Genomic DNA, 55373 nt, shown 5'->3' on the forward strand with positions numbered 1-55373 from the left:
GATGGCCCAGGCGTTGCTGCCTTCGAACTGCGGCAGGCCATTGTCCGCCAGGGCCTGCTCGCTCAGGGAGGCGAGGGTCTTCCAGTCGCTGTCGGCCAGGTTGAGCGCACCCTTGGGTTGCCAGTCCAGGTCGAAGACCTTGAGGTAGTCGCTGCCCAACTGGTCGCGTACGTAAGTCAGCAAGGGCTCGGTACGAAAGGCCGCGGCAAAGCTGTAGGCCATGTACCCGGCGACGCTGATGGTGTCTTCCGCGGTGAACGGCCGCTTGGGGATGCCCAGCACGTCGAATTCCATCGGACTGGCGTGGCTGTCCTGATACTGGTTGATGCCGTCCAGATAGGCTTGCAGTGCCTTCCAGTGCGCCGACTCATGGTCCAGCTGCGCCACGTAGGTGGCAGCACGGTCGCGAATGCGCAGGCTGCGAAACAGCTTGTCGGTCTCCAGCACCTTGGGGCCGAGCACCTCGGCCAATTCGCCGCGCGCCAGGCGCCGCATGATTTCCATCTGGAACAGACGGTCCTGGGCATGCACGTAGCCGAGGGCGCGGTACAGGTCGGTCTCGTTCTCGGCGCGAATGTGTGGCACGCCACGGTCGTCGTAGCGCACGGTGACCGTGCCTTGCAGGTTCGCCAGTGTTTCGGTGCCCTGGCGGGTCGGCTGCTTGCTGTAGACATACCAGCCGGCGCCGGCCAGGAGGGCGGCAATCAGGATAGCGAGCACGGTCAGGCTGCGTTTCATGGACGGTCCTTGAGTCATTCACCTTGAAGGTCAAGGGAGTCTAATCGGTTTGGTGGACACTGCGGGAAATGCTGGTATTGCATCTTGATGCGTCTCGCCGACAGCCGAGGTTCAAGTGGGGAACACCCCGAAGCGGCTATTATTGCACCTGTCATCTTTGAGCTTTTTGCCATGACTTGCGCCATGCAACCGATGCCCGACTCCAGCCGTCCCCAGGTTGCCTACGCGTGCAGCCTGGAAGCGCAGTCACTGATCGGGCGCTTTTTGCAGCACCCGCCGGTGGGCTTTGATGCACGGCTATCGGACCAGGGCCTGCCCTATTTCTTTACCCCGTTCGACCTGTTGACCACCGCCGACGATGCGTTCGTCAAGCGTGTGCGCGGTTGGCCCGGCTATCGCTTCTGGAACCGCTGGCTGCGAATCGACAGCTGCTTCGTGGGCACCACCGTCAGTGAATACTCACCGCTGCCCCAGGGGGTGGCGCCCGAGGACCTCGCGCAGTGGCTGCAAGATGAGTGTGCGCCGCAGCGCAAACTCACCATCGTCAAAGACGTGCCGTGCAACTCCCCACTGCTCAGCGAGGCGGACAACCGCTACGCGCAAGCGCTGATCGATGACTGCACCCGACGCGGCTTTATCAGCCTCGAGGGCCAGGCGCTGGCGTATGTGCCGATCAACTTCACCACGATTGATGAGTACCTGGCGCGTTTGTCCCACAGCCGGCGTCGCAATATCCGACGCAAGCTGCGCAGTCGTGAGGCGTTGCGTGTGGAGATCCTCGACACCGGCGATGCGCGCTTCAACGATGAAGCCTGGCTGGCGCATTTGTATGGGCTGTACCGGGCGGTGTACGACCAGAGCGAGATCCATTTCGACCTGCTCACCCCTGAGTTCTTCAGCAGCCTGCTGAGGGACGCCGACAGCAATGGGCGCGTGTTCTGCTATTGGCACTGCGATGAACTGATCGGCTACAACCTGTGCTACGTGGAGGGCGACAAGCTGCTCGACAAGTACATTGGCCTCAACTACCCGCAGGCGCTGGAGTTCAACCTGTACTTCGTCAGCTGGTTCGTGAATCTGGAGTACGCCGTGGCCAATGGCCTGAAGTTTTATGTGGCGGGCTGGACCGACCCGCAGGTCAAGGCCAGCCTCGGCGCGGACTTCACCTTGACCCGCCACCTGGTGTGGATACGCAACCCACTGTTGCGCACGCTCGGCAAGCGATTGCGCCATCACTTTGAAGGCGAGGGGCAGTGGCACCAGGAGAAAACCGAATGAACCTGGACCGGGCCCCGCTGATTCTGGACTTCGATGGCGCCGTCAGTGATATTCCCGGCGCGATCACCCTGGCGCTGCAGGACTGGCAGGAAAAGATCCGTTTTGGCTGTCGCTGGGCGCAATTCAATGCGCTGGAAACGGCTTTGGGCGCGCAGATGCCCAGCGATTACGGCTGTGTGTTCACCGGCAGCGGCGACTATCACCACCTCAGCCAACTGTTGCTGAACCGCCTGCCGTCGCAGCAGAAATTCCAGCTGATCATTTGTGACAATCACCCGGACAACATGCGCTACCCGTTCGGTATCCACTGCGGCTCATGGGTCTACTGGGCCAGCCGTTTGCCCCAGGTCGAGCATGTGCATGTACTCGGCATTGGCTCGCAGGACATCGGCCTGGGCCACGCCTGGGAAAATCACTGGTCGCCGCTGCTCAAGCGCAAGTTGACCTACTGGAACGTCAACGTCGATACCCGTTGGATGAACTGGATCGGCGCCGGTCGCAGCAATCGCGCCTTCGGCAACCCGGATGAGTTGATGCGTGCGTTCCTGGCGCAGTTTGACCGCTCGCTGCCGGTGTACCTGTCCATCGATAAAGACGTGCTGAGCCCGCAGGTGGTGAACACCAACTGGGACCAGGGTGAGTTTTTGGAGCACCATTTGACCGACCTGATCAGCGCTTGCCAGGGCCAGGTCATTGGCGCAGACATCACCGGCGATGTGTCGGCCTACCATTATGAAAGCCGGTTCAAGCGCTGGCTGAGTGCGTCCGACGGCCAGGAAGCCTTGCCTAAGGCGCAGGTGCAGATCTGGCAACAGCAGCAGAACGCGCTGAACAGTCGCCTGGTGGCACACATCAATCAGGCCTGGCGACGATAACCTTGAGTTGGTCGACTATCTGCTCGAACGCCGCATCGCTCAGCCAATGGCTGTTGCTGATCGACAGCGTGCGGGCAGCGAAGGCTTGGGCTCGGGTGATATCGCCACCCGGCTGCAACAGCGGCAGTACCTCGGCGTAGCCCGGCAAGGTGTGGATAAACAGGCGGGTCACGCCCAAGCCTGAGGTCCACAGCCAGGCCATGGCCGCATCGCGGGCGTCTGGAGAGGGCATCACCACCATCAGGAACGGCCAGGTGCCTTGCTGCCCTGGCCTGTCCATGATCACCGTGACGCCGGGCAGGGCGTTCAAGCGCGCTGCACGGCGCAAAGCGCGGGCGCGGCCTTGTTGCAGGTGGTCCGGCAAGCGAGCCAGTGCCGCCGCGCCGACCTTCTGGCGATAGCCGCCCAGGCGGTGCAGCGGGATGTCGTAGACCGAAAAGTCATCGCCCACTGCGGCCACTTCATCCCCATTGGCCAGCGCCTTGCGCAACGCGTTGCCATACACGTAATGCAGGCCGCGTGGTTGATAGAGCAGGGCGTAGCCCCACAGTTCGGCGCTGCGTTGCAGCTCCCAGCGCAGGCTGAAGGGCAGGTCCTGCCGGCAGTGGCGGTGCAGCGCCTGATGCAGCACCGGGTCGCGACTGAACAGCACGCCGCCTTCGGCCGTGGTCAGCCCCTTGCCCAGCGCCATGCTGAAAAACCCCACATCGCCCTTGAGCCCGACGCTGCGGCCATCGTCGAGTGCGCCCATGGCTTGCGCGGCGTCTTCAATGATCGCCGCGCCGACCGCGCCGGCAATGCGTTTGGCCGCGTCGACATCCGCCACGCGCCCGGCCAGGTGGGTGACCACCACGGCCAAGGTGCTTTCATCGCACAGCTGTGCCAGTTGCTGCTCGTCCAGGTCGATGCTGTCGGGCTGCAAATCACAGGGTACGACGCGCAGCGGCGGGCAGTAGTGGGCGGCCAGCGCCACCAGCGGGCAGGTGTAGGCCGGCACGATGAGCCGGGTGCGGCCGGGCATGCGTTGCTGCAAGACGCGCAGGGCGATAATCAGTGCTGCGGTGCCGGAGCAGGTCAGGGTGGGGAGTGGCAGCGAAAATTGACGGGCCAGCGCCGGGGCCAGGTCGCCCGAGAGGTTGAGCAAATCCCGCCAGCGCAAGGGCAGGCCTGCGGTGGGTGGGATTTCCCACCGGCGGGTCATGAGGCGGGGGCCTGCGACGGCTCGACCTCGACCTGTTGACTGTCTTTGTCTTCGCTACGCGCCAGGCACAGGATCCCGGCAATAATCAGCGCGCCGCCGACGATTTTCGGCAGGGTCAGGGTGTCGTCGAACAGCCACACGGAGATCAGCGTGACACTGATCAGCTCCAGGTGAGACGCCGCGAACGCCGGGCCCACCGGGGCGTACTTGAGCAAGGTCATCCAGGTGAAGAACGCGCCGATGTAGCCGACGAACGCGCCGTAGATCCACGGTGCGCCAAACACGCGCACCAGCCACGCGGCGTCCAACGTCAGCGGCTCGGCGTGCACCGAGGCGAATTTGAAGCTCACCTGCGCCAATGTGTCGAAAACGATCAGCGCGAGGAAACCGAGGATATAGAAGCGCTTCATCATTCAAACCCCACGACGGTCACGCCACAGGCGATCAGCATGATGCCGATCAACCGCCATTTGCTCAGGCTCTCCTTGAACAGGAAACGGCCGGCAATCATGATCACGACGATGTTGATCGAGCCCAGCATCACCCCGACCGACAACGGCACCAGCGTCAGGAACGCCAGCCACAATACGAATTCGAAGACGTAGCAGATCACGCCCAGCCAGATCCACGGGCGCTTGAGCATGTGTTTCCAGTGGGCGATACCGTCATGCTCGGCACTGGCCGACGCGGCGGCCTTGAAGGCCAGCTGGCCGGAGGTGTCGACGATAACGTTCAGCATCCAGAGGATGATGGTTAACTGGCTCATGTATTCCTACGCTTACACTCTCTGCGAAAACGTACGATACAGCAGCCGGTTGACCGGGTGATTGGAGTTTGCCCGTTGAACAGCCTGCGTTCAGTTTGGCGCCTTGCTCCATGCGCAATAGCAGCCCACCGCCAGGGTGTGCGTGGCATTCACTTCACGTCCGCTGTCCAGGGCCTTCAGGATCGGCTCGATGAAGCTGTTGCTCGAATTGCACGTGAGTCCCTCGCTGTAGGGGCCGAAATACGCAAGCTTGCCGGTGCGATCCCAAATGCCCACCGCAGGGCTGGCCGGTATTTGGTCGGCACCGGGCAGGGCGGTCAGGGTTTTCATCTTGCGCAGGTTGTCGGGCAACCGGCCGTGGCTGCCAGGTTTTTGCAGGGCATAGAATTCGACGCCCTGGGGCGCGTACTGCTCGATCAATTCGCCCAGGTGCTGCTGGTTGCCGACGTTGCAGGGGCAGGCCGGGTCCCAGAAGTGCACCAGGCGGATCGGGCCCGTGCCGGCGAGTTCGGCGGGCAGGCGCAGGGCGTCGCCGGAGAACACCGCCGTGTGTTCGCTGAACGCGCGCAGGTAGCGGCTCTGGAACCAGTCATAGGCCGCCCACAGCACACCGGCGCAGATGATCAGGATCAGGCTGGCGAACAGGGCGGTACGGTAAGGCTGTCGCATTCAGATCTATCCTCGCAGGTCGCGTAGCTTGCCATGCTTGTCCTGACAGATGAATATCGCAGCTCGATATTCATCTTCGCCGTCAGTCTGGAACCCTTTATGCCCGTTACCTTTGACCCTGATCATCTGCGCGAAAGCTTGCGGCCCCTGGTGGATGCGCAACCGCTCAGCGCCGAGGCGCGGGTCTACCAGCGCTTCTACGGCCTGGACCTGGCGGCGCGCAAAGTGCCGGCGGTAAGCCGGCTGGGGCGTTTCGAGGTCGATGGGTTTGCGGTGGTCGCGCAGGTGTGGTGGCCGCCGCAGCCGGTGGCGACGATGTTCATGTTCCACGGGTTCTACGACCATATGGGCCTGTATCGCCATGTGGTGGAGTGGGCGTTGGACCAGGGCTTTGTGGTCATCGCCTGCGACTTGCCGGGCCATGGGTTATCCAGTGGCGCGCGCGCCAGCATCGATGATTTCGCCGTGTACCAGCACGTGGTGCAGGCGCTGTTCGAGCAGGCTCGGGCCCTGCAGTTGCCGCAACCCTGGCATTTGTTCGGGCAAAGCACCGGCGGCGCGGTGGTGGTCGATCACCTGCTCAACCACGGCGCCGACAGCCCGGCACAGGGCCAGACCTTCCTGCTGTCACCGCTGGTGCGGCCGCGTGCGTGGGGTTGGTCGCAGGTCAGCTATTACCTGCTGCGCCCGTTCGTCAAAGGCATTGCGCGGCGCTTCAGCGACAACACTCATGACCCGGCCTTCAAGCCGTTCCTGGAAGCCGATCCGCTGCAGCCCCGCCAATTGCCCACCGCGTGGGTGGGCGCCCTGGCGCGCTGGATCAAGCGCATCGAAGCCGCGCCGCGCAGCCCACGGCGACCGGTGATTGTGCAGGGTGAGGAAGACATGACGGTGGACTGGCAGCACAACTTGCAGGTGCTGCGCGGTAAGTTCGATCAGCCCGAGGTATTGATGATGGCGCGGGGCAGGCATCACCTGGCGAACGAGATTCCCGAGATTCGCCAGGAGTACTTCAGCTTTCTGACCCGCCACCTGAGCTGAAGCCAGGTCCTACAGAGGGTCAGGGGGCCAGGCTGGAAGTGCTTTGGCCCACCGCCAGGCCTGCGCGAATGGCTGCCAGGGCGGCCTGGTAATACGCCTTGCCCTGGGGCGATTCGGCAAAGGTGGCGAATTCTTCCAGCTCAGGGTCGGACAAGTCCCGGTAGACGTACAGCAACGTATTGTTCAAGTCATTGCCGATCTGTTGCATCAGCCGCTCGCGCTGGCCGTTCAACATGCCCTGGGCCTGACCACCGCCCAGCAGGCCGGGGATCATCTGGCTCAGGCTGTCGGCGGCGACGCCGGCGATGGCCAGGCTGACTTCCGCACCGGCCTCGCGTGCCGGCAGGGCTTGCGCCAGGTGGCCGATGATCAGGCTGCGAGTGGCGTCGGCTTCGATGTGCGGCAGGCCCTGGGCGTTTTTGGCCAACTGGTCGCGGCGGGTCGCGAGCAACTCGGCGGCGACGATCTTGCGACCCAGCGGCGATTGGAAAAACGCCAGGGCAGGCGCAGGGTCGGCGAGGTTCTTGCGCAATTGCGCCTCGGCACGCTGGTCCATGGCCTGGGCGGCAAAGCGTTTATTGCTGTTGTCGACCAGCGCCTGGTACACCGCCGGCGGCAGGCTATTGCGGTAGCGTTGCTGGGCGGCACTGAGGGCGTCATTGAAATGCGCACGTTGTTCGGCCCAGCCGGCGACCTTGTACAACTGGTCATGGCCGTCTGCCCAAGCGGGCAAAACGCAGAACATCAGCAAGGAAAAAAACAAACGACGCATATGGACTCCTGTCAGTCGGCCACTATTGTCCGTGTCGGGCGTAGGATTTGTCGAGAAATCCTATCGGTCACCTGACTAAAGTGTGTTCAGACGCTCGGCGGCTCTGTCGGATTCCCAGGCGTATGGATACTATGCGCGCCATGCAAATACCCCTCGATCACCCCCTGCTGCAACGCATCGTTGATGACCTGGCCGAAAAAGGCTGGTCGCAGCAGAACGGCTTCCTGCCCCAGGCTCTGACCCTGGAACTGGCGGCTGAGTGCCGTAAACGTGCGGCCGAGGGTGAATTGGCCCCGGCGGCAGTCGGTCGCGGGCCGGCCCAGGAGATTCGCGAGGGCATTCGCGGTGATCATATCCAGTGGTTGGAGGAGGGGGATGCGGCGGTCTGCGACCGTTATATGGGGTTGATGGACAGCCTGCGCCTGGCGATGAACCGCAGCCTGTTCCTGGGCCTGGAAGATTTCGAAAGCCACTTCGCGATGTACCCGCCGGGGGCGTTTTACCTCAAGCACCTCGACCGTTTCCGTGACGATGACCGACGCATGGTCTCGGCGGTGATCTACCTGAACGACGCCTGGCTGCCCGAGCACGGTGGCCAGTTACGCATGTACCTCAAGGACGGCGTCGAATACGATGTGGTGCCCACCGGCGGTTGCCTGGTGGTGTTCCTGTCGGGCGAGGTGCCCCACGAAGTCATGCCCGCCACGCGCGAACGCCTGTCCCTCACCGGCTGGTTTCGCCGGCGGGGCAACGAGCCGTTTTAATCATGCACAAGATTCTGATCAGTCGCTGCCTGCTTGGCCACAAGGTGCGCTATGACGGTGGGGCCAGCGGGCCGTTCGACCAACTGGCGGCATGGCAGGCCGAAGGCCGTGTGGTTGCGATCTGCCCCGAGGTCTCGGGTGGCCTGCCCACGCCGCGCCCGGCGGCCGAGATTGCGGGTGGGCAGGGCGTCGATGTGTGGGAAGGGCGCGCCCAAGTGCTGACGGCCGAGGGCGAGGACTTCAGCGCTGCCTTCCTCGACGGCGCCCGCCAGGCGCTGGCGCTGGTGCAGCGCCACAACATCCGCATCGCCATCCTCAAGGCCAATAGCCCATCCTGCGGCAACCTGCTGACCTACGACGGCAGCTTTACCGGCGTGAAAGTCAGCGGCGAAGGCGTGACCGCGGCGCTGCTCAGGCAGCATGGGGTGCAGGTGTTCAGTGAGCTGGAACTACCCGAAGCGGCCCAGGCGCTGAATCACCTGTAGGACCCGGCTGCCGGCGACCGCGGTGAATCAGCTGCAGAATGAGGTGACTGCTATCGCCAGCAAGCCGGCTCCTACAATTGGGGTTCCAGCCACTTCTGGGTCAGCGCATTCAATCGGCCATCGGCTTTCACGCGCTGCAACGCCTTGTCCAGGCTCGCCTTGAACGCCGGGTTGCCCTTCTGGAAGGGAATCGCCAGCTGCGGCTTTTCGAGGTAAGCCTCGCTGAAATCGAAACGATCCTGCAGCTCGGTAGTCATAGCGATATGGTTGATGGCCACGTCGTACTTGCCGGTTGCCACGCCTGGCAGCAGGTCGGTGTCATCGGTGGTGATGAACGAGGGGCGTACATCCATTTCCTTGGCCAATTGCTCGCCAAGTTCCACTTCGAAGCCGGTGAGTTTGTCGCCTTCCTTGAAGTTGAACGGCGGGGTGTTGGCTTCGAGCGCGATGCGCAGTTCGCCGCGATCAAACACATCATCAACCAGTTCGGCGTGAGCCAAAGGGCTCATGAGGGGAAGCAAAAGTAACAGGCCAGGCGAAAAGCGCATGGTCACTCCTAGAGATTTCGAATGTGCGAGGCGCCGTTCAGCATCGCTTTGCTATGGTGTTGAGTGCCTTGGACAGCAATTTGTCGCTAAGTTGTCATAACCGAACAGATTTCCTGGAAAAACTGGAGAAGCGAATGAAAGCCTTATTGTCCCGTGCCACCCTGGCCAGCCTGCTGCTGGGTGCTTCGATGTTGGCCACTGCCGCCGACGGTATCCCGCGCAGCGCGCCACCTGAAGGCGCCAAGGTATTTATCGTGTCGCCAAAAGACGGCGCCACCGTGGATAAAACCTTTACCGTAAAATTCGGCATGGAAGGTCTGAAACTGGCTCCGGCTACCAGCCAGGATCCAGGTACCGGCCACCACCATCTGCTGGTCGACCAGAAAGAACTGCCTGACGCCAGCGTGCCGATCCCCGCCACCGACACTGTGATTCACTACGGCAAGGCCCAGACCGAAACCGAACTGACCCTCACCCCAGGCAAGCACACGCTGCAACTCGTAGCTGGCGACAAACTGCACATGCAGTTCAACCCGACTGTAGCGTCGAAAGTCATCACGGTTAACGTCAAGTAAGATTTGTTCAGACAAAAAAATGGGAGACCCCTGCGGGTCTCCCATTTTTTTGTGCAGCGTTTGCAGCGTTAGAACAACACGCGGCTACGAATCGTGCCGTTGATGTGCTGCAGCTTCTCTTGTGCCAGGTCCGAGTACTCGGCGTCGACGTCGATCACCACGTAGCCAACCTTCTCGTTGGTCTGCAGGAACTGACCGGAGATGTTGATGCCGTTTTCCGCGAAGACCTTGTTGATCTCCATCATCACGCCAGGGATGTTCTGGTGGATGTGCAGCAGGCGGTGCTTGCCAGGGTGAGCCGGCAGCGCCACTTCCGGGAAGTTGACGGAGGACACCGACGTACCGTTGTCGCTGTACTTGACCAGCTTCTCCGACACTTCCAGGCCGATGTTGGCTTGGGCTTCAGCGGTGGAACCGCCGATGTGCGGGGTCAGGATCACGTTGTCCAGGCCACGCAGCGGGCTTTCGAAGATGTCGTCGTTGGAGCGTGGCTCCACCGGGAACACGTCGATGGCGGCGCCGATCAGGTGCTTGTCCTTGATCGCGTCGGCCAGGGCGTCCAGCTCGACCACGGTGCCGCGTGCAGCGTTGATCAGGATGCCGCCTTTCTTGATGGCGCGGATTTCCTTCTCGCCGATCATCCACTGGGTCTCAGCGGTTTCCGGCACGTGCAGGGTGACGATATCGGACATGCCCAGCAGCTCGGTCAGGCTCGCCACTTGGGTGGCGTTGCCCAACGGCAGCTTGGTCAGGGTGTCGTAGAAGAACACCTGCATGCCCAGGCCTTCAGCCAGGACCGACAGTTGGGTGCCGATCGAGCCGTAACCGACGATACCCAGCTTCTTGCCCCGGATTTCGAAGGAGTTGGCTGCGCTCTTGATCCAGCCGCCACGGTGGCAGGAAGCGTTCTTCTCAGGGATACCGCGCAACAGCAGGATCGCCTCGGCCAGCACCAGTTCAGCGACGGAACGGGTGTTGGAGTACGGGGCGTTGAACACCGCGATGCCGCGCTCGCGCGCTGCATTGAGGTCGACCTGGTTGGTGCCGATGCAGAAACAGCCGACCGCCACGAGTTTCTTGGCGTGGTCGAAGATCTCTTCGGTCAGCTGAGTGCGGGAGCGAATGCCGATAAAGTGCGCGTCGGCGATCTTTTCCTTGAGCTGGGCTTCCGGCAGAGAACTGGTGATGTACTCAATGCTGGAGTACCCGGCGGCCTTCAGAACGTCGACGGCCGATGGGTGGACGCCTTCCAGAAGAAGGAACTTGATCTTGCTCTTATCGAGAGAAGTCTTGCTCATCTGCGTAAACCTGTATCCCGGAGAAAAATGGCAGGGAATCGGATCGCTTAAGCTGACCCGGACGGCAGGAAAGCCGTCACCGCAGAAACGCCCTTGGGCTCTGTCCTGCGGGGGCGGTATGCTAGCATACGCGCCCCGCTAAACACTCATTCCTGCGACGTGAAGCGTTCTCAGGATGACCATGAATTGTTCGAGAGTTCTGTCGATGACCCATCCTGCCCTGATTGATGAGCTAAAGACCCTGGTTGAGCCCGGCAAAGTGCTGACCGATGCCGACTCCCTGGAGGCTTACGGCAAGGATTGGACCAAGCACTTCGCCCCTGCGCCGACCGCCATCGTGTTCCCCAAGACCATCGAGCAGGTGCAGGCTATCGTTCGTTGGGCCAATGCACACAAGGTCGCGCTGGTGCCGTCCGGTGGTCGTACCGGGCTGTCGGCCGCTGCCGTGGCGGCGAATGGCGAGGTGGTGGTGTCGTTCGACTACATGAACCAGATCCTCGACCTCAACCTCACCGACCGCACCGCCGTGTGCCAGCCGGGCGTGGTCACCAAGCAATTGCAGAACGCCGCCGAAGAGAAAGGCCTGTACTACCCGGTGGACTTCGCGTCGTCCGGCTCCAGCCAGATTGGCGGCAATATCGGCACCAATGCCGGCGGGATCAAGGTCATTCGCTACGGCATGACCCGTAACTGGGTGGCCGGCATGAAAGTCGTCACCGGCAAGGGCGACGTACTGGAGCTGAACCGCGACCTGATCAAGAACGCCACCGGCTACGACATGCGCCAGCTGTTCATCGGCGCCGAAGGCACCCTGGGCTTTGTGGTCGAAGCCACCATGCGCCTGGACCGGGCGCCGAAAAACCTCACCGCCATGGTGCTCGGTACTACCGATTTCGACTCGATCATGCCGGTACTGCATGCGTTCCAGAGCAAGCTGGACCTGACGGCCTTCGAATTCTTTTCCGACAAGGCCCTGGCCAAGGTCATGGGCCGTGGCGACGTGCCGGCGCCGTTCGACACCGAGTGCCCGTTCTACGCGTTGCTGGAATTTGAAGCCACCACCGAAGAAGTCGCCAACCATGCGCTGGAAACCTTCGAGCATTGCGTCGAGCAGGGCTGGGTGCTGGACGGCGTGATGAGCCAGAGCGAAACCCAGCTGCACAACCTGTGGAAGCTGCGCGAGTACATCTCCGAGACGATTTCGCATTGGACCCCATACAAGAACGATATCTCGGTGACTGTCTCCAAAGTGCCGGCGTTCTTGAAGGAAATTGATGCGATCGTCGGTGAACACTACCCGGACTTCGAAATCGTCTGGTTCGGTCACATCGGCGACGGCAACCTGCACTTGAACATCCTCAAGCCGGAAAACCTCAGCAAGGATGAGTTCTTCGCCAAGTGCGCCACCGTCAACAAGTGGGTGTTCGAGACCGTCGAGAAGTACAACGGCTCGATCTCCGCCGAGCATGGCGTGGGCATGACCAAGCGCGACTACCTGACCTACAGCCGTTCGCCGGTTGAAATCGAATACATGAAGGCCGTCAAGGCGGTGTTCGACCCGAACGGGATCATGAACCCCGGCAAGATCTTCGCTGTTTAATCGCCCTGAAGGAGTCGTTCCATGAGCTACCAGCACAAGTATGTCGACGGCACCAACATCCACTTTCCTGTGGGTAAAGTGGTGTGTATCGGGCGCAACTACGCCGAACATGCCAAGGAACTGGATAACCCGGTGCCGACCGAGCCGCTGCTGTTCATCAAGCCGGGCAGCTGCGTGGTACCGCTTGAAGGCGGTTTCAGCATTCCGACCGAGCGCGGTTCGGTGCATTACGAAGCCGAAATCGCGGTGCTGATCGGCAAGCCCCTGTCGACCAAGCCCAGCCGCGAAGAGGTGCTGGACGCCATTTCCGGCTTCGCCCCGGCCCTGGACCTGACCCTGCGCGACAAGCAGGCCGAGCTGAAAGCCAAGGGCCTGCCGTGGGAAATCGCCAAGTCCTTCGATGGCGCGGCGGTGATCGCGCCGTTTGTGGTCGGCAGCACGTTCCCGGACGTCACCGATATCGGCATCCGCCTGAGCATCAATGGCGAAGTGCGCCAGGATGGCAACAGCTCGCAGATGCTCAACCCGATCATCCCGATGATCCAGCACATGGCCGGCTGCTTCTCGCTGCAGGCCGGCGACGTGATCCTCACCGGCACCCCTGCCGGCGTCGGCCCGTTGAATGTCGGTGATGAGCTGGTGCTGGAACTGACCGGCGTGAACCGCTTCGAAAGCAGCGTTCGCTAACCAGGCGCGGTCAACAATGTGGGAGCCGGGCTTGCCCGCGATGACGGTGTGTCAGTCAGCTTGAGTGTTGATTGACCCACCGTCATGGCGGGCAAGCCCGGCTCCCACAAGTGTTTGTGGGAGCCTGAAATTCAAGTTTTTGCATTTTTTTCACACGCCATCCGGATAATCCTCAGCCTCCAGCGCGCGGGCCCGTTGATCCTGTGCTAATCCCTAAAGCTGAATTTCCGGAAAAGCGTTCAATGGCCGTGCCTCTGCCCTCTGCTACTTCCAAGCCGCGTTCTCGCTTTGCCTTGCGCTGGTATTCCTGGCTTTTCCTGGCGGGGGCGATCGTGTACGGCGTTTCCTGGGCCATGCACTGGGACGATCGCGGCCTGCTGTGGGTGCTGGAACGCTTTGAGACCCCGGCCGAGCGCCAGGAGAGTGTGTGGCTGCCGGATTACCATGCGGTGATCGATGGCAAGTTGTTGCCTGGCATGGAGAAGGACGAAGCTTCGGACGTCTCCTACAACCCACAGACCAAAACCCTGTTTTCCGTGATGGGCAAGAACCCCTTCCTCGCCGAACTGAGCCTGCAGGGCGATGTGCTGCGCAAGATGCCGCTCAATGGCTGGGACAATCCGGAAGGCGTGACAGTGATGGAAAATGGCCTGCTGGCGGTCGTCGATGAGCGCCAGCACACGCTCACCATCGTCAAGGTCGACGCGACCACCCAGCAATTGAACAAGGCCGATTTCCCGACGTACGACCTCGGCCCGTCCAAAGACCAGAACAAGGCCTTCGAAGGCATCACCTGGGACAAGCGCAACCAGCAGCTGATCCTGGGCGAAGAGCGTCCGCCGGCGTTGTTCACCTGGAAAAGCGATGGCAGCCAGACCCTGACGGGCGATAAGCAAAAGCTGGCGAGTAAAGAGTTGGACATGCGCAACCTCTCGGCCCTGGCTATCGACCCGCGTACCGGGCACTTGCTGGTGCTCTCGGCCGACTCCCACCTGTTGCTGGAGCTGGATGAAAAGGGCGAGCAAGTCAGCTTCATGACCCTGCTCGGCGGTTTCAACGGGCTGAAGAAAACCATTCCACGGGCGGAGGGGGTGACCATGGACGAGGACGGCACGTTGTACATGGTCAGTGAGCCAAATCTGTTTTATCGTTTCGAAAAACAGAAATAGCAGACAAATTACGTCGGATATTTCTCTATCAGCGGCATTCGCCAGACACCGGGGTGCGTTTAAGTTTAAATTCAGACAGGCGTGATATTCATTCGCCACTTTTGACTTTGAGCTCGCCCGATGCGCCGACTTGCCCGTCCCAAACCTCTATTCTTCGTGCTCGCGCTGATCGCCCTGATCAGTGCCGGGGCCGTTGCGCAGCATTTTCGTCTGTTCGAGCGCGCCTGGTTCAACTGGCAGGCCTGGCGCCAGCCGACCGATGAGCGCTCGATCGGCCTGGCCGATTACCGGGTGGTCCTGGAAGCCCAGGTTATCGACGGGCTCGACGACGACGTCTCGGCCCTCACCTACGATCCGCTGCGCAAAAGCCTGTTTACCGTCACCAATAAAAATGCCGAGCTGATCGAGCTGTCCCTTCAAGGCAAGATTTTGCGGCGTATCCCGTTGGTGGGATTTGGCGATGCCGAGGCGGTGGAGTTCATCAGTGACAACATCTATGTCATCAGCGACGAGCGCCAGCAGCGCCTGATCAAGGTGCATGTGGATGACGACACCAAATTCCTCGACGCCGCCGATGCGGAACAGATGACCCTGGGCTTGCATGTGGGTGGCAACAAGGGCTTCGAGGGGCTGGCCTACGATTCTGTCGGCAAGCGCCTGTTCGTGGCCAAGGAGCGCGACCCGATGCTGATCTATGAGGTCCACGGCTTCCCGCATTTCAAACCGGAAAAAACCTACTCGGTGCATGTGATCAACAACCCCAAGCGTGACGCCGGGCTGTTTGTGCGCGACCTGTCGAGCCTGCAATACGACGAGCGCAGCGGTCACTTGCTGGCGCTCTCGGATGAGTCGTTCCTGGTGTTGGAGCTGGATATCGACGGTCGCCCGCTGAGCAGCCTGTCGCTGCTCAACGGGCGCCATGGCCTGAAGAAGCGGGTGCCGCAGGCCGAGGGGATCGCCATGGATGACGAGGGCACGTTGTACCTGGTCAGCGAGCCGAACCTGTTCTACGTGTTCAAGAAACCCCTTCCCTGAAGTACCGCAGGACCAATGTGGGAGCGGGCTTGCTCGCGAAAGCGGTGGTGCAGTTGAAGAATCTTTCACTGACACACTGCTTTCGCGAGCAAGCCCGCTCCCACATTGAGTAACGCGTCAGGCCTTGAGGGTTTTCACGCCCTCGGGGGTGCCCAGCAGCAGTACATCGGCTGGGCGCGCGGCGAACAGGCCATTGGTGACCACGCCGACGATTGCATTGATCTGCGTCTCCAGCTCCACCGGGTTGGTGATCTGCATGTTGAACACGTCGAGGATGATGTTGCCGTTGTCGGTCAACACGCCTTCGCGGTACACCGGGTCGCCGCCCAGCTTCACCAGCTCGCGGGCCACGTGGCTGCGGGCCATCGGGATCACTTCCACCGGCAGCGGGAACGCGCCGAGTACCGGCACCAGCTTGCTGGCGTCGGCGATGCAGATGAAGGTCTTGGCCACGGCCGCGACGATCTTCTCGCGGGTCAGGGCCGCACCGCCGCCCTTGATCAGGTTCAGGTGCGCGTCGCTTTCATCGGCGCCGTCGACGTAGAACTCCAGGTCGCTCACGGTGTTGAGCTCGTACACCGGAATGCCATGGCCCTTGAGGCGAGCGGCGGTGGCTTCGGAGCTGGCCACGGCGCCATCGAACGCGCCCTTGTGCTGGGCCAGTGCATCGATGAAGCAGTTGGCAGTGGAGCCGGTGCCGACACCGACGATGCTCTTGTCGTCGAGTTTGGGAAGGATTAAATCGACGGCGGCCTGGGCCACTGCCTGTTTGAGTTGATCCTGGGTCATGCGGGCTCCGGAACGGGCGGGGAGTAAAAGAGGGGCGCGAGTATACCCCAACAAACCTTGGGATTCGTGTGGTCTCCCGGCCAAACGCTGGGTTAGACTCCTTGGCCCTGCCCAACCCGCCCAGTGATGCCTGCCGATGCTTGAACAGTACGTCAAAAAGATCCTCACCTCGCGCGTCTACGACGTTGCCGTAGAAACCCCGCTGCAGACCGCCCGCCAGCTTTCCGAGCGCCTTGGCAACAAGGTCTGGCTCAAGCGCGAAGACCTGCAGCCGGTGTTCTCGTTCAAGATTCGCGGCGCCTACAACAAGCTGACCCAACTGACGGCCGAGGAGCGCGCGCGTGGCGTGGTCACCGCGTCGGCGGGCAACCATGCCCAGGGCCTGGCCCTGGCGGCCAAGGTGCTGGGGGTCAAGGCGACTATCGTGATGCCCAAGACCACTCCGGAAATCAAGGTCGAAGGCGTGCGCTCGCGGGGCGGCAAAGTGGTGCTGCACGGTGATTCCTTTCCGGAAGCCCTGGCCTACTCGCTGAAACTGGTCGACGAAAAAGGCTACGTCTACATCCACCCCTACGATGATCCGCACACCATTGCCGGGCAGGGCACCGTGGCGATGGAAATCCTGCGCCAGCACCCGGGGCCGCTGGACGCGATTTTCGTGCCGGTGGGCGGCGGCGGGCTGATCGCCGGCATCGCGGCGTACGTGAAATACCTGCGCCCGGAAATCAAGATCATCGGCGTCGAGCCGGACGACTCCAACTGCCTGCAGGCCGCCATGGCCGCGGGTGAGCGCGTGGTCTTGCCGACCGTGGGCATCTTTGCCGACGGCGTGGCGGTGGCGCAGATCGGCCAGCACACCTTCGACATCTGCAAAGACTACGTAGATGAAGTGATCACCGTCAGCACGGATGAAATCTGCGCGGCGATCAAGGATATCTACGACGACACCCGTTCCATCACCGAGCCGGCGGGCGCGCTGGGCGTGGCGGGGATCAAGAAGTACGTGGAGACCCGTGGCGTCACCGGGCAGACCCTGGTGGCCATCGACTCCGGCGCCAACGTCAACTTCGACCGCCTGCGCCATGTGGCCGAGCGCGCCGAGCTGGGTGAAGGCCGTGAAGCCATCATCGCCGTGACCATTCCCGAGAAGCCGGGCAGCTTCAAGGCGTTCTGCGAGGCTGTGGGCAAGCGCCAGATCACCGAATTCAACTACCGCTACCACTCCGGCAGCGAGGCGCACATCTTCGTTGGCGTGCAGACGCATCCGGAAAACGACCCGCGCAGCGCGCTGATCGCCAGTCTTACCAGCAAAGGCTTCCCGGTGCTGGACCTGACCGAGAACGAACTGGCCAAGTTGCACATTCGCCACATGGTCGGCGGGCATGCGGCCCAGGTCAGTGATGAAGTGGTGCTGCGCTTTGAATTCCCGGAGCGTCCGGGGGCCTTGTTCAACTTTCTTAACAAATTGGGCGGGCGCTGGAACATCTCGATGTTCCACTATCGCAACCACGGCGCAGCAGACGGCCGTGTGGTCGCCGGCCTGCAGGTTCCGGCGGACGAGCGTCACCTGGTGCCGGCAGCGCTTGAAGCGATCGGCTACCCGTACTGGGATGAAAGTGATAACCCGGCCTACAAACTGTTCCTCGGTTGAGCGACTACGCTGATGGGGGCGGCCTTTAAGGAAGACGAGACATGGAAACCCTGACCACCCTGAAAGTTATCCACATCACCGCCACGGTCCTGCTGCTGCTCAGCGGCCTCGGCCTGGCGTTGCTGGCCTGGCGCAAACGCAGCGCCGGCCCGGCGGTGACCGTGCAGCGCCCGTGGGCGTTCGTATGGTTGTTGATGGGGATTTGCCTGCTGAGCATGCCATTCACCGGCTGGTGGCTGGTGCACCTGATCGGCTGGCCACTGGGGCAGACCTGGATCCTGGGCTCCAGCATTCTCTATACCGTGGCGGCGCTGGCCTGGTTCTGGTTGGTGGCACGGCTCAATCGCCTGCGCAAAGGCGAGGGCGGCAGTTTGAATTTCACCCTGGTGCTGGCGGTGGTCAGCCTGGTGGGGTTCGTGGCGATTGCGGGGTTGATGGGGGCCAAGCCGGTCTAGGGCTCCAGGCGGTTACTCTGACAAGTAGGCCTTTTTGTGGTGAGCGGGCTTGCCCCGCGTTGGGCTGCGAAGCAGCCCCGATGCAGGCACAGCTGTTTTCCTGATCAAACCGGGTAGCCAGTTCAGGGCCGCTTCGCAGCCCAACGCGGGTGCAAGCCCGCTCACCACAGGGGTATCAGTTGCGCAGGGTGATGACTGGCCAGCCGCGCTTCTCGGCTTCAGCGCGCAGATTCGGATCCGGATCCACTGCCACCGGATGCGTCACCTGCTCCAGCAGCGGCAGGTCATTCATCGAGTCGCTATAGAAGTAGCTGTCTTGCAGGGTGTACCCGGTTTCTTCCAGCCAGCGATTCAGGCGCGTCACCTTGCCTTCGCGAAAGCACGGCACATCGGTGCTGCGCCCGGTGTAGCGGCCGTTTTCCATCTCGCATTCGGTGGCGATCAGGGTTTCCACGCCCAGGCGTGCGGCAATCGGCGCAGTGACGAAGCGGTTGGTGGCGGTAATGATCACCAACTTGTCACCGGCGGCGCGGTGCCTGGCCAGCAGCTCTACGGCCAGCGGCAGGATGATCGGCTCGATGCAGTCGCGCATATAGTCGTTGTGCCATTCCTGCAACTGGGCCATCTCGGTACGGCCGAGGATTTCCAGGCAGAAGTTCAGGTAGGCAGCGTTGTCCAGCTTGCCGGCCAGGTAATCCTGGTAGAACTCGTCGTTGCGGGCCTTGTAGGCCACCGGGTCGAGAATCCCGCGCTCGCACAGGTAATCGCCCCAGGCGTGGTCGCTGTCACCGCCGAGAAGGGTGTTGTCCAAGTCGAATAAAGCCAGGCGCATTGCAGTTACTCGCTGAAAAGTCTGTAAAAAGGCGTCCAGAATACGGTCTTTTCACAAGAGTGCACATAAGGTAAGAAGCCTCGTTGCCGCTTCAGCAACCTTTGTGGAACAATGCGGCGACATGCGTTTGCGAGGTTGTTGCCGTGATCGACCCCGATGGTTTCCGTCCTAATGTCGGGATTATTCTTACGAATGATGCCGGACAGGTGCTATGGGCTCGCCGAATCAACCAAGATGCCTGGCAGTTTCCTCAAGGCGGAATCAACCCCGATGAAACCCCTGAAGACGCCTTGTACCGTGAGTTGAATGAAGAAGTCGGCCTTGAGCGCGAAGATGTGCAAATTCTGGCCTGTACCCGTGGCTGGTTGCGCTATCGTTTGCCGCAACGCCTGGTGCGTACCCACAGCCAACCGCTGTGCATCGGCCAGAAGCAGAAATGGTTTCTCCTGCGCCTGATCTCCAACGAGCAGCGGGTGCGGATGGATTTGACCGGTAAACCGGAGTTCGATGGCTGGCGCTGGGTCAGCTATTGGTACCCGTTGGGCCAGGTGGTGACATTCAAGCGCGAGGTTTATCGTCGCGCTCTCAAAGAGCTTGCCCCGCGCCTTTTAGCGCGCGACTGACGACGGAGTTCGACCCCGAGCCATGCTCAATACGCTGCGCAAGATCGTCCAGGAAGTTAACTCCGCCAAGGATCTCAAGGCGGCGTTGGGGATTATTGTGTTGCGCGTCAAGGAAGCCATGGGCAGCCAGGTCTGCTCGGTTTACCTGCTGGACCCCGAGACCAACCGTTTTGTGCTGATGGCCACCGAGGGCTTGAACAAGCGCTCCATCGGCAAGGTCAGCATGGCGCCCAATGAAGGTCTGGTGGGCCTGGTGGGGACGCGTGAAGAACCCCTGAACCTTGAAAACGCCGCCGATCACCCGCGTTATCGCTACTTTGCCGAAACCGGCGAAGAGCGCTACGCCTCGTTCCTCGGCGCACCGATCATTCACCACCGCCGCGTTGTCGGCGTGTTGGTCATCCAGCAAAAAGAACGCCGCCAGTTCGACGAAGGTGAAGAAGCCTTCCTCGTGACCATGAGCGCGCAGCTCGCCGGGGTTATTGCCCACGCCGAGGCCACCGGCTCGATTCGCGGCCTGGGGCGCCAGGGCAAGGGCATCCAGGAAGCCAAGTTCGTCGGCGTGCCGGGTTCGCCGGGTGCGGCGGTCGGTACCGCCGTGGTCATGCTGCCGCCGGCCGACCTGGATGTGGTGCCGGACAAGACCGTCGATGACATCGACGCTGAAATCAAACTGTTCAAGACTGCCCTGGAAGGCGTGCGCGCCGACATGCGCAACCTGTCGACCAAGCTGGCCACGCAGTTGCGCCCTGAAGAACGCGCGCTGTTCGACGTGTACCAGATGATGCTCGACGACGCGTCCCTGGGTAACGAAGTCAAGACAGTGATCAAGACCGGCCAGTGGGCCCAGGGCGCGCTGCGCCAGGTGGTCACCGATCACGTCAACCGTTTCGAATTGATGGACGACGCCTACCTGCGCGAACGGGCCTCGGATGTGCGTGACCTCGGTCGCCGTCTGCTGGCCTACCTGCAGGAAGACCGCACCACCAACCTGGTCTACCCAGACAACACCATCCTGATCAGTGAAGAACTGACCGCGACCATGCTCGGCGAAGTGCCGGAAGGCAAGTTGGTGGGCCTGGTCTCGGTACTGGGTTCGGGTAACTCCCACGTCGCGATCCTGGCCCGGGCCATGGGCATCCCGACGGTGATGGGCCTGGTGGACCTGCCGTATTCCAAGGTCGACGGCATCGACATGATCGTCGATGGCCATCGCGGTGAAGTCTTCACCAACCCCAGCGAAGTGCTGCGCAAGCAATACGCCGAGGTGGTCGAGGAAGAGAAACAACTGGCGCTGGGCCTCGACTCGTTGCGCGAGTTGCCGTGCGTGACCCTCGATGGCCACCGCGTGCCGCTGCTGGTCAACACCGGCCTGCTCGCCGATGTGGCCCGTGCGCAGCAGCGCGGTGCTGAAGGTGTGGGGCTGTACCGCACCGAAGTGCCGTTCATGATCAACCAGCGTTTCCCGAGTGAGAAGGAGCAGCTGGCGATTTATCGCGAGCAACTGTCCGCCTTCCACCCGTTACCGGTGACGATGCGCAGCCTGGACATCGGCGGCGACAAGTCACTGTCGTATTTCCCGATCAAGGAAGACAACCCCTTCCTCGGCTGGCGCGGTATCCGCGTCACCCTCGACCATCCTGAAATCTTCCTGGTGCAGACCCGCGCCATGCTCAAGGCCAGCGAGGGCCTGAACAACCTGCGCATTCTGCTGCCGATGATCTCCGGCACCCATGAGCTGGAAGAGGCCCTGCACCTGATCCACCGTGCCTGGGGCGAAGTGCGCGACGAAGGCGCCGACGTGCCGATGCCGCCGATCGGCGTGATGATCGAGATTCCGGCAGCGGTGTACCAGGCCAAGGAGCTGGCGCGCCAGGTGGACTTCCTGTCGGTGGGCTCCAATGACCTGACCCAGTACCTGCTGGCCGTGGACCGTAACAACCCACGGGTGGCCGACCTCTACGACTACCTGCACCCGGCGGTGCTGCAAGCCCTGCAGCACGTGGTGCGCGACGCCCATGCCGAAGGCAAGCCGGTGAGTATCTGCGGTGAAATGGCCGGCGACCCGGCGGCGGCGGTGCTGTTGATGGCGATGGGCTTTGACAGCCTGTCGATGAACGCCACCAACCTGCCGAAGGTGAAGTGGATGCTGCGCCAAGTCGAACTGAGCATGGCCAAGGACCTGCTGGCGGAGTTGATGACCATCGACAACCCGCAAGTTATCCACAGTTCGCTGCAGTTGGCGCTGAAGAACCTGGGGCTGACGCGGATGATCAACCCGGCTTCTGCCAAGACCCTCTAGACATCGCTGGCAAGCCAGCTCCTACCGTTGGAATGCATTCCCCTGTAGGAGCCGGCTTGCCGGCGATGGCGCCAATCCAGGCGCCGTCAAATACTCAGTTCCACCTCACCCAAACGTCCCCCGTGCGGGCCGAAACTGCGCTCCACCATCCGCCGCGTGCCGTCGGCATTCACAATCAACGCCGTACTCGCCCTTGTCCCGTAGCTGGGACTCGCAATAAACACGCTCGACAACAGGCTCTCGGTCGCCAGTCCCACGCCGGTATCCGGCAAGTCGGCAAACGGCGCGGTCTGCGGGTCGCTCAAGATTGCCAGCAAGGCCTCCGGCTGCGGATCGTCCAGCAACTCGCTCAGTGCTGCCTTGGCCTTGAGCAACTTGGGCCACGGCGTGTCCAGTCCTGCGTTGGATAATCCATAAATCCCAGCCTTCAACTGCGTCGGCTCGGTGTGGTTGGCGTTGTAATGCCACAACGCATCCCGCGTGCCCACCAGCAGGTTGAAGCCGGCATATTCAATCGAACGTCCGTTAACGTCGGCCAGATATTGGTCAATCGGCAGCGATCCGCTGAGAAAACGCGACACCAGTTCGCCGCGCGATTTGCGTGCCGGCGGCTGATGCGGGTCGCGGATATTGGTCAGGGCGGCAAACCGCCCATCGGCATTGACCCCTAGCCAGGTGCCACCCGCTTCCTGGTCGCGGCCGGCGTAGATAGCTGGCGCATCCGGCCACTGGGCCAGCGGCAGGCTGGGGCGGGCGTAGAACTCATCGCGGTTGGCCGCGACGATCAGCGGTTGGGCGTGGCCCGGCCGCCAGGCGAAAACAATCAGGCACATCAGGCGATTCCCTTTTGTGTTTTTAGCCACTCTACCCATACAGGCAGCGGCGTTCCATCGTATCCAGTTGGGTCGCATGCCTTCCATCCGTTAACATGCCGGACTTGGTTTGGGGGCTCCCATGGAATTTCTCCTGTATTTGCTACTCGGCGCCTGTGCGGGCGTGCTCGCCGGGCTGTTTGGCGTGGGCGGCGGGATCATCATCGTGCCGGTGCTGGTGTTCAGCTTTACCTTGCAGGGCTTCGACCCGCAGGTGCTGACGCACCTGGCCGTGGGCACGTCCCTGGCGACGATTATCTTCACCTCGGTGAATGCCGTGCGTGAGCACCACCGGCGTGGCGCGGTGCGTTGGCCGATCTTCCTGTGGATGACCTTGGGCATCCTGATCGGCGCCGGTTTTGGTGCGCTGACCGCCGAGGCGATTTCCGGCCCGCATCTGCAGAAGATCATTGGGGTGTTTGCCCTGCTGGTGGCCGTGCAACTGGCCCTGGAGGTCAAGCCCAAGGCCAGCCGCACGGTGCCGGGCAAGGTCGGCCTGACCGTAGCCGGCTCGGTGATCGGCTGGGCCTCGGCGATTTTCGGGATTGGCGGCGGCTCGCTGACCGTGCCGTTCTTGACCTGGCGCAGCGTGCCGATGCAGCAGGCGGTGGCCACTTCATCGGCCTGTGGCCTGCCGATTGCCGTGGCCAGTGCATTAAGTTTCATGATTCTGGGCTGGCATGACCCGCTCTTGCCCGCTCATAGTCTAGGGTTCGTGTATTTGCCGGCGCTGCTGGGCATCGCCCTGACCAGCATGGTGTTCGCCCGCTTCGGCGCACGCCTGGCACATCGGTTGTCGCCGCGTTTGCTCAAGCGGCTGTTCGCCGGATTGTTGTTTTGCGTCGGTTTAAACTTTTTGTTGTAACGCAGGCTTAATCGCGCACGGGCATGGTCCGGTCGCACTATCGAATGATTAACGAGGAGTCGCAATGCTGCCTTACCCGCAGATCGACCCGGTGGCCCTGGCCATCGGTCCGCTGAAAATCCACTGGTACGGGTTGATGTACCTGATCGGCATCGGCGGGGCCTGGCTGCTGGCCTCCCGCCGCCTGAACCGTTTCGACCCGACCTGGACCAAGGAGAAGCTCTCCGACATGGTGTTCTGGCTGTCGATGGGCGTCATCGTCGGCGGGCGACTGGGGTATGTGCTGTTCTACGATCTGTCGGCGTACATCGCCAACCCGACGCTGATCTTTGAAGTGTGGAAGGGCGGCATGGCGTTCCACGGTGGGTTCATCGGTGTGATGATCGCCGCCTGGTGGTTCGGCCGTCGCAATGGCAAGTCGTTCTTCCAGCTGATGGACTTCGTCGCGCCGATGGTGCCGATCGGCCTGGGCGCCGGGCGGATTGGCAACTTCATCAATGCCGAACTGTGGGGCAAGCCGACCGACGTGCCGTGGGCCATGGTGTTCCCACCGTTCAGCGACCCGGCGCAACTGCCGCGCCATCCGTCGCAGCTGTACCAGTTCGCCCTGGAAGGTGTGGCACTGTTCCTCATTCTGTACATCTTCTCGCGCAAGCCACGCCCAACCATGGCAGTGTCGGGGATGTTCGCGCTGTTCTATGGGATCTTCCGTTTCATCGTCGAGTTCGTGCGCGTGCCGGATGCGCAGCTGGGCTACCTGGCGTGGGGCTGGGTGACCATGGGCCAGATCCTCAGCCTGCCGATGATCCTCGGCGGCCTGGGCCTGTTGTGGTGGGCCTACAACCGTCCACAGCCGATCAAGAACACCGCGCTTTAAATTCGAACGCCGGGGCCAGGAGGTCTCGGCTTCAACGATACGGGTAAACACATGAAGCAATATCTCGAACTACTGAACGACGTCGTGACCAATGGCCTGACCAAGGGCGATCGCACCGGCACCGGCACCAAGGCCGTGTTCGCCCGTCAGTATCGGCATAACTTGGCCGACGGCTTCCCGCTGCTGACCACCAAGAAGCTTCACTTCAAAAGCATCGCCAACGAATTGATCTGGATGTTGAGCGGCAACACCAACATCAAGTGGCTGAACGAAAACGGCGTGCGTATCTGGGACGAATGGGCCACCGAAGACGGCGACCTGGGCCCGGTGTACGGCGAGCAGTGGACCGCCTGGCCGACCAAGGACGGCGGCACGATTAACCAGATCGACTACATGGTCCACACGCTCAAGACCAACCCCAACAGCCGCCGCATCCTGTTCCACGGCTGGAACGTCGAGTACCTGCCCGACGAAACCAAGAGCCCGCAGGAAAACGCGCGCAACGGCAAGCAAGCCCTGCCGCCGTGCCACTTGCTGTACCAGGCGTTCGTGCATGACGGTCATCTGTCGATGCAGCTGTATATTCGCAGCTCCGACGTGTTCCTCGGCCTGCCGTACAACACTGCCGCACTGGCGTTGCTGACCCATATGCTGGCCCAGCAGTGCGACCTGATCCCGCACGAGATCATTGTCACCACCGGCGACACCCATGCCTACAGCAACCACATGGAGCAGATCCGCACCCAGCTCGCGCGCACGCCGAAGAAGCTGCCGGAGCTGGTGATCAAGCGTAAGCCTGCGTCGATCTACGACTATAAGTTCGAGGACTTCGAGATCGTGGGCTACGACGCTGATCCGAGCATCAAGGCTGACGTCGCCATTTAAAAACTGCCTTGGTCTGAACTGTGGGAGCTGGCTTGCCTGCGATAGCGGTATATCAGTCACCTATCGGGTGCTGACACACCGCTATCGCAGGCAAGCCAGCTCCCACATTGGGTTCTGTGTTCGCTTGAGTTAATGCCCGTGGCTTCGGCCCACGTGTGAAGGCTCGGCCTCGCTGGCCAGCACGCTTCCGCTGACCTCCAGCCGCTGCAATATCCCGCATTCTGGCCCGCCGCCACAGCGCTGGCGCAGGTCCAGCAGTTGTTCCTGCAGCGCCAACAGCCCGTCGATCCGCGCTTTCACGTGGTGGATATGCTCGTCGATCAACGCATTCACGCTTTCGCACTGGTCCTGTGGGCTGTCGCGCAGCCCCAGCAGGCTGCGGATTTCCTCGAGGGTCATGTCGAGGCTGCGGCAGTTGCGGATAAAGACCAGCCGCTCGCTGTGCGCCTGGGTGTACACGCGGTAGTTGGCCTCGGTGCGCGCCGGCGGCGGCAGCAGGCCTTCCTTCTCGTAATAACGGATGGTTTCCACCGGGCAGTCGGTCAGTTTGGCCAGTTCGCCGATCTTCATCGCAGCAATCTCCAAATGGGTGCTTGACCCTATAGTGGCTACAGGGTCTTTACTTGGCAACAGGCACCTTACGGACGCGACCTGATGAGCGATTCCCTGCACACCCCGCATAAGCACGACCACAAGCATGACCATGATCATGATCATGGCCCGAAGAAACTCACCCCCGTGCACGACCACGGCCACGGCGGTTCCTGCTGCTCCGGCGCACCCGCACCCGCGCCTGCGCTGGTGCAACTGAGCGAGGCGCCGACTGCCGGTTCGCGCCTGAGTACCTTCCGCATCGAAGCCATGGACTGCCCCACCGAGCAGACGCTGATCCAGAACAAACTGGGCAAGCTCGCCGGCGTGCAGCAGCTGGAATTCAACCTCATCAACCGGATCCTTGGCGTCACCCACGATCTGTCGAGCACCACGCCGATCATCGACGCCATCAAATCCATCGGCATGCAGGCCGACCCCATCGAAGAAGGTGCCCCGGCCGCCGCGCCGCCCGCCAAGAAACATTGGTGGCCGCTGGCGGTGTCCGGCGTCGGCGCGCTGGCCGCCGAAGTGCTGCACTTCACCCATGCCGCGCCGACCTGGGTGATTGCCGTGGTGGCGCTGGTCTCGATCCTCAGCGGCGGCCTGACCACCTATAAAAAGGGCTGGATTGCCCTGAAAAACCTCAACTTGAACATCAACGCCTTGATGAGCATCGCGGTGACCGGTGCGGTGTTGATTGGCCAGTGGCCAGAAGCGGCGATGGTGATGTTCCTGTTCACCGTGGCCGAGTTGATCGAAGCCAAGTCCCTGGACCGTGCGCGCAACGCCATCAGTGGCTTGATGCAAATGACTCCGGAACAGGCCACCGTGCAACAGGCCGATGGCAGCTGGCTGGAACTAGAGGTTAAAAGTATCGATCTTGGCGCGATCGTGCGGGTAAAGCCCGGCGAGCGCATCGGCCTCGACGGTGAAGTCACCGCTGGCCAATCCACCATCGACCAGGCGCCGATCACCGGTGAAAGCCTGCCGATTGAAAAGACCGTGGGCGACAAATTGTTCGCCGGCACCATCAACCAGGCCGGTTCGCTGGAGTACAAGGTCACCGCAGCGGCCAATCAATCCACGCTGGCGCGGATCATCCACGCGGTGGAACAGGCCCAGGGCGCACGCGCGCCGACCCAGCGGTTTGTCGACAGCTTCTCGAAGGTCTACACCCCGGCGGTATTCCTGTTTGCTCTGGGCGTGGCGCTGGTCCCGCCGCTGTTCATGGCCGGCGCCTGGTTCGACTGGATCTACCGCGCACTGGTGCTGCTGGTCGTGGCGTGCCCCTGTGCTTTGGTGATCTCCACCCCGGTGACGATCGTCAGTGGCCTGGCGGCAGCGGCGCGCAAAGGTATCCTGATCAAGGGCGGCGTGTACCTGGAGGGCGGTTACAAACTTGACTACCTGGCCCTCGACAAGACCGGCACGATCACCCACGGCAAGCCGGTGCAAACCGATTACCTGGCGCTGTTCCCTAACGTCGAGGTCAGTGCCCCGGCGCTGGCCGCCAGTTTGGCCGGGCGTTCCGACCACCCGGTGTCGCGGGCGATTGCCAACGCGGCGGTGGATAAAAACCTGCCGAGCCACCCTGTGGATAACTTCGAGGCCCTGGCCGGCCGTGGGGTACGCGGCGATATCAATGGCCAGACCTACCACTTGGGCAACCACCGCCTGGTCGAAGACCTGGGCCTGTGCTCGCCGGAGCTGGAAGAAAAACTCTTCGCCCTGGAAAAACAAGGCAAGTCCGTGGTGCTGCTGCTCGACAAATCCGGCCCGCTGGCGCTGTTCGCCGTGGCCGACACGGTCAAGGACAGCAGCCGTGAAGCCATCCAGCAGCTGCACGCGCTGGGTATCAAGACCCTGATGCTTACCGGCGACAACACCCACACCGCCCAGGCCATCGCGGCCCAGGTCGGCATCGATCAGGCCCAGGGCGACCTGCTGCCCACCGACAAGCTGCAAGCCATCGAAACCCTGTATGGCCAGGGTCATCGGGTCGGCATGGTCGGTGATGGCATCAACGACGCCCCGGCCCTGGCGCGCGCCGAGATCGGTTTTGCCATGGCGGCAGCGGGCACCGATACCGCCATCGAGACCGCCGACGTGGCGTTGATGGACGATGATTTGCGCAAGATTCCGGCTTTCATTCGGCTCTCCCGGCAAACGTCGAGTATCCTCAGGCAGAACATCACCCTGGCGCTGGTGATCAAGGCGATCTTCCTGGTGGTCACCTTCCTGGGGCTGGCCACCATGTGGATGGCGGTGTTCGCCGACATGGGCGTGGCCCTGCTGGTGGTGTTCAATGGCCTGCGCCTGTTGCGCAAATAGACGATGAGAGGGTGGTGTGCTGAGTGCCGAGTTGAAGGCGTTTTTCATGGTCGCCCGCCTGGGCAGCATTACCCAGGCGGCGAAAAAACTCGGCCTGAGCCAGCCCACGGTCACTACCCAGATTCGTAACCTGGAAAGCCAGTACGGCGTCGAGCTGTTCTACCGCGGCGGGCGCCGCCTCACTGTCAGTGACGAGGGCGCGCGCTTGCTGCCGATGGTCAAGGCGTTGTTGCAGCAGGAAGCCGACATCGAGTTTTTCCTGCGCAACAGCGGCCAGGTCCAGGGCGCGCTGAGGATTGCCGCCACCGCGCCGTACTACATTCTCGACCTGGTCAAAGCCTTTCGCGAACGCCTGCCTCAGGTGGAGGTGTCAGTGGAAATCGGCAACTCCCAGCAAGTGCTCGAAGCGCTCGACGATTACCGCGTCGATGTCGCCGCCTCCTCGCAACTGCTGGAAGACCCGCGCCTGATCCGCCGCGTACTGGGCACCGACCCGCTGGTGCTGGCGGTACACCGCAACCATCCGCTGGCCAAGCTTGATCATGTGCCGCTGACGGTGTTGGCCGGGCACACCTTGTTGATGCGCGAAGCGGGCTCGACCACGCGGCGGCTGACCGAAGAGATGCTGCAAGGCGCGGGCGTGAGTTACGGGCCATTGCTGGAAATCGGTAGCCGTGAGTCGATCCGCGAGGCGGTGCTGCGCAATATTGGTATCAGCATCATTGCCCGCCAGGAAGTGCCCCATGACCCGCAGCTGCGGGTGCTGACTATCGAGAATGCGCCGCAGATTCCGGAGTATTTGTACTGCCTCAAGGAAAGAAAATCGGCTCGCCTACCAGCGGCGTTTCTGGGGTTGGCGCAGGAAATGTCGCCGCTCTGAGTTTTTGGGTGGGGTTGACGGGCCTCTCCGCGGGCAAGCCCGCTCCCACGGTTGACCGAGTTCCAACATGAGAATGAGGTCCAAATGTGGGAGCGGGCTTACCCGCGAAAGCGCTACAGCCGGCGACGCATCCCTATGAGGCCTACCCAAATCCACCAATACCACTATCACTCCCTTTTGCCTTTCTGCCACACGAGGGACGCATTGGCTGCCTAGCATGGCCTTCATCCGTTTGATGAGGTGCCTTGCATGAACACAGCCCTGACCCAACCCGGCGCACCGATGAAGGTGCGCGGTATCCAGAAACGCTTCGGCGCCTTTACCGCGCTGGACAACGTGTCCCTGGACGTCGCCGCCGGCGAGCTGGTGTGCCTGCTGGGCCCGTCCGGCTGCGGCAAGACGACCTTGCTGCGCTGCATCGCCGGCCTGGAACGCCAGGACAGCGGCGAACTTTACCTGGGCAGCCGCGACGTTTCCCTGCTGCCACCCCAGGCGCGGGACTACGGCATTCTGTTCCAGTCCTACGCGTTGTTCCCCAACCTGACCGTCGAAGCGAATATCGGCTACGGCCTCACCGGCAGTGGCCGCGATGAAGTGCGCAAGCGCGTCGGCCAGATGCTCGAATTGGTCGGCCTGGTCGGCAGTGAAAAAAAGTACCCCGGCCAACTCTCCGGTGGTCAACAGCAACGCGTCGCCCTGGCCCGTGCGCTGGCGCCCGCGCCGTCGTTGCTGCTGCTGGACGAGCCGATGTCGGCCCTCGACGCCCGTGTGCGCGAGCATTTGTGCACCGAGTTGCGTCAGCTGCAGCGGCGCCTGGGCATCACCACGCTGATGGTCACCCACAACCAGGACGAAGCCATGCTGATGGCCGACCGCATCGCCGTGATGAACAACGGCAAGGTCGAGCAATACGCCACGCCGCAGGAAATCTACGACCGCCCGGCCACGCCGTTTGTGGCGGAGTTTGTCGGCCAGGGCAATTGGCTGCCCTTCAGCCGCAACAGTGTCAGCCATGCCCAGGTGGGCGGGATGAACATGCGCCTGGCCGATGATGCCGGCGTGGCCCGCTCCGGCCGTTTGTTCTGCCGCCCGGAAGCGATCAATGTGAATCCGCCGGTGCATGAAGAAAACCTGTTCCCGGCCAAGGTCCGCGAGATCACCTTCCTCGGCAATCGCTGCCGCATGAGCTTTGAGCTGGAGCAACTGCCCGGTCATCCGCTGCTCGCCGAACTCGCCCCGGAAGCCATGCCGCGCCTGGGCGCCCAGGACATCTGGGTGGCGTTGCCGCCCCGCAGCCTGCAGGTGTTTGCCTGAGATGGCGGCCGTGATGACTCTGCCCACCGCGCGACAGGTGTCCCACGCCGAACGGGGCGACCGCATTTTCGTGGTCGGCGGCAAACTGGTGTGGCTGTTACTGCTGGGCATCGCCGTGTTGCTGCCGTTGCTGGCGATCTTCTGGCGCGGCTTCAGCAGCGAGGCCGGGCAGGGCGGTGGCCTGGTCGCGGCGCGGGAATTGGTCACCAGCGATAACTTCCACTGGCTGCTGGGCAATAGCCTGAAGGTGTCCCTCAGCGTGGCGGCCATTGTCGTACCGCTGGCCTACCTGTTTGCCTACGCGCTGCAACGCACCTTGATTCCCGGCAAGGCTATTTGGCGTGGCCTGTCGTTGCTGCCGTTGATGGCGCCGTCGATGCTACCGGGCATTGCGCTGGTCTATCTGTTCGGCAACCAGGGCATGCTGCGCGGGATGCTCTCGGACAATATCTACGGCTTCTGGGGCATTGTGCTCGGTGAGGTGATCTACACCTTCCCACACGCCTTGATGATCCTGCTGTCAGCGCTTTCCCTGGCGGACGCGCGACTGTTTGATGCAGCCTCAAGCATGGGCGCCAGCCCGGCACGAGCGTTTCGCAGTATCACCTGGCCGGCCACGCGCCAGGCGGTGTTCGCCGCGTTCTGCCTGGTGTTCACCCTGACCATCACCGACTTCGGCGTGCCCGTGGTGGTCGGCGGCGATTACCAGGTGCTGGCGCTGGAGGCCTACAAGGCGGTAGTCGGCCAGCAGCAATTCGGTCGCGGTGCATTGATCGGCATGGTGTTACTGCTGCCGGCGCTGTTCAGCTTTGGCGTGGATGCCTGGTTGCGCCGTCGTCATGGCGATTCCATGAGCGGCCGCGCCCAGGTCTTCCGGCCGGCGCCGTCGCGCACCAGAGACGGCTGCTACCTGGCCATCGTGCTGCTGATCTGCGCGGTGTTGCTGCTGGTGTTCGGCATGGCGGTGTATTCGTCGCTGGTGAAGTTCTGGCCGTACAACCTGTCGCTGTCGCTCAACCACTACCAGTTCGAAGACACGGCCGGCGGCGGCTGGCTGGCCTATCGCAACAGCCTGACGATGGCCCTGTGCACCGCGTTGATCGGCAGCGTGCTGATTTTCACCGGCGCCTACCTGATGGAAAAGACCAAGGGCCAGAAAGGCCTGAACCTGGCGCTGCGCATGCTCAGCTTTGTGCCGATGGCCGTGCCGGGGCTGGTGCTGGGCCTGGGCTACGTGTTCTTTTTCAATCTCAACGGCAACCCGTTGCATGTGTTCTACGGGACGATGACGTTGTTGGTGGTGTGCACCATTGCTCACTATTTGACCACTGCACAGATGACCGCCACCACCGCGCTGCGCCAGCTCGACGCCGAGTTCGAAGCGGCCGCGCTGTCGCTCAAGGCGCCGCTGTACCGCCACTACCTGCGCGTGACGGTGCCGATCTGCCTGCCGGCGCTGCTGGACATCGTGCGTTACCTGTTTGTGTCGGCGATGACCACCGTGTCGGCCGCGATCTTCCTCTACAGCCCCGACACCATCCTCGCCGCCGTCGCCGTGTTGAACATGGACGACGCCGGCAACGTGGGCGGCGCCGCTGCCATGTCGACCCTGATCCTGTTCACCTCGGCCGGCGTCTCGCTGCTGCTGGCGTGGGCTTCACGTGGCGCGCTGCGCCGCTCCCAAGCCTGGCGCCAAAGCGCGCCGGGCCAATAAAACATCCCTGAAGGAGGTGCTCCATGTTCAAGCCCCTGGCGCTGGTCGCTGCCGTACTCACTGCATTCAGCCTGAATGCCTTCGCCAAGACCGAGCTGACCGTGTACACGGCCCTCGAAGCCGAGCAGTTGAAGACCTATAAGCAGGCGTTCGAAAAGGCCAACCCCGACGTCGAAATCAAATGGGTGCGCGACTCCACCGGCATCATCACGGCCAAGCTGCTGGCCGAGAAAGATCGCCCGCAAGCCGACGTAGTGTGGGGCCTGGCGGCCTCCAGCCTGGCGATCCTCGACCAGCAGGGCATGCTGGACAACTACGCGCCGAAGGACCTGGACAAGATCGGCAAGAATTACCGCGACGCTGCCAACCCGCCCGCCTGGGTCGGCATGGACGTGTGGGCCGCGACCATCTGCTTCAACACCGTCGAGGCCCAGAAGCAGGGGCTGACCAAGCCGGTGAGCTGGCAGGACCTGACCAAGCCCGAGTACAAGGGCAAGATCGTCATGCCTAACCCGGCGTCGTCCGGCACCGGCTTCCTGGATGTGAGCGCCTGGCTGCAGACCTTCGGCGAGAAGCAGGGCTGGCAGTACATGGACGACCTGCACCAGAACATTGGCCAGTACGTTCACTCCGGTTCCAAGCCGTGCAAGCTGGCGGCCTCGGGCGAGTTCCCGATCGGCATTTCCTTCGAATACCCGGCCGTGCAGTTGAAGCGCCAGGGCGCGCCGCTGGACATCATCCTGCCGAAAGAAGGCCTGGGCTGGGACATTGAAGCCACGGCGGTGATCAAGGGGACTGCCCACGCCGACGCGGCTAAAAAGCTCGCCGACTTCTCCGCCAGCGCAGCGGCGATGGACCTGTACAAGGACAACTTCGCCGTGCTCGCCCAGCCGGGTATTGCCAAGCCGCAGACCGAGTTGCCGGCCGACTACGAGCAGCGCCTGATCAAGAACGACTTCGCCTGGGCGTCGAAAAACCGCGACAGCATCCTGACCGAATGGCGCAAGCGCTATGACGGCAAGTCGGAAAAACAATAACCCCCTGATCATTCCCACGCTCTGCGTGGGAATGCGGCTCTGGACGCTCTGCGTCCGCTTTTGCAGTCGTGACGCAGTGCGTCACAGGATGCATTCCCACGCGGAGCGCGGGAACGAGAGGTCTTCATGACACAACTGCTGATCATCGGCGCCGGCATCCTCGGCCTGTCCCACGCCTACGCTGCGGCCAAGCGCGGCCTCAAGGTCAAGGTCTTCGAGCGCAGCGCCACGCCGCTGGGTGCCTCGGTGCGCAACTTCGGCCAGGCACTGGTCACCGGCCAACCGCCGGGGCCGATGCTTGACCTGGCCCGGGAAAGCCGTGCTATCTGGGGGCAATGGGCTGAGCGGGCAGGTCTGCAGCTCAAGCGTAACGGCTCTTACCTGTTCGCCCGCACCGAAGCGGAGGAGCATCTGCTGGAAGCCTTTTGCGCTGGCCGCGCTGCAGAGCACGGCTACAACGTCGAGCTGTTGCAAGGCGCCGCCATGAAGGATCTGTACGGCGGCCAGTTCCGTCATCACCGTGCCGCGCTGCATGGCAAGGACGATCAGCAGCTGTATTCGCGTGAAGCGATCCCGGCGCTGATCAGCTACCTGGCGCAAGAGCTGAACGTGGAGTTCTATTTCTCCACGCTGGTGCGCGACGTCGAGCCGGGCCAAGTGCACACCACGGCGGGCAGCTTTCGCGGTGAGCAGATCATCGTTTGCTCCGGCCACGACTACCAGACCCTGCTGGCCGAATCGATCGCCGAACTCAACCCGAGCATCTGCAGGCTGCAAATGTTGCGTGCGCGCCCGGCGGTCAACCTGAACCTGCAACACGCGCTGCTCACCGGCCTTAGTTGCGTGCACTACGGTGCCTTCGCCGACCTGCCGGAAGCCGCGCCGGTGCAGGCCCAGATCCTGCGCGAAACGCCGCACCTGCACGAACACGGCATTCATTTGCTGATCAGTCCGACGCCGCATGGCGAGCTGATCATCGGTGACTCCCACCACTACGGCAGCGACGCCTCGCCGTTCAATGCCGAGCAGGTGGATGACTGGATGATCGAGTTGGCAGGGCAGACGCTGGGGTGCAAGATCCAGGTGGTCGAGCGCTGGCAGGGCGTCTACGGTGCTCGTGGGCCGGGGCCGTTTTCCTTCCTGCGCGCGGCGCCGGGCGTGAGTGCGGCGCTGATGCACACCGGCGTGGGCATGAGCGTGGGGCCGGCGCTGGCCGAGCGAAATATCACCACACTGTGGGGAGAGGCGTGATGAACCCGGAACAGGCGATAGCCGACGTCTTCGGCTTGTACGAACAGCACGGCACGGCGGATTACATTGGCGAGCCGGTGTCGCAGATCGAGCACATGTCCCAGGCGGCGCAGTTGGCCATGGCCGAAGGCTTTGACGATGAAGTGGTGTTGGCGGCGTTCTTCCACGATATCGGCCACCTGTGCGGCCAGGGCGCCGAGAACATGGGCGGGTACGGCGTGGTCAGCCACGAGCGGCTGGGGGCGGATTACCTGCGCCGCGCGGGCTTCAGCGAACGCATGGCCCGGTTGGTGGAGTACCACGTGCAGGCCAAGCGTTACCTGACCTTCAGCCAGCCGGACTACTACGCGCGCTTGAGCGAAGCCAGCCGGCGCACCCTGGGTTACCAGGGCGGGGTCATGACAGCCGAGGAGGCCCGGGCCTTCGAGCAGGATCCGCTGTGCCAGGTCAGCCTGCGCCTGCGCCACTGGGACGAGCAGGCCAAGGAAATGCACATGCCGGTGCTCGACCTCGACGTGCTCAAGGCCAAGGCTCGGCAGCTGCTGGCGGCTTAAGTCTCGTCGAGACGCTGGGCCAGGGCCTCGATTTGTTCCTGGCGCTCGGCCTGGCTGAGTTTGGCGTGCGGGTTGAGGGATGACCATTGTGGATGGGCGCGAGCCTTGTGCAGCGCATCCGGCAACTTGCCTTCGCGCCAGGTCTTGTCCTGGGGCGTATCGACTTTGATGCTGTGCATCGCCGCATGGCCGCGCAGGTTAAGGGCCTTGAGCAATTGGCGTTGGCGCAGGGCCAGCAGGCGCAGCACGCTGTCGTCGACTGTCAGCTCGCGCTGGCCCTTGATCTTGCCGAGCAGGCGGCTGCCATAGCTGCGCGCGGTCTGCAGCGCGCCGCCAGCAATGGCACCGGCGATGGCGGCGGCGCCGAGGGTCAGGCCGCCGACCAGCAGGTCCACGCCGGCACCCGCGGCCGCGCCTGCCGCAATCCCGCCGCCGACGCGCACGCCGAGCTGCTTGAGGGTTTCCGGGTTGAACAGGTCATCGCCCCAGCGGCCGTCCAGCAGCGGCAAATCACTGGCGGCGGCGTCCTGTGGGCGAAAGCCGAACAGCTTGAGCAACGCCTCGACGCACTTTTGCTCACGCTGGCGTACGGCTTTGCGCAATTCCACGATGGCCTGCTGTTCGTCTTCGGTGACCACGCTGCGTCGACACGCGGCACAGTCGATCAACAGCTCGGCAATCAATCGCGCGGCGCTTTGCTGGCGGGCCTGGCGTTGGGCTTGCTGGTCAAGAATCAACCGCTCCAGTTGCGGACGGGCGTTTTCCAATAGCAGGGCGAGGCTTTCATACAGGCGCCGCTCGCCGTCTTCCGGCGGCGCGACGCTGTCGAACCGTACCAGCGCATGCAGGCCGAGGCGCGCCAGGGCTTCACGCCAGTCCGGCTCGCGGTGGTCACTGCTGCTGACGAAGTTGAGTACCGGCAGCAACGGCTTGCCGCAGCTGGCCAGCACTTGCAGCTCGTCGCGGTACTTGGCCAACACCGGCTCGCGGGCGTCGATCACATACAGGCCGGCGTCCGAGGCCAGCAGTTGGCGCAGCACCTTGGCCTCCTGTTCGAAGCGCTGGCGGGCTTCGCTGCCCTCCAGGAAGCGCGCCAGGCGTGCCGGGCCGTCGAGGCGTTCGCCGGGGCGATCCAGGCGCTCCAGGTAGTCGAGCAGGGCAATGGCGTCTTCCAGGCCGGGCGTGTCGTACAGCTCCAGCAAGGCTTCGCCGTCCACCGACAAGCGCGCACCCTCCACATGCCGCGTGGTGCTGGGGCGATGGGAGACTTCGCCGAAGCCGACATCCCGGGTGAGGGTGCGCAGCAAGGAGGTCTTGCCGACATTGGTGTGGCCGACCACGGCGAGTTTCAGCGGTTTAGTCATGACCGGTCTCCAGCCAGTTCAGCGGCGCGCAGTCGGCGAAGGGCAGCTCGAGTTGGTGCAGCGCGGCATGCCAATCACCCAGGCGCTCTGCGTCCAGCGCCTGGCCAGGCGGGGCCTGCAGCAGCCATACACGGGTGGCGGTGGCGCTGCGCGCAAGTTCGGCGATCAGCGCCAGGCTGCCACGGTCGGGCGAGCGGCGTGGGTCGCAGGCGATGGCCAGGCGTGCCGGCGGGAAGCGGCTGAGCTGCTCCAGCAGTTTGTTGCGCGATTCGCGGCTGTCGAGGATGCCGGCGTTCTTCACGCGGGCCGGCAGTTTCGGCGGCCAGGGGTGCTGGTCATCCAGCTCGATGGCCACCAGCAACGCGCCGTCGCTTTCCAGTTCACTGACGCCGCCGGTGGCGTGATGCAATTGTTCGGGCGCAGCGTCGTTGACCCCAAGCCGTTCACTGCTCGGCATCAGGCGTTCGCGCAGTTGGCTGTAGCCGGGCAGGTTGAGGTCCAGGCGCAGCGCGGCGCGCCCGCGTTTCCAGCGCCACAGGCACAGCAGGGCGAGGATCAGCCGGGGCAGCAGGCCATAGACCAGCAGCACGCCCACCAGCCAGGCGGCCCAGGCCTGGCGAGCGCTTTCGATATTCAGCGCGGCATCGCCGCTGGCGCGGATCATCTCGATGCTCGGGACATTGAAGCCGAGCAGGGCGGGCAGGGTGCCGAGGGCCTGGGTCACGGCAACAAAGGTGTCGGCACCAAGGATGGTGGTTTCCCACACAAAGCCGTAGCGGCGGGTGGCGAGTAGCGTAAGAAGAATCACCAGGGCACTGAGCAACGCCAACAGCCACAGGCTGTTGACCAGCACACCCACGGCCCAGCGATTGAGCTTTTGCCGTTGCAGCAACAGCAGCAATGCCGGCGCCAGTTGGGCGGCCTTGGCATCACGCGCGAGTTTTTCGCTGAGCCACAACCACAGGCGGCCGAGGCTGGCGCTGTGTTCGCCGGCAAACAGCAGGCCCAGCGCCCAGCTCAGCAGCAGGATCAGGTTCAAGCCGAGCAGGCTGCCGAGCGCCCAGAACACATTCACCGGGGTCAGGCCGTTGCCCAATGCAGCAAAGGCCAGCCCGGCGCCGCTGATCACCGCGACGATGGCCAGCAGCACCAGCGCCAGGCGCGCGCCTTGCAGCCAGCGGGTGAGGGCGGCCGTGAGCCCATCGCGCTCGGCCAGGTGCAAGGCACGCTGCTGGATGCGTGTCGGCAGGTCGCCACCGGCGGTGCGGGCCAGGCGATTGGCTTCCAGGTCTTCCAGGGGGCCGGCGTGTTCTTCCCGCAGGCGCACGGTTTCTGTCAGCCAGAGTTTTTGCAGGGGGTTCAGTGCAGTCACGCGCCGTCCTGTTGAGCAAGTGAGGTTGGAGCATAACCGCTGGCTCGCACCTCTGGTATTCTCGTCGCCATGAAAAAAACTCTCCCTTTAAGCCTGATCGCAGCCCTCGGTGAAAACCGCGTGATCGGCGTCGACAACAGCATGCCCTGGCATTTGCCGGGGGATTTCAAATATTTCAAGGCCACCACGCTCGGCAAGCCGATCATCATGGGGCGCAAGACCTGGGACTCCCTGGGCCGACCGCTGCCTGGGCGCTTGAACCTTGTGGTTAGCCGTCAGACCGGCCTGGCGCTGGAAGGTGCGGAAGTTTTTCCGTCACTGGACGCGGCGGTAGAGCGCGCTGAGGAATGGGCCAAGGCACAAGGCGTGGACGAACTGATGCTGATCGGTGGCGCGCAGTTGTATACGCAGGGGCTGGAGCAGGCGGATCGCCTGTATTTGACGCGAGTGGCGCTGAGCCCGGAAGGGGATGCTTGGTTTCCGCAGTTTGATACGAAGCAGTGGAAGCTGGTGTCGAATGTCGAGAATGCGGCTGAGGGAGATAAGCCGGCGTATAACTTCGAGGTTTGGGAAAAAGCCTAAGAGCTTCGCGAGCAAGCCCGCTCCCACATTTGACCGAGTTCTAACATGAGAATGTGGTCAAAATGTGGGAGCGGGCTTGCTCGCGAATGCGGTCTATCAGGCCTGCGCCAACTCCGCATGCTCATCCGCGTTCAACAACGCTTTATCCGTCTGCCCCATGACCTGGCTGGTGATGGCGCCGGCCGTCATCGAGCCATTCACGTTCAGCGCCGTACGGCCCATGTCGATCAGTGGCTCCACGGAAATCAGCAGCGCCACCAGTGACACCGGCAAGCCCATCGCGGGCAGCACGATCAGCGCGGCAAAGGTTGCACCGCCACCCACGCCGGCAACGCCGGCCGAACTCAGGGTCACAATTGCTACCAACGTCGCGATCCACAGCGGGTCCAGCGGGTTGATGCCCACGGTCGGCGCGACCATCACCGCCAACATCGCCGGGTAGAGGCCGGCGCAGCCGTTCTGGCCGATGGTCGCGCCGAACGAGGCGGCGAAGCCGGCGATGGATTGCGGGATGCCCAGGCGACGGGTCTGCGCTTCAATGCTCAGCGGGATCGACGCCGCGCTGGAGCGGCTGGTGAAGGCAAAGGTCAGCACCGGCCACACCTTGCGGAAGAAACGCAGCGGGTTGATCCCGGCCAGCGACAACAGCAGGCCGTGCACCACAAACATCAGGCCCAAGGCCAGGTACGAGACCACGACAAAACTGCCGAGCTTGATGATGTCCTGCAGGTTGGAACCGGCGACCACTTTGGTCATCAGCGCCAATACGCCGTATGGCGTCAGCTTCATCACCAGGCGCACCAGGCGCATCACCCAGGCTTGCAGGGTGTCGATGGCGTTGAGCACTTTCTGGCCTTTTTCCACGTCATCCTTGAGCAGCTGCAGTGCGGCAACCCCAAGGAAAGCAGCGAAAATCACCACGCTGATGATCGAGGTCGGCTTCGCTCGGGCCAGGTCGGCAAACGGGTTGGCCGGCACGAACGACAGCAGCAGTTGCGGGATATTCAGGTCGGCGACCTTGCCGGCGTAATCACTCTGGATCACCTGCAGGCGCGCCATTTCCTGGGTGCCGGCCACCAGGCCTTCGGCGGTGAGGCCGAACAGGTTGGTCAGGCCGATGCCGATCAGCGCCGCAATCGCGGTGGTAAACAGCAGTGTGCCGATGGTCAGGAAGCTGATCTTGCCCAGTGACGAGGCATTGTGCAGGCGCGCCACGGCGCTGAGGATCGAGGCGAACACCAACGGGATCACGATCATTTGCAGCAGTTGCACGTAGCCGTTGCCGACCAGGTCGAACCAGCCGATGGAGGCTTTGAGCACCGGGTTGCCGTCGCCGTAGATCGTGTGCAAGACAGTGCCGAACACCACGCCGAGTACGAGCGCAACCAGCACCTTCTTGGCGAGGCTCCAGTTGGTGCGACGAGTTTGTGCCAGGCCCAGCAGCAGGGCCACGAACACCAGTAAGTTGAGAATCAGGGGCAGATTCATTGAAGCTCCGTTGAGAAGGCAGCCAATCGCGTGAGCCTGCGATTGCGAACCGGAAAGCCTAACAGCTTGAAATATATTGATTTAATACCGATATGGAATGGTGACTGTCGTTTTTGGAATAAGCATCTGGCGCGCATGCACACGCCTTTGGCGCAATCACGACGCAAGCGGTCGCGCTCGGGCGGTAACTGTCACAGGGATTTGTTAGCGTCGATGTTTTTAACTCAGGGAGAAAACGCATATGAAGCTCGCTTCGAGATTGTTTGCCGCCGCGCTGTGTCTGGGCCTTGCCGGACAAACCATGGCCGCCACCGAGTTGAAACACTGGCCGGCACCGGCCGCCGAGCAACTGAACAAAATGATCGCCGCCAACGCCAACAAGGGTAATTACGCGGTGTTCGACATGGACAACACCAGCTACCGCTACGACCTCGAAGAATCCCTGCTGCCCTACATGGAAAACAAGGGCCTGATCACCCGCGACAGCCTTGATCCGTCGCTCAAGCTTATGCCGTTCAAAGACACCGCCGACCATAAGGAAAGTCTGTTCAGTTACTACTATCGCCTCTGCGAAGTGGACGACATGGTCTGCTACCCGTGGGTTGCCCAGGTGTTCTCCGGTTTCACCCTCAAGGAGCTCAAGGTGCAGGTCGATGAGCTGATGGCCTCCGGCAAGCCCGTGCCGGTCAGCTATTTTGAAGGCGACGTGGTGAAGCAATCTGAGGTGCAGCCGCCGAAAGTCTTCACCGGCCAGGCCGAGCTGTACAACAAGCTGATGGAAAACGGCATCGAGGTGTATGTGATGACCGCCGCGTCGGAAGAGCTGGTGCGCATGGTCGCCGCCGATCCGAAGTACGGCTACAACGTCAAGCCGGAGAATGTGATCGGCGTAAGCACCTTGCTCAAGGACCGCAAGACCGGCGAGCTGACCACCGCGCGCAAGCAGATTGCCGCCGGCAAATATGACGAGAAGGCCAACCTCGGCCTGGAGCTGACCCCGTACCTGTGGACCCCGGCCACCTGGATGGCCGGCAAGCACGCAGCCATCCTCACCTACATCGACGAATGGAAAAAACCGGTGATCGTCGGCGGCGACACGCCGACCAGCGATGGCTACATGCTGTTCCACGATGTGGACGTGGCCAAGGGCGGCATCCATCTGTGGATCAACCGCAAGGACAAATACATGACCCAACTCAACGGCATGATCGCCAAGCATGCGGCGGCGCAGGCCAAGGAAGGGTTGCCGGTGACGGCGGACAAGAACTGGGTGATCGTCAAGCCTGAGGAAATCCAGTAACACCGAGGCGCGCCCATCGCAGGCAAGCCAGCTCCCACATGAACCGAGTTCGTTCAGGCTCAGCCTGCCCCTGTGGGAGCCCGGCTTGCCGGCGATGGCGTCAACGAGATCAATGCAGGACTCAAGGCCGCAATCGCAGACAGCCAGCTCCCACAGTTGATCTTCAGTGTTTTGGAGCGTTGTTCCAGGCAAAAAAATGCCCCGCACTTGGCGGGGCATTTTTTATGCGCGAGGCTTACAGGCCGTCGAGCATCGCTTTGTTACGCACAGCACCCTTGTCGGCACTGGTGGCCAGCAGGGCATAGGCCTTCAACGCAGTGGTGACTTTGCGCGGACGCTTCTCGACCGGCTTCCAACCTTTCTTGTCTTGCTCAACGCGGCGTGCCGCCAGCTCTTCATCGCTGATCAACAGGTTGATCGAGCGGTTCGGAATGTCGATCAACACCTTGTCGCCGTCCTGCACCAGGCCAATCGCGCCACCGGCAGCGGCTTCAGGCGAAGCGTGGCCAATGGACAGGCCGGAAGTACCGCCGGAGAAACGTCCGTCGGTCAGCAAGGCGCAGGCTTTGCCCAGGCCCTTGGATTTCAGGTAGGAGGTCGGGTAGAGCATTTCCTGCATGCCTGGGCCGCCTTTCGGGCCTTCGTAGCGGATGATCACGATGTCGCCGGCCTTCACTTCGTCGGCGAGGATGCCGCGCACGGCACTGTCCTGGCTTTCGAAGATCTTCGCGTTGCCTTCGAACACATGGATCGACTCATCCACGCCGGCGGTTTTCACCACGCAGCCATCCAGTGCGATGTTGCCGTACAGCACGGCCAGGCCGCCTTCTTGGGAGTAGGCGTGTTCGACACTGCGGATGCAGCCGTTTTCACGGTCGTCATCCAGGGTGTCCCAACGGGTCGACTGGCTGAACGCAGTCTGGGTCGGGATGCCAGCCGGGCCAGCCTTGAAGAAGGTGTGCACGGCTTCGTCGTCAGTCTGGGTGATGTCCCACTTGGCGATGCCTTCGGCGATGGACGCGCTGTGCACGGTCGGCAGGTCGGTGTGCAGCAGGCCGCCACGGGCCAGCGAGCCGAGGATCGAGAAGATCCCGCCGGCACGGTGCACATCTTCCATGTGGTACTTCTGGATGTTCGGCGCGACCTTGCACAGTTGCGGCACGTGACGGGACAGGCGGTCGATGTCGCGCAGGTCGAAATCGATCTCGGCTTCCTGGGCCGCGGCCAGCAAGTGCAGGATGGTGTTGGTGGAACCGCCCATGGCGATGTCCAGGGTCATGGCGTTTTCGAACGCCTTGAAGTTGGCGATGTTGCGCGGCAACACCGACTCGTCATTCTCGCCGTAGTAGCGCTTGCACAGTTCGACGATGGTGCGGCCGGCCTGCAGGAACAGCTGCTCACGGTCGCTGTGGGTGGCCAGTGTCGAGCCGTTGCCCGGCAAGGCCAGGCCCAGGGCTTCGACCAGGCAGTTCATCGAGTTGGCGGTGAACATGCCGGAGCACGAACCGCACGTCGGGCAGGCGCTGCGCTCGTATTCCGCGACCTTCTCGTCAGAAGCGCTGGAATCGGCGGCGATGACCATGGCGTCGACCAGGTCGAGGCCGTGGGAGGCCAGTTTGGTCTTGCCGGCTTCCATCGGGCCGCCGGAGACGAAGATCACCGGGATGTTCAGGCGCAGGGCGGCCATCAGCATGCCAGGGGTGATCTTGTCGCAGTTCGAGATGCACACGATGGCGTCGGCGCAATGGGCGTTGACCATGTACTCCACGGAGTCGGCGATGATCTCGCGGCTCGGCAGCGAGTACAGCATGCCGTCATGGCCCATGGCGATGCCGTCATCCACGGCGATGGTGTTGAATTCTTTCGCTACACCGCCGGCACGTTCGATCTCGCGGGCGACCAGTTGGCCCAGGTCCTTGAGGTGGACGTGGCCCGGTACGAACTGGGTGAACGAGTTGGCAATCGCGATGATCGGCTTCTTGAAGTCGTCATCTTTCATCCCCGTGGCGCGCCACAGTGCGCGCGCGCCGGCCATGTTGCGGCCATGGGTGGATGTTTTCGAGCGGTAATCTGGCATGGAGCACTCCGGGCGGCTAATCAGGTAACTACTACTGGGGAGTGAGCTTCTATTGACGTCTGGAACACTCAGAAAATGGCCGTGTGTCCGGAAGTTGCCACTCGCGTCGCGGGATCGCCGCGTGCTTGGGCCTCGAGCTCATAAACCCGCCGGGGGATGACTGGCGATGAATACGCCCGATTCTACACCGCTGGCGGCTGGAGGGAATGGCCGTCTACCCGTAGGAGCGAGCTTGCTCGCGAAAAACGTCAACGATAACGCAGCACCAACAGATAGCTCGCGCCACCTTTGAGTTTTCGCGAGCAAAGACTAGGCACCCTCGCTCCGGGGGAAAGGGTCAGCGGACTACGCGTGCGTTCGTCAGCCAACCCCACAGGCTGGAAACGATGAAGCTGACGGCAATCGTCATCAACAAATTATGGCCGGTTTGCGCCAGAGCGGCACTGCTGATGGCGGCTGTCAGGAACATGATGCTGTTACCCGCCGATGCCGCCGTGCCTGCACTGCTGGAAAACAGCAGCATCGCCGCCGAAATCGCAGCGGGCCGCACAAGGGTGACACCCAGCGCGCTGATCAACATCGGAATCAGCAGGCTCACCGTGGTGATGGCTTCAAAGCTGACGATCAGGGTCAGCAGTACGCCGGCGGCGAGCAGCAGCCCCAGGCCGATATTGATTTGCCGGGACAGTGAAATGCGCTTTTGCAGGTATGAGGCTGCTACGCCGCCAAGCAGATAGGCCACGCCGTACACCATCAGTACCATCGCGTACTGGTATTCGGAGAGCTTCAGCACATCCATGAAAATCAGCGGTGTCACGCTGATCAAGGCGAAGTAACAGGCGAATACCAGTGCGGCAATCCACCAGTAGCGCAGGAAGTCGCGATTGCGGGCGACAGCCTTTAGCGTGCCGAGGATGGACACTGGCGCACGATGTGGGCTGGCGGATTTGGAAGGCAGGATGCAGAACGCATGGATCAGCATGCCCGCGGCCATCACCGCAAAACCATAGAAGCTGCCCTGCCAGTCGAAGGTGGTCTGCAGCCAGGAGCCGATCAGCGGTGACAGCGCGACAAAAGAGCCGCTGAGCGTCATGTAGTACAGGCGCACACGGGCGCGGTCCTGTTCCTCGAACAGGTCTTCCACCAAGGCATGGCCCAACACAAAGAAACCGCAACCCATGGCCTGGACGCTGCGAAACAACAAGAAGGTCAGATAGTCTGTCGCCAGTGCACAACCGATCGCTCCCAGGATCGACAATGTGATGCAGCCGAGCAGGACTTCCTTGCGCCCCCATTTATCCGAGAGCGGGCCAGTGATCAGTTGGGAGATGGAAAAGACCAGGGTGAACAGGCTGATGGACAGCGCCACATCGGCGGTGGGTGTATCGAACCTTTCAGCCAAGGCGGGAAAGGAGGGCAGCAGGATGTTGATCGGGAAGAAGCTGATAAGTGAGATGCAAGTGATGAGGATGAAGCGTGAGAGTTGGTGGCGTTTTATCTCGCTGCCGAGTAAGGGCGAGCAGGAAGACTCAGACATTGTTTTTATTTCCGATGAGGTGCCAAAAACCGATATTAGCCTTGGGTGGCGAGAATTCAATCAATAAAGGTGGAGTCATTCTCTTTCAAAGGCATGTTGTAAAAGGCTGCATCGCCAAGGCCTCAATCAGTCCTCAAAAGCTTTTCGAATTCATCGCTGAAAACCTGACCGTCGCTGTAACCGGCGCCTACGAAAAGAACCAACTGCTCTTTAAAGTCCTGTATGCCAAGGGCTTTCTCGATCTTGGTGTCGTTGAGAGCGGAAGAAATCCAAGTGTTAAGCCCCATGGCGGTTGAAATGAGCTGAGCCGTTTGTGAGATGTGTCCGGCTTCTATCAGGGCAACTCGGTAGGCTCTGGAGTGTGGGTACTTCCACCACAGTTTGTCGAATCGTGATGTAATGAAAATACCAAAGGGAAGGTTATCGATGAAATGCTGGCCGTTAAGGTAGTTTCCGAGAGGCTCTTGTATTCGACGAATCAGCCTGAGTGCGTGTAACTCCGGGTGGTAATAATAAAATCCGGGATTTACGCCTCTTATGTTGTGCGCATACACATAACCTTCGCTGGAGCTTAATCCACCACCTGATGGGCTGCTTCGTCTAGCGCGGAAAGAGGGGGGCGTTAAATGTGAGGTGTCTTGCAGGCGTTCTTTTAAGTGCCCTAGAGACAGGTAGAGCAGCGTGCTTAGGTCTTCTAAAGAAACGCTTTTATTTAAATAGGTGCGGCAGGTTTTTCGCTTAATTAACGTGTGTTGCAGTAACGGGTATGTTCTGAGAGATTCGTTTGGTGAGGGTTGCGGTAGACTGATAAAGTCTTCTGATTGGAGATGGGCGAACCGATTCGAATCAGGAGGACTCGTGCGCATTACGCCCTGGCAGTGGGCCAAATAATGAACTGCCCAACTGACGCTGTCTGTAGGCTGATCAGCGTCTGATAGGTCTTTTGTGCCGATGTGGAATATCCTCGACAAGTCATCCCATCCCCACTGGTTATCTAACGTTGGCGCACTTTGTTGAATGATTGCATGGTGAGTGAACGTCGAGTCGATCTCAAACTCGGGATTATAAAGCGAAAGGTCGTATATTAGCTCTAGCAGTCGCTGCGAGTGTGCACGATCTAATTCAAATTGCTCATGAGTTTTGTAGTTCCAGATAATCAGATGTTGTGATTTGGTTAAGAAAAATAAGTTGGGATTTATTTGCATTGTTTTTTTTCCGTTCTTAGGGCTGGGTTGGCGTACAACCCAGCTTGTCATCAACGACTTATTTAGGCATTCCGATCAATGCGAATGCTGCCAGTGCTTTTGACTCAAGAACGATTGCGTTCATATCAGCTCTCCATTTCATTAAGTTAAATGGCTGTCACACAAATTGATCGTGACGGAAACTAGGCTAGGCGCTGGCTTTAGATTTATCTAGTCAGGAGGCGTAGGAGGGTTCTGATGGCGTTGTAGTATGTTTTTGCTGTAACGATGAAGCTATATGTGGTTTTTGACTTTGTACAAGAAATGAAAAAGTTTGCTTTTATTTGAAGGGGCGGCTTTGTGAATTGATGCTGCCCGGAGCCAGCCGGGCAGCATCGCGGGGAAAACTTAGCTATTCGGCAACAACCGGCACGTAATGCTCTTGATATACCGCGTCTCGGCAATCGCCGGGTGCACCGGGTGGTCCGGGCCTTGGCCGCCGCGTTCGAGCATCTGGATATTGCGGTCCAGGTGACGGGCGCTGGTCAGCAGGATGTTTTGCAGGTCGTCTTCGGGCAAGTGCATCGAGCACGACGCGCTGACCAGGATGCCGTCCTTGCTGAGCAGGCGCATGGCTTGCTCGTTCAGGCGGCGGTAGGCGCCTTCGCCGTTTTTCATGTCTTTCTTGCGTTTGATGAAGGCCGGCGGGTCGGCGACGATCACGTCGAAGCGTTCTTCGCTGGCTTTGAGCTCCTTGAGGGCCTCGAACACGTCGCCTTCGATGCAGGTCATCTTCTCGGCGAAGCCGTTCAGCGCGGCGTTGCGCTCCACACCATCAAGGGCGAAGGCCGAGGCGTCGACGCAGAACACCTCACTGGCGCCGAAAGCCGCAGCCTGCACGCCCCAGCCGCCGATGTAGCTGTACAGGTCGAGCACGCGCTTGCCTTTGGCGTACGGGGCCAGGCGTGCGCGGTTCATGCGGTGGTCGTAGAACCAGCCGGTCTTCTGGCCCTGGATCACCGGGGCTTCGAATTTCACGCCGTTTTCTTCCAGCGCAACCCATTCCGGCACCAGGCCGAACACGGTTTCGACGTAGCGGTTGAGGCCTTCGGCGTCGCGCGCGGCGGAATCGTTCTTGAACAGGATGCCACTCGGCTTGAGCACTTGGGTCAGGGCGGCGATCACGTCTTCTTTATGCGCTTCCATGGTCGCCGAAGCGATCTGCACCACCAGGATGTCGCCGAAACGGTCGACCACCAGGCCTGGCAGCAGGTCGGAATCGCCGTAGACCAGGCGGTAGAACGGCTTGTCGAACAGGCGATCACGCAGGGACAGCGCGACGTTCAGGCGATGCACCAGCAGCGACTTGTCCAATGGCAGCTTGATGTCGCGCGACAGCAGGCGAGCGCAGATCAGGTTGTTCGGGCTCATGGCCACGATGCCCAGGGTCTTGCCGCCGGCCGCTTCGAGGATGGCCTGGTCGCCCGCCTGGAAGCCGTGAAGTGGGGTGGCGGCCACGTCGATTTCGTTGCTGTAGACCCACAGGTGGCCGTTGCGCAAACGACGATCGGCGTTGGCTTTGAGACGCAGGCTTGGCAGGGACATGACGTCGCTCCGGAAAAAAGAGCGGGAGTATACCGTGTTGTGCATGAGTTCGCGGCGCCGCCGGACATGTGGGAGCGGGCTTGCTCGCGAAAACGGTGGATCAGCCACTGTATTCGGCGACTGACACCGAGCTTTCGCGAGCAAGCCCGCTCCCACATTTTGATCCGGTTTCAGTTCGGCATTTGGGTGTCGGTCAAGTCTTCATAAGGGTTAGAATCCCCGCCTAGCCCAGAGTATGTACTTATGTCCCAAGAGCTTTCCGCCGAACAGATCCAACAGGCCCTGCAAGGCATCAGCGTGCCGCCCCAGCCGCAAATCATGGTGGATTTGCAGATGGAGCAATACATGCCCGACCCGGACCTGGAAGTGATCGCGCGATTGATCTCCCAGGACCCGGGCCTGTCCGGTGCGTTGCTGAAAATCGTAAACTCGCCGTATTACGGCCTGAGCAACAAGATCGCCTCGATCCAGCGCGCGGTGAACCTGCTGGGCAGCCGTTCGATCATCAACCTGATCAACGCGCAGTCGATCAAGGGCGAGATGAGCGATGACACCATCGTCACCCTCAACCGCTTCTGGGACACCGCCCAGGATGTGGCGATGACCTGCCTGACACTCGCCAAGCGCACCGGCTCGCAAGCCGTCGACGAGGCGTATGCGCTGGGCCTGTTCCACGATTGCGGCGTGCCGCTGATGCTCAAGCGCTTCCCCAACTACATGGCGGTGCTGGAAGAGGCCTATGGCAATGCCGGCCCCGACTGCCGTGTGGTCGACACCGAGAACAACGCGTTCAACACCAACCACGCGGTGGTCGGCTACTACACCGCCAAGTCCTGGCGCCTGCCGGAACATGTAACCGACGCCATCGCCAACCACCACAACGCCCTGGCGATTTTCAGCGATGAGTCGTCGCGCAACTCTCAGCTGAAAAACCTGCTGGCGATCCTGAAAATGGCCGAGCACATCTGTTCGTCGTACCGGGTGCTGGGCAACCAGGCGGTCGATCATGAATGGAATGCGATCGGGCATATGGTGCTGGACTACGTGGGCCTGTCGGACTACGACTTCGAGAGCATGAAGTTGTCGATCCGCGAACTGGGCGCGCACTGACCCTTCCTTCAAGAGGTACACATGCCCGAGTTACCAGAAGTCGAAACCACCCGGCGCGGGATTGCGCCGCACCTGGAAGGCCAGCGGGTCAGTCGCGTGGTAGTGCGCGAGCGACGCCTGCGCTGGCCGATCCCGGAAGACCTGGATGTGCGCCTGTCCGGGCAGCGCATCGTGCTGGTGGAACGGCGGGCCAAGTACCTGTTGATCAACGCCGAAGTCGGCACCTTGATCAGCCACCTGGGTATGTCGGGCAACTTGCGGCTGGTGGAAGTCGGCATGCCGGCAGCCAAGCATGAGCATGTGGACATCGAGCTGGAATCGGGTATGGCCCTGCGCTACACCGACCCCCGGCGCTTTGGCGCGATGCTCTGGAGCCAGGACCCGCACAACCATGAACTGCTGATTCGCCTGGGGCCGGAGCCGTTGACCGACCTGTTTGATGGTGAGCGCTTGTTCCAACTGTCCCGCGGCAAGTCGATGGCAGTGAAGCCATTCATCATGGACAACGCGGTGGTGGTGGGGGTGGGCAATATCTACGCGACCGAGGCGCTGTTTGCGGCGGGGATCGATCCGCGTCGCGCGGCTGGAGGCATTTCACGGGCGCGTTATTTGAAGCTGGCGATCGAGATCAAGCGCGTACTGGCCGCCGCTATTGAGCGGGGTGGCACGACGCTGCGGGACTTTATCGGTGGCGACGGGCAGCCGGGCTATTTCCAGCAGGAGCTGTTCGTCTACGGCCGCGGGGGCGAGGCGTGCAAGGTCTGTGGGACCGAGCTGCGCAATGTCGTGCTGGGGCAGCGGGCGAGTGTGTTTTGCCCCAAGTGCCAGAGCTGATTGCCAGGTGATGGCTGTTGCCGCCTTCGCGAGCAAGCCTGCTCTCCCATTCGACCGCATTCTCATTTTGGAACTTGGTCAACTGTGGGAGCGGGCTTGCTCGCGAAGAGGCCCTTACAGTCACTAAAGAATCTCAGGCCTTGCCGGTAATCAACCGGTACTTGGCCATCAACTGCTCTTCCGTTTCCGGATGGGCTTCATCCAGCGGAATGCAATCCACCGGGCACACTTGCTGGCACTGAGGCTCGTCGTAGTGGCCGACGCACTGGGTGCACAGGTTCGGGTCGATCACGTAGATCTCTTCGCCCTGGGAAATCGCAGCGTTCGGGCACTCGGGTTCGCAGACGTCGCAGTTGATGCAATCGTCGGTGATGATCAGGGACATGGAAACTCCTGCCAGGGCTGTCAGCCAAGGCATCTGAAAACTAATGCGCGCAATTGTGCCGCATTGGCGCCCGCAGTGCGAGTGCACATGACCTGCGGCCAACTGGCATGCTGACCTGTAGCGAGCGGGCTTGCCCCGCGTTGGGCTGCGAAGCGGCCTTGAAACAGGCGGCTGTGCGCTGGCTGAAACTACGCGGTGGCTTTATTCGGGCCGCTTCGCAGCCCAACGCGGGGCAAGCCCGCTCGCCACAATAAGCCCGCTTACAGAAATTACTTCTTGAAACGCAGTGTCAGCGCATCGGCCACGGCCGGGTGCACGAACTTGGTGATATCTCCGCCCAAAGCGGCAATTTCACGGACCAACGTCGAGGAAATGAACGAATAACGCTCCGACGGCGTGAGGAACAGGCTTTCCACGTCCGGTGCCAGTTGGCGATTCATGTTGGCCAGCTGGAATTCGTATTCGAAGTCCGACACTGCACGCAGGCCACGCAGGAACACATTGGCGTTCTGCTCTTTGGCGAAGTGCGCCAGCAATGTGGAAAAGCCCACCACTTCCACGTTGGGCAGGTGCTTGGTGACCTCACGCGCCAGCTCCACGCGCTGTTCCAGGGGAAACAGCGGGTTTTTCTTGGGGCTGGCCGCGACCGCGATGATCACATGGTCGAACAAGCGTGAGGCACGTTCGACCAGATCGCCATGGCCTTTGGTAATCGGGTCGAAGGTACCTGGGTACAACACTCGGTTCATCGCGTCGTCCTGGCGGAGTCCGTTGGGGAACCGGATGGTATCGCAGCCGTCCCGGTCGGCCAAGTCAACTTATGCAGAAGAAAGCACTATAGACATGGCGAATAGCGTGTTTTTTCACGCTGTTTTCAGACGTTCGGCCAAGGCTGTCGCCAGTTGCGCGGTCAATCCATACACCGACAATTGCGGGTTGGCCCCAATGCTGGTGGGGAACAACGAGCCATCGTGGATCGACAGATTGCGCAATTGGTGATGACGGCCAAGGCTGTCGGCCACCGCATTTTTCGGGTCTTCACCCATGGCACAACCGCCCATCACATGGGCGCTGCCCAGGCAGGTGCGGTGCAGTTCCAGGTTCAGCCCTTCGATCAGCGTGCGGGCTTCGGCCAAGCTCGTCACGTAGCGCGCATCGTGGTGCAGCGGCTTGACCGACTTGGCTCCCGCCGCGAACTGGATCTCGGCCATGCTGTGAAAGGCGCGACGCAGGCCGTCCCAGGCGTACGCCGATACCTGATAGTCGAGCACTGGGGTGCCATCGCCGCGCAACTCCACGCTGCCGCCCGGGCTGTCGGGGTGGAAACCGTCGCGCAGCAGGGCCAGCATCGCGTGGGTGTTGGGCAATTGCTTCATGTCCAAGGCGTTCTGCGTGCCGTAGCCGCCGAGCAGGGTGCTGGCGAGTGCCGGGTGCAGCGGCGGCGCCTCAAGCTTGTAGGACATTTTGCCGGTGGTGCCGTCCTGCCATTGAAAATGGTCGGAGTAGATTGACTGCGGCGCGCCGTAGAACGGGTTGATCACCTCCTCGAACAGCCCGGCGGAGAAATTCACCAGATGCAGGAAGGTACGCTTGCCCAGCCGCGAATGCGGGTCCGGGGCATCCGAGCGCATCAGCAGGGCAGGGCTGTTGATGCCGCCGCCGGCCAGCACGTAATGCTTGGCCTTGACCGTGATTTTGCGGCCGGTCGGTGCCACGCAGCGTTCATCCATCGCCACGCATTCCAGGCTGCTGATGTGGTCGCCGCTGTAGAGCAGGCGTTCGGCGCGAGCCAGATACAGCAGTTCGCCGCCTTTCTCCAGCGTCGAGGGGATGGTGGTTACCAGCATCGACTGCTTGGCGTTGACCGGGCAGCCCATGCCGCAATAGCCCAGGTTGAAGCAGCCGCGCACGTTGCGGGGGATCACATGCCAGCTGTAGCCGAGCTTCTCGCAGCCTTTGCGGATCACGTCATTGTTGGCATTGGGTGGCATGGCCCAAGGGGCGATCCCCAGGCGTTGCTCCATTTTTTCGAACCAGGGCGCCATTTCGGCACTGCTGTGGCCCTTCACCGCATATTCGCTGGCCCAGTGTGAAAGTGTCGCGTCCGGCGTACGAAAGCTGGAGGTCCAGTTGATCAGCGTGGTCCCGCCCACCGCGCGGCCCTGCAGGATGGTGATCGCGCCATCTTTGCTCATGCGGCCGATGCCTTCCTGGTACAGGCTGGTGTAGGCCTCGTCCTCGAGCAGCTTGAAGTCGCTGCTGGTCTTGAGTGGGCCTTCTTCGATCAGCAACACCTTGTAGCCGGCGGCGCTGAGGATCTCGGCGGTGGTGCCACCACCGGCACCGCTGCCGATGATCGCTACGTCGGCCTCCAGGGTCAGGTCGTTGTCGAGGGCGGCGCCATTGTGGGTTTTCCAGCCACGGGCCAGGCCGTCGCGGAACAGATCGGGTACGGGCATAGACAGGCACTCTTATTGTTATACGAAGTTGCAGTCAGTGTGGGAGCTGGCTTGCCTGCGAAAGCGGCCTGCCTGCGGGTACAGCTCCCACGTTGGAGCGGGTTATCAGGCAGGGCTAGACCTTGGGCGGGCCCGGATAGCCGCAATGCGCCCAGGACTGCGGGCGGAAGTACCACGACATGATTACCAGCTTGAGCAGCGAGCCCTGGCCCATGCGCAGCAGGTTGAGATAGCTGTTTTCCCAGCGGTGCAGGAAGTTGCGGATCTGCTCCGCGCTGGCGTTTTCCCAGCTGCCCCAGATGCCGGTCAATGGGCCACGGGTGATGCCCATGCCCAATACGTCGAACAGTTGCTGAGTGAGCTTGAACATTTCCGGCGACAGGTGCTGCAGGCTGTAGTCGAGCTTCTTCAGGGTGTCTTCAATCCCGGCGACCACCTCTTGGGCGCTCGCCGCGCCTTCGAGCAACACCGGGATTACCGCGCGCAAAAACGGCAGGTCACTGCTGCGCAGCATGGCAAAGCCGCTGGCCGGGGTGCTGCTGGAGCAGCCGCTGAGGCTGGCGCCGAGCCCGGCCGTGGCCAGGAAAGCACTGGCGCACAAGCCGATTTTCAATACGCCGCGCCGCGACAGCGCGGGTGAATCAGTCAGGCTAGGGTTCATTGTTATTGTTATCCCGAGAGTGGCGGAATCAGCGAACGAACAGCTTCTGGATCAACTTCTGGATGGCTTTGCCGTACGGCGGGTAGATCAACTTGGCCGCATTGAGGCGCTGTTTCACCAGCACGCCCTTGGCTTTGCTGAACGTGAGAAAACCTTCGTGGCCGTGGTAGTGGCCCATGCCCGAGGGGCCGATGCCGCCAAAGGGCATGTCATCCTGGGCCACGTGCAGCAGGGTGTCGTTCAGGCACACGCCGCCGGAATGAGTCTCGTGAAGTACGCGATTCTGCTCGCCCTTGTTGTAGCCGAAGTAATACAGGGCCAGTGGGCGAGGCCTTTCGTTGATGTAGGCAAACGCCTGGTCGAGGCCTCGATACGGCACGATCGGCAGCACCGGGCCGAAGATCTCGTCCTGCATCACGGTCATGTCATCGCTGACATTCAGCAACAGGCTGTGGGCCATGCGCCGGGCCTGGCCCTGGTCGTACAAGGGGACCAGCGTGGCGCCCTTGTCGGTGGCGTCCTTGACGTAGGCATTCAGCCGGGCCAGTTGCCGCTCATTGATGATGGCGGTGTAGTCCGGGTTATCGGTTAGCGTCGGATAAAACCCGCGGACGGCCTTGCTGTAAGCCTCGACGAAACCCTCAACGCGATCTTCCGGCACCAGCACGTAGTCTGGCGCCACACAGGTTTGCCCGGCATTCAAGGCCTTGCCGAAGGCGATTCGTTCGGCGGCATCCTTGAGTGGCACATCGGCAGACACGATGGCCGGCGACTTGCCGCCCAATTCCAGGGTCACCGGCGTGAGGTGTTCGGCCGCGGCGCGCATCACATGCTTGCCGATGCTGGTGGCGCCGGTAAACAGCAGGTGATCGAAACGCAGCTTGGAAAACGCCATGCCCACTTCGGCTTCGCCGAGCACTACGCACACCAGGTCCTCGGGGAAAATCTTCGCCAGCAGCGCCTTGAGCAACTCGCCGGTGGCGGGTGTGGACTCGCTGAGCTTGAGCATCACCCGGTTTCCGGCGGCCAACGCCCCGACCAGGGGGCCAATGGCCAGGTACAGCGGGTAGTTCCAGGGCACGATCACCCCGACCACGCCCAGCGGTTGGTAGATCACCTTGGCTGAAGCCGGCTGGAAGGCAATGCCTACAGCGCGACGGGAAGGTTTCATCCAGCCCTTGAGGTGTTTGCTGGCGTAGTGAATGCCATGCAGGCTGGGCATCAATTCGGCGAACAGGGTTTCGTCTGCACTGCGGTGGCTGAAGTCCTGGCTGATCGCGTCGATCAACGCCTGGCGTTCGTCGCTGAGCACATCACACAGAGCCTTGAGCCATTGCTGGCGCTGCGCTGCCGGCGGCATCGGGTTGGCGGCATAGGCACGGCGTTGCGCGTCGAACAGGTCCTGGAGATGATCCAGCGCCTGGGAATCTTGCAGATAGGCAATGTTGGCAGACATGGCGCAGTTCCCGATTGTTATAGGTCTGCGTGGATTTTTAGAGTCATTGCTCTAAATTGTCAAATAACATTGCAGCAACATGCAGATTTATCCTGGCAAGGATAGGCCGTAAGATGCCCCATCACGTGTTTAGAAGCTGATCCCCTATGGCACCACGAGTAAAGACCAGCGAGCGCATTGTGCAAACCAGCCTGGAGCTTTTTAACCAGCAGGGCGAGCGCAGTGTGAGCACCAATCATATTGCCGCCCATATGGAAATTTCGCCGGGCAACCTGTACTACCACTTCCCCAACAAGCAGGCGATCATCGCCGTGTTGTTTCGTGAGTACGAAGCGTTGGTGGACAGTTTTCTGCGCCCGCCCCAAGGCCGCGCCGTGACCGTCGAAGATAAGCGCTTTTACCTGCAGGCCGTGCTGGCCGGCATGTGGCGCTACCGCTTCCTGCACCGCGACCTCGAGCACTTGCTGGAAAGCGACCCGGAACTGGCGACTGGCTACCGACGGTTTTCCCAGCGCTGCCTGATCCAGGGCAATGCCATTTACCAGGGGTTTGTCGATGCCGGCATCCTCAACATGGACCCGGTGCAGACCGAGGCCCTGACCCTCAATGCGTGGATCATCCTCACCTCGTGG

At 61.9% G+C, this 55373-nt stretch carries 53 protein-coding genes (2 of these 53 only partly in view); 29 read left to right on the top strand and 24 right to left on the bottom strand.

Annotated elements, in window-relative coordinates; genetic code table 11:
• A protein-coding gene (locus C9990_RS01315; protein ID WP_106802352.1) for a penicillin acylase family protein crosses the window boundary here: on the bottom strand, positions 1 to 738 show its 5' end (the start). The gene continues 1608 nt to the left of window position 1, outside the view; the window shows 738 of its 2346 coding nt (coding positions 1–738); it begins with the start codon at positions 736 to 738; the stop codon falls past the left edge of the window.
• Positions 739 to 909: 171 nt separating this feature from the next.
• Between C9990_RS01315 and C9990_RS01320 the strand changes: the two genes are divergently transcribed.
• Together C9990_RS01320 and C9990_RS01325 are read left to right on the top strand one after the other, a co-directional pair.
• Positions 910 to 2016, top strand: coding sequence for a GNAT family N-acetyltransferase (locus C9990_RS01320; RefSeq protein WP_106802353.1), 1107 nt, complete (start codon positions 910 to 912; stop codon positions 2014 to 2016).
• On the top strand, positions 2013 to 2891 hold the full coding sequence (locus C9990_RS01325; protein WP_106802354.1) for a hypothetical protein: 879 nt from the start codon (positions 2013 to 2015) through the stop codon (positions 2889 to 2891). The genes C9990_RS01320 and C9990_RS01325 overlap by 4 nt, the downstream gene beginning before the upstream one ends.
• Here the strand turns inward: C9990_RS01325 and C9990_RS01330 are convergent.
• The 4 genes from C9990_RS01330 to C9990_RS01345 form a co-directional block, all read right to left on the bottom strand.
• Positions 2869 to 4092: a DegT/DnrJ/EryC1/StrS family aminotransferase gene (locus tag C9990_RS01330; RefSeq protein ID WP_106802355.1), complete on the bottom strand. Its 1224-nt coding sequence runs from the start codon at positions 4090 to 4092 to the stop codon at positions 2869 to 2871. The two genes, C9990_RS01325 and C9990_RS01330, sit on opposite strands and share 23 nt — an antisense overlap.
• Positions 4089 to 4502, bottom strand: coding sequence for a multidrug efflux SMR transporter (locus tag C9990_RS01335; RefSeq protein WP_106802356.1), 414 nt, complete (start codon positions 4500 to 4502; stop codon positions 4089 to 4091). The genes C9990_RS01330 and C9990_RS01335 overlap by 4 nt, the downstream gene beginning before the upstream one ends.
• Complete coding sequence (locus tag C9990_RS01340) at positions 4502 to 4858, bottom strand: EamA family transporter (RefSeq protein WP_065902270.1); 357 nt, start codon at positions 4856 to 4858, stop codon at positions 4502 to 4504. Before C9990_RS01340 ends, C9990_RS01335 begins: the two co-directional genes overlap by 1 nt.
• Positions 4859 to 4948: 90 nt before the next feature.
• Positions 4949 to 5527: a DUF6436 domain-containing protein gene (locus C9990_RS01345; protein WP_106802357.1), complete on the bottom strand. Its 579-nt coding sequence runs from the start codon at positions 5525 to 5527 to the stop codon at positions 4949 to 4951.
• Between the two features lie 99 nt (positions 5528 to 5626).
• On the opposite strand from C9990_RS01345, the gene C9990_RS01350 reads away from it, so the two are divergent.
• Entirely contained in the window at positions 5627 to 6568 is a 942-nt protein-coding gene (locus tag C9990_RS01350; RefSeq protein ID WP_106802358.1) for an alpha/beta hydrolase, read from the top strand.
• Between the two features lie 19 nt (positions 6569 to 6587).
• Here the strand turns inward: C9990_RS01350 and C9990_RS01355 are convergent, their stop codons facing one another.
• Positions 6588 to 7340 (bottom strand): DUF2059 domain-containing protein, encoded by a 753-nt coding sequence (locus C9990_RS01355; RefSeq protein ID WP_065902266.1) that lies wholly within the window; start codon positions 7338 to 7340, stop codon positions 6588 to 6590.
• A 131-nt stretch (positions 7341 to 7471) separates the two neighbouring features.
• On the opposite strand from C9990_RS01355, the gene C9990_RS01360 reads away from it, so the two are divergent.
• Together C9990_RS01360 and C9990_RS01365 are read left to right on the top strand one after the other, a co-directional pair.
• Positions 7472 to 8104: a 2OG-Fe(II) oxygenase gene (locus C9990_RS01360; RefSeq protein WP_065902265.1), complete on the top strand. Its 633-nt coding sequence runs from the start codon at positions 7472 to 7474 to the stop codon at positions 8102 to 8104.
• 2 nt (positions 8105 to 8106) lie between these two features.
• Positions 8107 to 8589, top strand: coding sequence for a DUF523 domain-containing protein (locus tag C9990_RS01365; RefSeq protein ID WP_065902264.1), 483 nt, complete (start codon positions 8107 to 8109; stop codon positions 8587 to 8589).
• 71 nt (positions 8590 to 8660) lie between these two features.
• Here the strand turns inward: C9990_RS01365 and C9990_RS01370 are convergent, their stop codons facing one another.
• The gene (locus C9990_RS01370; protein WP_106802359.1) at positions 8661 to 9137 is read right to left on the bottom strand and encodes a transporter substrate-binding domain-containing protein; all 477 of its coding nucleotides are present in this window, start codon (positions 9135 to 9137) and stop codon (positions 8661 to 8663) included.
• Between the two features lie 134 nt (positions 9138 to 9271).
• Between C9990_RS01370 and C9990_RS01375 the strand changes: the two genes are divergently transcribed.
• A complete protein-coding gene (locus C9990_RS01375) occupies positions 9272 to 9712 on the top strand; it encodes a DUF4399 domain-containing protein (protein ID WP_065902261.1) in 441 nt (146 codons plus the stop codon).
• Between the two features lie 68 nt (positions 9713 to 9780).
• Here C9990_RS01375 and serA read toward each other — a convergent pair whose 3' ends face one another.
• Positions 9781 to 11010, bottom strand: coding sequence for a phosphoglycerate dehydrogenase (gene serA / locus C9990_RS01380; protein WP_065902258.1), 1230 nt, complete (start codon positions 11008 to 11010; stop codon positions 9781 to 9783).
• Positions 11011 to 11215: 205 nt separating this feature from the next.
• On the opposite strand from serA, the gene C9990_RS01390 reads away from it, so the two are divergent.
• The 4 genes from C9990_RS01390 (at position 11216) to C9990_RS01405 (ending at position 15501) form a co-directional block, all read left to right on the top strand.
• A complete protein-coding gene (locus tag C9990_RS01390; protein WP_065902256.1) occupies positions 11216 to 12610 on the top strand; it encodes an FAD-binding oxidoreductase in 1395 nt (464 codons plus the stop codon).
• Between the two features lie 21 nt (positions 12611 to 12631).
• The gene (locus C9990_RS01395; RefSeq protein ID WP_065902254.1) at positions 12632 to 13297 is read left to right on the top strand and encodes a fumarylacetoacetate hydrolase family protein; all 666 of its coding nucleotides are present in this window, start codon (positions 12632 to 12634) and stop codon (positions 13295 to 13297) included.
• 242 nt (positions 13298 to 13539) lie between these two features.
• Positions 13540 to 14466 (top strand): SdiA-regulated domain-containing protein, encoded by a 927-nt coding sequence (locus tag C9990_RS01400; RefSeq protein ID WP_065902248.1) that lies wholly within the window; start codon positions 13540 to 13542, stop codon positions 14464 to 14466.
• A gap of 120 nt (positions 14467 to 14586) precedes the next feature.
• Positions 14587 to 15501 carry an SdiA-regulated domain-containing protein gene (locus C9990_RS01405; RefSeq protein ID WP_106802360.1) on the top strand — a complete coding sequence of 305 codons (915 nt, stop codon included), beginning with the start codon at positions 14587 to 14589 and terminating at the stop codon, positions 15499 to 15501.
• A gap of 117 nt (positions 15502 to 15618) precedes the next feature.
• Here the strand turns inward: C9990_RS01405 and rpiA are convergent, their stop codons facing one another.
• Positions 15619 to 16290: a ribose-5-phosphate isomerase RpiA gene (gene rpiA, locus C9990_RS01410; RefSeq protein ID WP_065902245.1), complete on the bottom strand. Its 672-nt coding sequence runs from the start codon at positions 16288 to 16290 to the stop codon at positions 15619 to 15621.
• Between the two features lie 136 nt (positions 16291 to 16426).
• Between rpiA and ilvA the strand changes: the two genes are divergently transcribed.
• Positions 16427 to 17941, top strand: coding sequence for a threonine ammonia-lyase, biosynthetic (gene ilvA, locus C9990_RS01415; protein ID WP_065902242.1), 1515 nt, complete (start codon positions 16427 to 16429; stop codon positions 17939 to 17941).
• Positions 17942 to 17982: 41 nt separating this feature from the next.
• A complete protein-coding gene (locus C9990_RS01420; RefSeq protein ID WP_106802361.1) occupies positions 17983 to 18396 on the top strand; it encodes a DUF2269 family protein in 414 nt (137 codons plus the stop codon).
• Between the two features lie 175 nt (positions 18397 to 18571).
• On the opposite strand, the gene C9990_RS01425 is transcribed toward C9990_RS01420, so the two are convergent.
• The gene (locus tag C9990_RS01425; RefSeq protein WP_065902238.1) at positions 18572 to 19228 is read right to left on the bottom strand and encodes an HAD family phosphatase; all 657 of its coding nucleotides are present in this window, start codon (positions 19226 to 19228) and stop codon (positions 18572 to 18574) included.
• A 143-nt stretch (positions 19229 to 19371) separates the two neighbouring features.
• Between C9990_RS01425 and C9990_RS01430 the strand changes: the two genes are divergently transcribed.
• Positions 19372 to 19851, top strand: a complete 480-nt coding sequence (locus tag C9990_RS01430; RefSeq protein ID WP_003176750.1) for an RNA pyrophosphohydrolase — start codon at positions 19372 to 19374, stop codon at positions 19849 to 19851.
• Positions 19852 to 19873: 22 nt separating this feature from the next.
• Positions 19874 to 22153, top strand: a complete 2280-nt coding sequence (ptsP, locus tag C9990_RS01435; RefSeq protein WP_065902236.1) for a phosphoenolpyruvate--protein phosphotransferase — start codon at positions 19874 to 19876, stop codon at positions 22151 to 22153.
• Between the two features lie 86 nt (positions 22154 to 22239).
• Here ptsP and C9990_RS01440 read toward each other — a convergent pair whose 3' ends face one another.
• Positions 22240 to 22986, bottom strand: coding sequence for an NRDE family protein (locus C9990_RS01440; RefSeq protein ID WP_106802362.1), 747 nt, complete (start codon positions 22984 to 22986; stop codon positions 22240 to 22242).
• 121 nt (positions 22987 to 23107) lie between these two features.
• On the opposite strand from C9990_RS01440, the gene C9990_RS01445 reads away from it, so the two are divergent.
• The 3 genes from C9990_RS01445 (at position 23108) to C9990_RS01455 (ending at position 25652) form a co-directional block, all read left to right on the top strand.
• Positions 23108 to 23890 (top strand): sulfite exporter TauE/SafE family protein, encoded by a 783-nt coding sequence (locus C9990_RS01445; protein ID WP_065902229.1) that lies wholly within the window; start codon positions 23108 to 23110, stop codon positions 23888 to 23890.
• A gap of 64 nt (positions 23891 to 23954) precedes the next feature.
• Entirely contained in the window at positions 23955 to 24767 is an 813-nt protein-coding gene (lgt, locus tag C9990_RS01450) for a prolipoprotein diacylglyceryl transferase (protein ID WP_065902226.1), read from the top strand.
• A 51-nt stretch (positions 24768 to 24818) separates the two neighbouring features.
• Positions 24819 to 25652 carry a thymidylate synthase gene (locus tag C9990_RS01455; RefSeq protein WP_010207295.1) on the top strand — a complete coding sequence of 278 codons (834 nt, stop codon included), beginning with the start codon at positions 24819 to 24821 and terminating at the stop codon, positions 25650 to 25652.
• Positions 25653 to 25781: 129 nt separating this feature from the next.
• On the opposite strand, the gene cadR is transcribed toward C9990_RS01455, so the two are convergent.
• A complete protein-coding gene (cadR, locus tag C9990_RS01460) occupies positions 25782 to 26222 on the bottom strand; it encodes a Cd(II)/Pb(II)-responsive transcriptional regulator (RefSeq protein WP_065902224.1) in 441 nt (146 codons plus the stop codon).
• Positions 26223 to 26306: 84 nt separating this feature from the next.
• On the opposite strand from cadR, the gene C9990_RS01465 reads away from it, so the two are divergent.
• From C9990_RS01465 to C9990_RS01495, 7 genes are all read left to right on the top strand, one after another.
• The gene (locus C9990_RS01465) at positions 26307 to 28577 is read left to right on the top strand and encodes a heavy metal translocating P-type ATPase (RefSeq protein WP_106802363.1); all 2271 of its coding nucleotides are present in this window, start codon (positions 26307 to 26309) and stop codon (positions 28575 to 28577) included.
• Positions 28578 to 28593: 16 nt separating this feature from the next.
• Entirely contained in the window at positions 28594 to 29457 is an 864-nt protein-coding gene (locus C9990_RS01470; RefSeq protein WP_106802364.1) for a LysR family transcriptional regulator, read from the top strand.
• A 249-nt stretch (positions 29458 to 29706) separates the two neighbouring features.
• Entirely contained in the window at positions 29707 to 30771 is a 1065-nt protein-coding gene (locus C9990_RS01475; RefSeq protein WP_106802365.1) for a putative 2-aminoethylphosphonate ABC transporter ATP-binding protein, read from the top strand.
• Between the two features lies 1 nt (position 30772).
• Positions 30773 to 32485, top strand: a complete 1713-nt coding sequence (locus tag C9990_RS01480; protein ID WP_106802366.1) for a putative 2-aminoethylphosphonate ABC transporter permease subunit — start codon at positions 30773 to 30775, stop codon at positions 32483 to 32485.
• Positions 32486 to 32508: 23 nt separating this feature from the next.
• On the top strand, positions 32509 to 33522 hold the full coding sequence (locus tag C9990_RS01485) for a putative 2-aminoethylphosphonate ABC transporter substrate-binding protein (protein WP_106802367.1): 1014 nt from the start codon (positions 32509 to 32511) through the stop codon (positions 33520 to 33522).
• Between the two features lie 126 nt (positions 33523 to 33648).
• On the top strand, positions 33649 to 34773 hold the full coding sequence (locus tag C9990_RS01490; RefSeq protein WP_106802368.1) for a TIGR03364 family FAD-dependent oxidoreductase: 1125 nt from the start codon (positions 33649 to 33651) through the stop codon (positions 34771 to 34773).
• Positions 34773 to 35327: a phosphonate degradation HD-domain oxygenase gene (locus tag C9990_RS01495; RefSeq protein ID WP_106802369.1), complete on the top strand. Its 555-nt coding sequence runs from the start codon at positions 34773 to 34775 to the stop codon at positions 35325 to 35327. The genes C9990_RS01490 and C9990_RS01495 overlap by 1 nt, the downstream gene beginning before the upstream one ends.
• Here C9990_RS01495 and C9990_RS01500 read toward each other — a convergent pair.
• Positions 35324 to 36691, bottom strand: a complete 1368-nt coding sequence (locus C9990_RS01500; RefSeq protein WP_106802370.1) for a DUF3482 domain-containing protein — start codon at positions 36689 to 36691, stop codon at positions 35324 to 35326. The two genes, C9990_RS01495 and C9990_RS01500, sit on opposite strands and share 4 nt — an antisense overlap.
• Positions 36684 to 38063 carry a DUF2868 domain-containing protein gene (locus C9990_RS01505; RefSeq protein ID WP_106802371.1) on the bottom strand — a complete coding sequence of 460 codons (1380 nt, stop codon included), beginning with the start codon at positions 38061 to 38063 and terminating at the stop codon, positions 36684 to 36686. The genes C9990_RS01500 and C9990_RS01505 overlap by 8 nt, the downstream gene beginning before the upstream one ends.
• Positions 38064 to 38132: 69 nt before the next feature.
• Between C9990_RS01505 and C9990_RS01510 the strand changes: the two genes are divergently transcribed.
• A complete protein-coding gene (locus tag C9990_RS01510; RefSeq protein WP_106802372.1) occupies positions 38133 to 38645 on the top strand; it encodes a dihydrofolate reductase in 513 nt (170 codons plus the stop codon).
• A 96-nt stretch (positions 38646 to 38741) separates the two neighbouring features.
• Here the strand turns inward: C9990_RS01510 and C9990_RS01515 are convergent, their stop codons facing one another.
• Positions 38742 to 40133, bottom strand: a complete 1392-nt coding sequence (locus tag C9990_RS01515) for an L-cystine transporter (RefSeq protein WP_106802373.1) — start codon at positions 40131 to 40133, stop codon at positions 38742 to 38744.
• Positions 40134 to 40374: 241 nt separating this feature from the next.
• Between C9990_RS01515 and C9990_RS01520 the strand changes: the two genes are divergently transcribed.
• Positions 40375 to 41433, top strand: a complete 1059-nt coding sequence (locus tag C9990_RS01520) for a phosphorylcholine phosphatase (protein ID WP_065902203.1) — start codon at positions 40375 to 40377, stop codon at positions 41431 to 41433.
• A gap of 235 nt (positions 41434 to 41668) precedes the next feature.
• Here the strand turns inward: C9990_RS01520 and ilvD are convergent, their stop codons facing one another.
• The 4 genes from ilvD to C9990_RS01540 all read right to left on the bottom strand — a co-directional run bounded on the left by ilvD (position 41669) and on the right by C9990_RS01540 (position 47836).
• Positions 41669 to 43510, bottom strand: a complete 1842-nt coding sequence (gene ilvD, locus C9990_RS01525) for a dihydroxy-acid dehydratase (RefSeq protein WP_065902201.1) — start codon at positions 43508 to 43510, stop codon at positions 41669 to 41671.
• A gap of 337 nt (positions 43511 to 43847) precedes the next feature.
• The gene (locus tag C9990_RS01530; RefSeq protein WP_106802374.1) at positions 43848 to 45047 is read right to left on the bottom strand and encodes an MFS transporter; all 1200 of its coding nucleotides are present in this window, start codon (positions 45045 to 45047) and stop codon (positions 43848 to 43850) included.
• A 122-nt stretch (positions 45048 to 45169) separates the two neighbouring features.
• Positions 45170 to 46252 carry a SagB/ThcOx family dehydrogenase gene (locus C9990_RS01535; protein WP_106802375.1) on the bottom strand — a complete coding sequence of 361 codons (1083 nt, stop codon included), beginning with the start codon at positions 46250 to 46252 and terminating at the stop codon, positions 45170 to 45172.
• A 387-nt stretch (positions 46253 to 46639) separates the two neighbouring features.
• Complete coding sequence (locus C9990_RS01540; RefSeq protein WP_003195152.1) at positions 46640 to 47836, bottom strand: class I SAM-dependent rRNA methyltransferase; 1197 nt, start codon at positions 47834 to 47836, stop codon at positions 46640 to 46642.
• A gap of 297 nt (positions 47837 to 48133) precedes the next feature.
• Between C9990_RS01540 and C9990_RS01545 the strand changes: the two genes are divergently transcribed.
• The gene (locus C9990_RS01545) at positions 48134 to 48946 is read left to right on the top strand and encodes an HDOD domain-containing protein (RefSeq protein ID WP_177343930.1); all 813 of its coding nucleotides are present in this window, start codon (positions 48134 to 48136) and stop codon (positions 48944 to 48946) included.
• Between the two features lie 21 nt (positions 48947 to 48967).
• Positions 48968 to 49780, top strand: a complete 813-nt coding sequence (gene mutM / locus C9990_RS01550) for a bifunctional DNA-formamidopyrimidine glycosylase/DNA-(apurinic or apyrimidinic site) lyase (protein WP_065902194.1) — start codon at positions 48968 to 48970, stop codon at positions 49778 to 49780.
• 133 nt (positions 49781 to 49913) lie between these two features.
• On the opposite strand, the gene C9990_RS01555 is transcribed toward mutM, so the two are convergent.
• The 5 genes from C9990_RS01555 to C9990_RS01575 form a co-directional block, all read right to left on the bottom strand.
• Positions 49914 to 50165: a YfhL family 4Fe-4S dicluster ferredoxin gene (locus C9990_RS01555; RefSeq protein ID WP_017139475.1), complete on the bottom strand. Its 252-nt coding sequence runs from the start codon at positions 50163 to 50165 to the stop codon at positions 49914 to 49916.
• 269 nt (positions 50166 to 50434) lie between these two features.
• On the bottom strand, positions 50435 to 50914 hold the full coding sequence (coaD, locus tag C9990_RS01560; protein WP_003176711.1) for a pantetheine-phosphate adenylyltransferase: 480 nt from the start codon (positions 50912 to 50914) through the stop codon (positions 50435 to 50437).
• Between the two features lie 114 nt (positions 50915 to 51028).
• Positions 51029 to 52624: a GMC family oxidoreductase gene (locus C9990_RS01565; protein ID WP_106802376.1), complete on the bottom strand. Its 1596-nt coding sequence runs from the start codon at positions 52622 to 52624 to the stop codon at positions 51029 to 51031.
• Between the two features lie 115 nt (positions 52625 to 52739).
• Positions 52740 to 53285 carry a twin-arginine translocation pathway signal protein gene (locus tag C9990_RS01570; protein ID WP_106802377.1) on the bottom strand — a complete coding sequence of 182 codons (546 nt, stop codon included), beginning with the start codon at positions 53283 to 53285 and terminating at the stop codon, positions 52740 to 52742.
• A 28-nt stretch (positions 53286 to 53313) separates the two neighbouring features.
• The gene (locus tag C9990_RS01575; RefSeq protein WP_106802378.1) at positions 53314 to 54741 is read right to left on the bottom strand and encodes a coniferyl aldehyde dehydrogenase; all 1428 of its coding nucleotides are present in this window, start codon (positions 54739 to 54741) and stop codon (positions 53314 to 53316) included.
• 146 nt (positions 54742 to 54887) lie between these two features.
• Between C9990_RS01575 and C9990_RS01580 the strand changes: the two genes are divergently transcribed.
• Positions 54888 to 55373: the 5' portion of a TetR/AcrR family transcriptional regulator gene (locus C9990_RS01580; protein WP_065902184.1), read on the top strand. Its footprint extends 186 nt past the window's final position; only the first 486 of its 672 coding nucleotides appear in the window; it begins with the start codon at positions 54888 to 54890; its stop codon lies beyond the right edge, outside the window.

This window comes from Pseudomonas sp. S5D5, from assembly GCF_003013355.1.
Taxonomy (GTDB): domain Bacteria; phylum Pseudomonadota; class Gammaproteobacteria; order Pseudomonadales; family Pseudomonadaceae; genus Aquipseudomonas; species Aquipseudomonas aylmerensis.

Excerpts from the sequence above, each read along its gene's own strand:
- C9990_RS01575 (WP_106802378.1), bottom strand. The coding sequence starts at position 54,741 with ATGTCTGCCAACATTGCCTATCTGCAAGATTCCCAGGCGCTGGATCAT.
- C9990_RS01390 (WP_065902256.1), top strand. The coding sequence starts at position 11,216 with ATGACCCATCCTGCCCTGATTGATGAGCTAAAGACCCTGGTTGAGCCC.
- C9990_RS01475 (WP_106802365.1), top strand. The coding sequence starts at position 29,707 with ATGAACACAGCCCTGACCCAACCCGGCGCACCGATGAAGGTGCGCGGT.
- C9990_RS01540 (WP_003195152.1), bottom strand. The coding sequence starts at position 47,836 with ATGTCCCTGCCAAGCCTGCGTCTCAAAGCCAACGCCGATCGTCGTTTG.
- coaD (WP_003176711.1), bottom strand. The coding sequence starts at position 50,914 with ATGAACCGAGTGTTGTACCCAGGTACCTTCGACCCGATTACCAAAGGC.
- cadR (WP_065902224.1), bottom strand. The coding sequence starts at position 26,222 with ATGAAGATCGGCGAACTGGCCAAACTGACCGACTGCCCGGTGGAAACC.
- C9990_RS01440 (WP_106802362.1), bottom strand. The coding sequence starts at position 22,986 with ATGTGCCTGATTGTTTTCGCCTGGCGGCCGGGCCACGCCCAACCGCTG.
- ilvA (WP_065902242.1), top strand. The coding sequence starts at position 16,427 with ATGCTTGAACAGTACGTCAAAAAGATCCTCACCTCGCGCGTCTACGAC.
- ptsP (WP_065902236.1), top strand. The coding sequence starts at position 19,874 with ATGCTCAATACGCTGCGCAAGATCGTCCAGGAAGTTAACTCCGCCAAG.
- C9990_RS01490 (WP_106802368.1), top strand. The coding sequence starts at position 33,649 with ATGACACAACTGCTGATCATCGGCGCCGGCATCCTCGGCCTGTCCCAC.
- C9990_RS01320 (WP_106802353.1), top strand. The coding sequence starts at position 910 with ATGACTTGCGCCATGCAACCGATGCCCGACTCCAGCCGTCCCCAGGTT.
- rpiA (WP_065902245.1), bottom strand. The coding sequence starts at position 16,290 with ATGACCCAGGATCAACTCAAACAGGCAGTGGCCCAGGCCGCCGTCGAT.
- C9990_RS01420 (WP_106802361.1), top strand. The coding sequence starts at position 17,983 with ATGGAAACCCTGACCACCCTGAAAGTTATCCACATCACCGCCACGGTC.
- ilvD (WP_065902201.1), bottom strand. The coding sequence starts at position 43,510 with ATGCCAGATTACCGCTCGAAAACATCCACCCATGGCCGCAACATGGCC.
- C9990_RS01330 (WP_106802355.1), bottom strand. The coding sequence starts at position 4,092 with ATGACCCGCCGGTGGGAAATCCCACCCACCGCAGGCCTGCCCTTGCGC.
- C9990_RS01345 (WP_106802357.1), bottom strand. The coding sequence starts at position 5,527 with ATGCGACAGCCTTACCGTACCGCCCTGTTCGCCAGCCTGATCCTGATC.
- C9990_RS01335 (WP_106802356.1), bottom strand. The coding sequence starts at position 4,502 with ATGAAGCGCTTCTATATCCTCGGTTTCCTCGCGCTGATCGTTTTCGAC.
- mutM (WP_065902194.1), top strand. The coding sequence starts at position 48,968 with ATGCCCGAGTTACCAGAAGTCGAAACCACCCGGCGCGGGATTGCGCCG.
- C9990_RS01350 (WP_106802358.1), top strand. The coding sequence starts at position 5,627 with ATGCCCGTTACCTTTGACCCTGATCATCTGCGCGAAAGCTTGCGGCCC.
- C9990_RS01445 (WP_065902229.1), top strand. The coding sequence starts at position 23,108 with ATGGAATTTCTCCTGTATTTGCTACTCGGCGCCTGTGCGGGCGTGCTC.
- C9990_RS01465 (WP_106802363.1), top strand. The coding sequence starts at position 26,307 with ATGAGCGATTCCCTGCACACCCCGCATAAGCACGACCACAAGCATGAC.
- C9990_RS01340 (WP_065902270.1), bottom strand. The coding sequence starts at position 4,858 with ATGAGCCAGTTAACCATCATCCTCTGGATGCTGAACGTTATCGTCGAC.
- C9990_RS01395 (WP_065902254.1), top strand. The coding sequence starts at position 12,632 with ATGAGCTACCAGCACAAGTATGTCGACGGCACCAACATCCACTTTCCT.
- C9990_RS01515 (WP_106802373.1), bottom strand. The coding sequence starts at position 40,133 with ATGAATCTGCCCCTGATTCTCAACTTACTGGTGTTCGTGGCCCTGCTG.
- C9990_RS01400 (WP_065902248.1), top strand. The coding sequence starts at position 13,540 with ATGGCCGTGCCTCTGCCCTCTGCTACTTCCAAGCCGCGTTCTCGCTTT.
- C9990_RS01485 (WP_106802367.1), top strand. The coding sequence starts at position 32,509 with ATGTTCAAGCCCCTGGCGCTGGTCGCTGCCGTACTCACTGCATTCAGC.
- C9990_RS01360 (WP_065902265.1), top strand. The coding sequence starts at position 7,472 with ATGCGCGCCATGCAAATACCCCTCGATCACCCCCTGCTGCAACGCATC.
- C9990_RS01370 (WP_106802359.1), bottom strand. The coding sequence starts at position 9,137 with ATGCGCTTTTCGCCTGGCCTGTTACTTTTGCTTCCCCTCATGAGCCCT.
- C9990_RS01365 (WP_065902264.1), top strand. The coding sequence starts at position 8,107 with ATGCACAAGATTCTGATCAGTCGCTGCCTGCTTGGCCACAAGGTGCGC.
- C9990_RS01520 (WP_065902203.1), top strand. The coding sequence starts at position 40,375 with ATGAAGCTCGCTTCGAGATTGTTTGCCGCCGCGCTGTGTCTGGGCCTT.
- C9990_RS01325 (WP_106802354.1), top strand. The coding sequence starts at position 2,013 with ATGAACCTGGACCGGGCCCCGCTGATTCTGGACTTCGATGGCGCCGTC.
- C9990_RS01570 (WP_106802377.1), bottom strand. The coding sequence starts at position 53,285 with ATGAACCCTAGCCTGACTGATTCACCCGCGCTGTCGCGGCGCGGCGTA.
- C9990_RS01500 (WP_106802370.1), bottom strand. The coding sequence starts at position 36,691 with ATGACTAAACCGCTGAAACTCGCCGTGGTCGGCCACACCAATGTCGGC.
- C9990_RS01565 (WP_106802376.1), bottom strand. The coding sequence starts at position 52,624 with ATGCCCGTACCCGATCTGTTCCGCGACGGCCTGGCCCGTGGCTGGAAA.
- C9990_RS01405 (WP_106802360.1), top strand. The coding sequence starts at position 14,587 with ATGCGCCGACTTGCCCGTCCCAAACCTCTATTCTTCGTGCTCGCGCTG.
- C9990_RS01535 (WP_106802375.1), bottom strand. The coding sequence starts at position 46,252 with ATGCAAATAAATCCCAACTTATTTTTCTTAACCAAATCACAACATCTG.
- C9990_RS01495 (WP_106802369.1), top strand. The coding sequence starts at position 34,773 with ATGAACCCGGAACAGGCGATAGCCGACGTCTTCGGCTTGTACGAACAG.
- lgt (WP_065902226.1), top strand. The coding sequence starts at position 23,955 with ATGCTGCCTTACCCGCAGATCGACCCGGTGGCCCTGGCCATCGGTCCG.
- C9990_RS01480 (WP_106802366.1), top strand. The coding sequence starts at position 30,773 with ATGGCGGCCGTGATGACTCTGCCCACCGCGCGACAGGTGTCCCACGCC.
- C9990_RS01555 (WP_017139475.1), bottom strand. The coding sequence starts at position 50,165 with ATGTCCCTGATCATCACCGACGATTGCATCAACTGCGACGTCTGCGAA.
- C9990_RS01375 (WP_065902261.1), top strand. The coding sequence starts at position 9,272 with ATGAAAGCCTTATTGTCCCGTGCCACCCTGGCCAGCCTGCTGCTGGGT.
- serA (WP_065902258.1), bottom strand. The coding sequence starts at position 11,010 with ATGAGCAAGACTTCTCTCGATAAGAGCAAGATCAAGTTCCTTCTTCTG.
- C9990_RS01455 (WP_010207295.1), top strand. The coding sequence starts at position 24,819 with ATGAAGCAATATCTCGAACTACTGAACGACGTCGTGACCAATGGCCTG.
- C9990_RS01510 (WP_106802372.1), top strand. The coding sequence starts at position 38,133 with ATGAAAAAAACTCTCCCTTTAAGCCTGATCGCAGCCCTCGGTGAAAAC.
- C9990_RS01530 (WP_106802374.1), bottom strand. The coding sequence starts at position 45,047 with ATGTCTGAGTCTTCCTGCTCGCCCTTACTCGGCAGCGAGATAAAACGC.
- C9990_RS01425 (WP_065902238.1), bottom strand. The coding sequence starts at position 19,228 with ATGCGCCTGGCTTTATTCGACTTGGACAACACCCTTCTCGGCGGTGAC.
- C9990_RS01355 (WP_065902266.1), bottom strand. The coding sequence starts at position 7,340 with ATGCGTCGTTTGTTTTTTTCCTTGCTGATGTTCTGCGTTTTGCCCGCT.